Origin of the sequence: Agromyces sp. Marseille-P2726 (assembly GCF_902809835.1) — a bacterium.
Taxonomy (GTDB): Bacteria; Actinomycetota; Actinomycetes; order Actinomycetales; family Microbacteriaceae; genus Agromyces.
This window is the reverse complement of the sequence record NZ_CADDWM010000014.1, coordinates 170439-226993: the sequence shown is the minus strand read 5'-3', so window position 1 is coordinate 226993 and position 56555 is coordinate 170439. Positions and strand designations below refer to the sequence as shown.

At 69.5% G+C, this 56555-nt stretch carries 52 protein-coding genes and 1 pseudogene (2 of these 53 cut by a window edge); 24 read left to right on the top strand and 29 right to left on the bottom strand.

Translation table 11 applies throughout. The annotated features are described in order from the left end of the window. On the top strand, positions 1-112 hold the final stretch of the coding sequence (locus tag HUS56_RS10515) for an NUDIX domain-containing protein (RefSeq protein ID WP_173923388.1). It extends 350 nt beyond the left edge of the window; 112 of the gene's 462 nt are visible here — the last part of the coding sequence; its start codon lies off the left edge, out of view; its stop codon occupies positions 110-112. A gap of 25 nt (positions 113-137) precedes the next feature. On the opposite strand, the gene HUS56_RS10510 is transcribed toward HUS56_RS10515, so the two are convergent. Further along, positions 138-716: a dihydrofolate reductase family protein gene (locus HUS56_RS10510; protein ID WP_173923387.1), complete on the bottom strand. Its 579-nt coding sequence runs from the start codon at positions 714-716 to the stop codon at positions 138-140. A 348-nt stretch (positions 717-1064) separates the two neighbouring features. Continuing rightward, complete coding sequence (locus HUS56_RS10505; RefSeq protein WP_173923386.1) at positions 1065-2747, bottom strand: acyl-CoA dehydrogenase family protein; 1683 nt, start codon at positions 2745-2747, stop codon at positions 1065-1067. A 211-nt stretch (positions 2748-2958) separates the two neighbouring features. Between HUS56_RS10505 and HUS56_RS10500 the strand changes: the two genes are divergently transcribed. The 6 genes from HUS56_RS10500 (at position 2959) to HUS56_RS10475 (ending at position 10608) form a co-directional block, all read left to right on the top strand. Further along, positions 2959-4692, top strand: a complete 1734-nt coding sequence (locus HUS56_RS10500) for an ABC transporter ATP-binding protein (RefSeq protein ID WP_173923385.1) — start codon at positions 2959-2961, stop codon at positions 4690-4692. After that, complete coding sequence (locus HUS56_RS10495) at positions 4689-6845, top strand: ABC transporter ATP-binding protein (RefSeq protein ID WP_173923384.1); 2157 nt, start codon at positions 4689-4691, stop codon at positions 6843-6845. Before HUS56_RS10500 ends, HUS56_RS10495 begins: the two co-directional genes overlap by 4 nt. Before the next feature lie 220 nt (positions 6846-7065). After that, a complete protein-coding gene (locus HUS56_RS10490) occupies positions 7066-7947 on the top strand; it encodes a manganese catalase family protein (protein WP_173923383.1) in 882 nt (293 codons plus the stop codon). Between the two features lie 4 nt (positions 7948-7951). Beyond that, positions 7952-8452: a DUF2243 domain-containing protein gene (locus HUS56_RS10485; RefSeq protein ID WP_371808309.1), complete on the top strand. Its 501-nt coding sequence runs from the start codon at positions 7952-7954 to the stop codon at positions 8450-8452. Next, complete coding sequence (locus HUS56_RS10480; protein WP_173923762.1) at positions 8445-9263, top strand: cytochrome c oxidase assembly protein; 819 nt, start codon at positions 8445-8447, stop codon at positions 9261-9263. The genes HUS56_RS10485 and HUS56_RS10480 overlap by 8 nt, the downstream gene beginning before the upstream one ends. A 7-nt stretch (positions 9264-9270) precedes the next feature. Further along, on the top strand, positions 9271-10608 hold the full coding sequence (locus HUS56_RS10475; protein ID WP_254431400.1) for a nitrate/nitrite transporter: 1338 nt from the start codon (positions 9271-9273) through the stop codon (positions 10606-10608). A 3-nt stretch (positions 10609-10611) separates the two neighbouring features. On the opposite strand, the gene HUS56_RS17170 is transcribed toward HUS56_RS10475, so the two are convergent. Next, the gene (locus tag HUS56_RS17170) at positions 10612-13761 is read right to left on the bottom strand and encodes a DEAD/DEAH box helicase (RefSeq protein ID WP_217423997.1); all 3150 of its coding nucleotides are present in this window, start codon (positions 13759-13761) and stop codon (positions 10612-10614) included. Positions 13762-13961: 200 nt separating this feature from the next. Between HUS56_RS17170 and HUS56_RS10465 the strand changes: the two genes are divergently transcribed. Further along, a complete protein-coding gene (locus tag HUS56_RS10465; protein ID WP_173923381.1) occupies positions 13962-17126 on the top strand; it encodes a M14 family metallopeptidase in 3165 nt (1054 codons plus the stop codon). A gap of 107 nt (positions 17127-17233) precedes the next feature. On the opposite strand, the gene HUS56_RS10460 is transcribed toward HUS56_RS10465, so the two are convergent. The 8 genes from HUS56_RS10460 to HUS56_RS10425 form a co-directional block, all read right to left on the bottom strand. Beyond that, positions 17234-18715, bottom strand: coding sequence for a DUF3482 domain-containing protein (locus HUS56_RS10460; protein ID WP_173923380.1), 1482 nt, complete (start codon positions 18713-18715; stop codon positions 17234-17236). Then, the gene (locus tag HUS56_RS10455) at positions 18712-20196 is read right to left on the bottom strand and encodes a DUF2868 domain-containing protein (RefSeq protein WP_173923379.1); all 1485 of its coding nucleotides are present in this window, start codon (positions 20194-20196) and stop codon (positions 18712-18714) included. The genes HUS56_RS10460 and HUS56_RS10455 overlap by 4 nt, the downstream gene beginning before the upstream one ends. A 107-nt stretch (positions 20197-20303) precedes the next feature. Then, positions 20304-21341, bottom strand: a complete 1038-nt coding sequence (locus HUS56_RS10450) for a branched-chain amino acid ABC transporter permease (protein ID WP_173923378.1) — start codon at positions 21339-21341, stop codon at positions 20304-20306. Then, positions 21338-22207, bottom strand: coding sequence for a branched-chain amino acid ABC transporter permease (locus HUS56_RS10445; RefSeq protein WP_173923377.1), 870 nt, complete (start codon positions 22205-22207; stop codon positions 21338-21340). The genes HUS56_RS10450 and HUS56_RS10445 overlap by 4 nt, the downstream gene beginning before the upstream one ends. Before the next feature lie 74 nt (positions 22208-22281). Then, positions 22282-23532 (bottom strand): ABC transporter substrate-binding protein, encoded by a 1251-nt coding sequence (locus HUS56_RS10440; RefSeq protein ID WP_173923376.1) that lies wholly within the window; start codon positions 23530-23532, stop codon positions 22282-22284. Positions 23533-23656: 124 nt separating this feature from the next. Next, positions 23657-24367, bottom strand: coding sequence for an ABC transporter ATP-binding protein (locus tag HUS56_RS10435; RefSeq protein WP_217423996.1), 711 nt, complete (start codon positions 24365-24367; stop codon positions 23657-23659). Positions 24368-24381: 14 nt separating this feature from the next. Further along, on the bottom strand, positions 24382-25146 hold the full coding sequence (locus HUS56_RS10430) for an ABC transporter ATP-binding protein (RefSeq protein WP_173923375.1): 765 nt from the start codon (positions 25144-25146) through the stop codon (positions 24382-24384). Positions 25147-25347: 201 nt separating this feature from the next. Further along, positions 25348-25800, bottom strand: a complete 453-nt coding sequence (locus tag HUS56_RS10425) for an isoprenylcysteine carboxylmethyltransferase family protein (protein ID WP_173923374.1) — start codon at positions 25798-25800, stop codon at positions 25348-25350. 75 nt (positions 25801-25875) lie between these two features. Here HUS56_RS10425 and HUS56_RS10420 point away from each other — a divergent pair. Beyond that, positions 25876-26535, top strand: a pseudogene (locus HUS56_RS10420) (LLM class flavin-dependent oxidoreductase); the annotation flags it as partial. Between the two features lie 259 nt (positions 26536-26794). Here the strand turns inward: HUS56_RS10420 and HUS56_RS10415 are convergent. Continuing rightward, on the bottom strand, positions 26795-27424 hold the full coding sequence (locus tag HUS56_RS10415; protein ID WP_254431399.1) for a hemerythrin domain-containing protein: 630 nt from the start codon (positions 27422-27424) through the stop codon (positions 26795-26797). A gap of 219 nt (positions 27425-27643) precedes the next feature. Next, positions 27644-27877 (bottom strand): hypothetical protein, encoded by a 234-nt coding sequence (locus HUS56_RS10410; RefSeq protein WP_173923372.1) that lies wholly within the window; start codon positions 27875-27877, stop codon positions 27644-27646. A 202-nt stretch (positions 27878-28079) separates the two neighbouring features. Here HUS56_RS10410 and HUS56_RS17320 point away from each other — a divergent pair, with 202 nt between their 5' ends. Further along, the gene (locus tag HUS56_RS17320; protein ID WP_254431398.1) at positions 28080-28913 is read left to right on the top strand and encodes a hypothetical protein; all 834 of its coding nucleotides are present in this window, start codon (positions 28080-28082) and stop codon (positions 28911-28913) included. Positions 28914-28956: 43 nt separating this feature from the next. After that, positions 28957-31854, top strand: coding sequence for an AAA family ATPase (locus HUS56_RS10400; protein WP_173923371.1), 2898 nt, complete (start codon positions 28957-28959; stop codon positions 31852-31854). A gap of 41 nt (positions 31855-31895) precedes the next feature. On the opposite strand, the gene HUS56_RS10395 is transcribed toward HUS56_RS10400, so the two are convergent. Further along, the gene (locus tag HUS56_RS10395) at positions 31896-32168 is read right to left on the bottom strand and encodes a DUF4242 domain-containing protein (RefSeq protein ID WP_173923370.1); all 273 of its coding nucleotides are present in this window, start codon (positions 32166-32168) and stop codon (positions 31896-31898) included. A 108-nt stretch (positions 32169-32276) separates the two neighbouring features. Between HUS56_RS10395 and HUS56_RS10390 the strand changes: the two genes are divergently transcribed. After that, positions 32277-32570, top strand: a complete 294-nt coding sequence (locus tag HUS56_RS10390; RefSeq protein ID WP_173923369.1) for a hypothetical protein — start codon at positions 32277-32279, stop codon at positions 32568-32570. On the opposite strand, the gene HUS56_RS10385 is transcribed toward HUS56_RS10390, so the two are convergent. After that, the gene (locus HUS56_RS10385; RefSeq protein ID WP_173923368.1) at positions 32530-33264 is read right to left on the bottom strand and encodes a nucleoside/nucleotide kinase family protein; all 735 of its coding nucleotides are present in this window, start codon (positions 33262-33264) and stop codon (positions 32530-32532) included. The genes HUS56_RS10390 and HUS56_RS10385 overlap by 41 nt on opposite strands. Positions 33265-33341: 77 nt before the next feature. Here HUS56_RS10385 and HUS56_RS17315 point away from each other — a divergent pair, with 77 nt between their 5' ends. Beyond that, positions 33342-34064: a DUF1345 domain-containing protein gene (locus HUS56_RS17315; protein ID WP_173923367.1), complete on the top strand. Its 723-nt coding sequence runs from the start codon at positions 33342-33344 to the stop codon at positions 34062-34064. Then, positions 34046-34213, top strand: a complete 168-nt coding sequence (locus HUS56_RS17310) for a DUF1345 domain-containing protein (protein WP_254431397.1) — start codon at positions 34046-34048, stop codon at positions 34211-34213. The genes HUS56_RS17315 and HUS56_RS17310 overlap by 19 nt, the downstream gene beginning before the upstream one ends. Before the next feature lie 29 nt (positions 34214-34242). Here HUS56_RS17310 and HUS56_RS10370 read toward each other — a convergent pair whose 3' ends face one another. Beyond that, a complete protein-coding gene (locus HUS56_RS10370; protein ID WP_173923366.1) occupies positions 34243-34755 on the bottom strand; it encodes a methylated-DNA--[protein]-cysteine S-methyltransferase in 513 nt (170 codons plus the stop codon). Between the two features lie 194 nt (positions 34756-34949). Continuing rightward, positions 34950-36374 (bottom strand): HNH endonuclease signature motif containing protein, encoded by a 1425-nt coding sequence (locus HUS56_RS10365; RefSeq protein WP_173923365.1) that lies wholly within the window; start codon positions 36372-36374, stop codon positions 34950-34952. Positions 36375-36492: 118 nt separating this feature from the next. Here HUS56_RS10365 and HUS56_RS10360 point away from each other — a divergent pair, with 118 nt between their 5' ends. Continuing rightward, positions 36493-38145 carry a glycosyltransferase family 39 protein gene (locus HUS56_RS10360; RefSeq protein WP_217423995.1) on the top strand — a complete coding sequence of 551 codons (1653 nt, stop codon included), beginning with the start codon at positions 36493-36495 and terminating at the stop codon, positions 38143-38145. Between the two features lie 5 nt (positions 38146-38150). Here HUS56_RS10360 and HUS56_RS10355 read toward each other — a convergent pair whose 3' ends face one another. The 3 genes from HUS56_RS10355 to HUS56_RS10345 form a co-directional block, all read right to left on the bottom strand. Then, positions 38151-38372 carry a hypothetical protein gene (locus tag HUS56_RS10355; protein ID WP_173923364.1) on the bottom strand — a complete coding sequence of 74 codons (222 nt, stop codon included), beginning with the start codon at positions 38370-38372 and terminating at the stop codon, positions 38151-38153. Between the two features lie 178 nt (positions 38373-38550). After that, complete coding sequence (locus HUS56_RS10350; RefSeq protein ID WP_173923363.1) at positions 38551-39324, bottom strand: alpha/beta fold hydrolase; 774 nt, start codon at positions 39322-39324, stop codon at positions 38551-38553. Positions 39325-39384: 60 nt separating this feature from the next. Then, a complete protein-coding gene (locus HUS56_RS10345) occupies positions 39385-39876 on the bottom strand; it encodes an Lrp/AsnC family transcriptional regulator (protein ID WP_173923362.1) in 492 nt (163 codons plus the stop codon). 135 nt (positions 39877-40011) lie between these two features. Between HUS56_RS10345 and HUS56_RS10340 the strand changes: the two genes are divergently transcribed. The 3 genes from HUS56_RS10340 (at position 40012) to HUS56_RS10330 (ending at position 42023) form a co-directional block, all read left to right on the top strand. Further along, a complete protein-coding gene (locus tag HUS56_RS10340; protein ID WP_173923361.1) occupies positions 40012-41238 on the top strand; it encodes an FAD-binding oxidoreductase in 1227 nt (408 codons plus the stop codon). Between the two features lie 95 nt (positions 41239-41333). After that, the gene (locus HUS56_RS10335; RefSeq protein ID WP_173923360.1) at positions 41334-41750 is read left to right on the top strand and encodes a CBS domain-containing protein; all 417 of its coding nucleotides are present in this window, start codon (positions 41334-41336) and stop codon (positions 41748-41750) included. Between the two features lie 87 nt (positions 41751-41837). Continuing rightward, positions 41838-42023 carry a hypothetical protein gene (locus HUS56_RS10330; protein ID WP_173923359.1) on the top strand — a complete coding sequence of 62 codons (186 nt, stop codon included), beginning with the start codon at positions 41838-41840 and terminating at the stop codon, positions 42021-42023. Between the two features lie 30 nt (positions 42024-42053). Here the strand turns inward: HUS56_RS10330 and HUS56_RS10325 are convergent, their stop codons facing one another. Beyond that, on the bottom strand, positions 42054-42899 hold the full coding sequence (locus tag HUS56_RS10325) for a hypothetical protein (protein ID WP_173923358.1): 846 nt from the start codon (positions 42897-42899) through the stop codon (positions 42054-42056). Between the two features lie 151 nt (positions 42900-43050). On the opposite strand from HUS56_RS10325, the gene HUS56_RS10320 reads away from it, so the two are divergent. Then, entirely contained in the window at positions 43051-43431 is a 381-nt protein-coding gene (locus HUS56_RS10320) for a YciI family protein (RefSeq protein WP_173923357.1), read from the top strand. 303 nt (positions 43432-43734) lie between these two features. Here the strand turns inward: HUS56_RS10320 and HUS56_RS10315 are convergent, their stop codons facing one another. Next, the gene (locus tag HUS56_RS10315; protein WP_217423994.1) at positions 43735-45285 is read right to left on the bottom strand and encodes an HNH endonuclease signature motif containing protein; all 1551 of its coding nucleotides are present in this window, start codon (positions 45283-45285) and stop codon (positions 43735-43737) included. Positions 45286-45478: 193 nt separating this feature from the next. Between HUS56_RS10315 and HUS56_RS10310 the strand changes: the two genes are divergently transcribed. From HUS56_RS10310 to HUS56_RS10300, 3 genes are all read left to right on the top strand, one after another. Then, a complete protein-coding gene (locus HUS56_RS10310; RefSeq protein ID WP_173923355.1) occupies positions 45479-45748 on the top strand; it encodes a DUF1876 domain-containing protein in 270 nt (89 codons plus the stop codon). A gap of 405 nt (positions 45749-46153) precedes the next feature. Next, entirely contained in the window at positions 46154-46573 is a 420-nt protein-coding gene (locus tag HUS56_RS10305; RefSeq protein ID WP_173923354.1) for a nuclear transport factor 2 family protein, read from the top strand. Positions 46574-46785: 212 nt separating this feature from the next. After that, complete coding sequence (locus HUS56_RS10300) at positions 46786-48876, top strand: endonuclease/exonuclease/phosphatase family protein (protein ID WP_173923353.1); 2091 nt, start codon at positions 46786-46788, stop codon at positions 48874-48876. Between the two features lie 11 nt (positions 48877-48887). Here the strand turns inward: HUS56_RS10300 and HUS56_RS10295 are convergent, their stop codons facing one another. The 5 genes from HUS56_RS10295 to HUS56_RS10275 form a co-directional block, all read right to left on the bottom strand. Further along, on the bottom strand, positions 48888-49730 hold the full coding sequence (locus HUS56_RS10295; RefSeq protein ID WP_173923352.1) for a hypothetical protein: 843 nt from the start codon (positions 49728-49730) through the stop codon (positions 48888-48890). 197 nt (positions 49731-49927) lie between these two features. Then, positions 49928-50353, bottom strand: a complete 426-nt coding sequence (locus HUS56_RS10290; RefSeq protein WP_173923351.1) for a type II toxin-antitoxin system VapC family toxin — start codon at positions 50351-50353, stop codon at positions 49928-49930. Continuing rightward, entirely contained in the window at positions 50343-50606 is a 264-nt protein-coding gene (locus tag HUS56_RS10285; RefSeq protein ID WP_173923350.1) for a type II toxin-antitoxin system Phd/YefM family antitoxin, read from the bottom strand. The genes HUS56_RS10290 and HUS56_RS10285 overlap by 11 nt, the downstream gene beginning before the upstream one ends. A gap of 45 nt (positions 50607-50651) precedes the next feature. Then, positions 50652-51977 (bottom strand): MFS transporter, encoded by a 1326-nt coding sequence (locus HUS56_RS10280; protein WP_173923349.1) that lies wholly within the window; start codon positions 51975-51977, stop codon positions 50652-50654. Continuing rightward, complete coding sequence (locus HUS56_RS10275; protein WP_173923348.1) at positions 51974-54934, bottom strand: glycoside hydrolase family 38 C-terminal domain-containing protein; 2961 nt, start codon at positions 54932-54934, stop codon at positions 51974-51976. Before HUS56_RS10275 ends, HUS56_RS10280 begins: the two co-directional genes overlap by 4 nt. Before the next feature lie 239 nt (positions 54935-55173). Here HUS56_RS10275 and HUS56_RS10270 point away from each other — a divergent pair, with 239 nt between their 5' ends. Beyond that, the gene (locus HUS56_RS10270; protein WP_173923347.1) at positions 55174-55335 is read left to right on the top strand and encodes a hypothetical protein; all 162 of its coding nucleotides are present in this window, start codon (positions 55174-55176) and stop codon (positions 55333-55335) included. Continuing rightward, the gene (locus tag HUS56_RS17420; RefSeq protein WP_256368801.1) at positions 55332-55466 is read left to right on the top strand and encodes a hypothetical protein; all 135 of its coding nucleotides are present in this window, start codon (positions 55332-55334) and stop codon (positions 55464-55466) included. The genes HUS56_RS10270 and HUS56_RS17420 overlap by 4 nt, the downstream gene beginning before the upstream one ends. Positions 55467-55807: 341 nt before the next feature. Here HUS56_RS17420 and HUS56_RS10265 read toward each other — a convergent pair whose 3' ends face one another. After that, the gene (locus tag HUS56_RS10265) at positions 55808-56164 is read right to left on the bottom strand and encodes a hypothetical protein (RefSeq protein WP_173923346.1); all 357 of its coding nucleotides are present in this window, start codon (positions 56162-56164) and stop codon (positions 55808-55810) included. Continuing rightward, positions 56151-56555, bottom strand: partial view of a hypothetical protein gene (locus HUS56_RS10260; protein WP_173923345.1) — the 3' portion only. 111 nt of this gene lie beyond the right edge of the window; 405 of the gene's 516 nt are visible here — the last part of the coding sequence; its start codon lies off the right edge, out of view — the gene reads right to left on this strand; it ends in the stop codon at positions 56151-56153. The genes HUS56_RS10265 and HUS56_RS10260 overlap by 14 nt, the downstream gene beginning before the upstream one ends.

The window sequence follows — 56555 nt, the reverse complement described above, 5'->3', positions numbered from 1 at the left end:
CCCCGAGTTCGATGCGGCGGCGTGGTTCCGGCTCGACGTCGCTCGCGAACGGCTCGTGAAGGGCCAGCGTCCGGCCCTCGATGCGCTCGAGCGATTCGTCGCCGGCGCGTGATCATCCCGGGCCCGCGCCGCCCGGTTCACGCGGCTCGGTAGTGTGCGACGGTCACGCCCTTCGGGGTCGTCACGCTGCGGGTGAGCTCGAGCTGTTGATGCGTGTCGCCGAACAGGCGAGTGCCCGAGCCGAGGACGACCGGATGGATGATGAGCACGTACTCGTCGATGAGCCCGGCCGACGCCAGGGTGCGGAGGAGCTGACCGCTGCCGAGGATCGTGAGATCGGGGCCGTCGGAATCCTTGAGCGTGCGGACGGTGTCGACCGCATCGCCCGCGAGGAGCGTCGAGTTCTGCCAGTCCAGTTGCGTCGCGGCGTTCCACGAGGTCACGTACTTCTCGACGCGGTTCATGTACTCGGTGTACGGGTTGCCGTCGGTCTGGTGAGGCCAGAACGAGGCCATGGTGCGGTACGTGCGGTGGCCGAACAGCAGGGCGCCGTCGGAGTCCGTGCCGACGCCCATCTCGGCGGCGAGCGCCTCGTCGCTGCCCGCGACCGCCCAGCCGCCGTGGCGGAAGCCCCCGCGCGTGTCCTCGTCGGGCGCCATCGGCGCCTGCATGACGCCGTCGAGCGAGACGTTGTTGTTCACCGTGATCCTGCGCATGCTCCACATCCTCCCGCCGGGCGCCGCCCGGCACCAGAGGCGCAGCCGTCGCAGACAACGGAGCCGTACATTCGCGCACCGATCCGAGAACCATTTCCTCTCGCGAATCTCCGGCACTTCGGCACTCCGGCACTTCGGCACCGAGCGCGAAGAACGAAGGCAGTCGTCGGGCCGGGTACGGGTCGTCACGAGATCATCACGGACGGAATGGCTCCGCCGGCAGGGGTGGATGCCGCGGCCTCAGGCCCGCGCGAGGAGCCGCACCCGCGGAACAGCCGATGCCGCGGCCTCAGGCCCGCGCGAGCATCGCCGCACCCGAACCCGCCGGCACAGGCCGATGCCGCGGCCTCACGCCCGCGCGAGGATCGCCGTCGTGTCGACGCCCGGGGGAAGGGCACCGTATTGCGTGCCGCCGCCGCCCTCGAGGCGCGTGCGCACGAATCCGTCGGCGACTGCGACCGGCGAATGCTGCAGGAGCAGCGAGGCCTGCAGCACGAGGGCCAGCCGTTCGGTGAGCTCCCGCGCCCGGGCGGCGGCGCCCGCGGCATCCGTCGCCACCTCGGTCACAACCGACCGCGCCTCGGCGAGCGCCAGGTCGAACGCGGCGTGCTCGCCGGTCGCCGCCCCGACCACCTCGAAGAACGCCTCGAACGACTCGGGCTCCCGCGCGAGCACGCGCAGCACGTCGAGGGCGATGACGTTGCCCGAGCCCTCCCAGATCGCGAGCAGCGGCTGCTCGCGGTAGCGGCGCGCGAGCGGGAACGCCTCGGTGTAGCCGTTGCCGCCGAGGCACTCGAGCGCCTCGTAGGCGTGGCCCGGTCCACGCTTGCACACCCAGTACTTCGACACGGCCGTGGCGAGGCGCCGGAATGCGACCTCCGTGCCCGAGGCGTCGTCGTCGTAGGCCCGGGCCAGGCGCATCGCGGTCAGTGTCGCCGCCTCGGACTCGAGCGCCAGGTCGGCGACGACCGCCGCCATCGTCGGCTGGTCGACGAGCAGCGCCCCGAATGCGCTGCGATGGCGCACGTGCCACGCCGCCTCGGCCACCGACTGCCGCATGCCGGCCGCGCTGCCGATGACGCAGTCGAGCCGCGTGCGCGTCACCATCTGCACGATCGTGGCGACGCCGCGGCCCTCCTCGCCGACGAGGCACCCGCTCGTGCCCTCGAACTCGACCTCGCTCGACGCGTTCGACCGGTTGCCGAGCTTGTCCTTCAGCCGCTGGATGCGGAACACGTTCCGTGAGCCGTCGGGCAGCACGCGCGGCACGAAGAAGCAGCTGAGCCCGCCCGGCGCCTGCGCGATCACGAGGAACGCGTCGCTCATGGGCGCGCTGCAGAACCACTTGTGGCCCGCCAGCCGGAACTCGCGGCCCCAGGGGCCGTCGCCGCCGGCGGGCTCGGCACGGGTCGTGTTGGCCCGCACGTCGGATCCGCCCTGCTTCTCGGTCATGGCCATGCCGATGAGCGCCCCCGCTGCGGGTCGAGGAGGCAGCGCAGCAGCCGTCTCGAGACCGCTTCCCCCGAGACCCGGCTCGTACTCGCGGCTCAGCAGCCGCGGCATCCACTCGTCTCGCAATCGGGATGCTGCGAGCTCGAGCACCGGCACCGCCGAGTGCGTCATCGACACCGGGCAGGCGTGGCCGGGCTCGACCTGGGCGAAGAGGAAGAACGCCGCGGCCCGGTCGACGTTCGCACCCGGGCCGGGATCCGCCCAGGCCGACGTGTGCGCGCCTGCGCCGATCGCCGCGGTCATGATGCGGTGGTACGCGTCGTCGTACTCGACCTCGTCGATGCGGCCGCCCCAGCGGTCGTGCGTGTGCAGCACCGGCGGATGCGTGTTCGCGCGCTCGGCATCGTGCTGGAACCCCGCGGTGCCGACGAGCCGGCCCACGTCGTGCAGCGCCGACGCTCCGGAGCCGCCACCGCGCCCCCATCTCGCCACCGCCTCGACGAGCGGCACGTTCGCCGCGTACTCGTCGACGCCCTCGCGGGGCGGCGCCTGGTTCAGGACCTCGTGCGTCTCGGGCATCCTCGACCTCCGCCGTCCATTCTGCGATGGACAGCCGACCCGTCGGCAGCGTGATTGCGCTCTCAGCGATATCCCCCGAGCGAAGGATGTCGGAGGCATCCGCTTGGATGCAGACTTGACGGGTGCATCGCCGGGCCTCCCGCCCGACCCTGCACCACGCGTCGTCCCCCGCGTCTCACATCCCTCACACCTCGTTCGATCTCGGAGTCCCATGCTCGGAAAACTGCTCCTCCGCTATCTGAAGCCCTACCGATGGCTGTTGCTGGGCGTGCTGGTGTTCCAGTTCGCGTCCGCACTCGGCTCCCTCTACCTTCCGAGCCTCAACGCCGACATCATCGACGAGGGCGTCGCGAAGGGTGACACGGGCTACATCTGGTCGACCGGCGCGTTCATGCTCGCGATCTCGCTCGGGCAGATCACCGCCGCGATCATCGCGACGTACTTCGCCGCCAAGGCGGCCATGCGGGTCGGCCGCGACATCCGCAACGACGTCTTCGACAAGGTCAGCGCCTTCTCCGAGCGCGAGGTGTCGCAGTTCGGGCCGGGGTCGCTCATCACGCGCAACACGAACGACGTGCAGCAGGTGCAGATGCTCGCGATGACGGGCGCCACCATGCTCGTGAGCGCGCCGCTGCTCGCGATCGGCGGCATCGTCATGGCGCTGCGCCAAGACGTCGGGCTCAGCTGGCTGATCTGGGCATCGGTCGGCACGATCCTCGTGGTGGCGAGCTTCGTCATCCTGCTGATGGTGCCGCTGTTCCGGCTCTACCAGAAGCGGCTCGACGCCGTGAACCGCATCCTGCGCGAGCAGCTCACCGGCATCCGGGTCGTCCGGGCGTTCGTGCGCGAGGCGATCGAGGAGGGCCGCTTCCGGGTCGCCAACACCGACATCATGGATGTCGGCCGGCGCGTGGGCACGCTCTTCATCACGCTCTTCCCGCTCTTCATGCTGGTGCTCAACGTCACCGTCATCGGCGTCATCTGGTTCGGTGCGATCGAGGTCGACGAGGGCGGCGTGCAGATCGGCACGCTCTTCGCATTCATGCAGTACGTGGGCATCATCCTGAGCGGCGTGCTCATGGCCGCGTTCACGACGATCATGATCCCGAGGGCTGCGGTGTCGGCCGAGCGCATCAGCGAGGTGCTCGCCAGCGAGTCGACCCTTCACCGCCCCGAGAACCCGATCACCGAGTTCCCCGAGCCGGGCACGGTCGAGTTCCGCGACGTCGAGTTCGCCTACCCGGGTGCCCAGCACCCCGTGCTCGCGGGCATCACCTTCCGCGCGGACCCGGGCGAGACCGTGGCCGTCGTGGGGTCCACGGGCGCCGGCAAGACCACGCTCGTGTCGCTGATCCCGCGGCTCTTCGATGCCACCGGCGGCTCGGTCCGGGTGAACGGCGTCGACGTGCGCCAGGCCGACCTCGACCGCCTGTGGAAGACGATCGGCCTCGTGCCGCAGCGTCCGTTCCTGTTCGCCGGCACCGTGGCATCCAACCTGCGATTCGGTCGTGAAGACGCCACCGATGCCGAGCTCTGGCACGCGCTCGAGATCGCGCAGGGCCGCGACTTCGTCGCCGAGATGGAGGGCGGCCTCAACGCGCGGATCTCCCAGGGCGGCACGAACGTCTCGGGCGGGCAGCGCCAGCGGCTCGCGATCGCGCGCGCGATCGTGCACAACCCCGACATCCTCGTGTTCGACGACTCGTTCTCGGCGCTCGACCTCACCACCGACGCGCGTCTGAGACAGGCGTTGTGGCGAGAGCTGCCCGACGTGACGAAGATCGTCGTCGCGCAGCGCGTCTCGACGATCACCGACGCCGACCGCATCATCGTGCTCGAAGACGGCGGCATGGTCGGCCTGGGCACGCACGACGAGTTGCTCGAGACGTCGAAGACCTATCGCGAGATCGTCGAATCCCAGCTCGGGGTGGAGGCCACGGCATGAGCACCGACACGAAGAACCGCGACGCCGGCGGCGGCCGCGGCCGGGGCCGGGCTCGCGCCAACGGGCGGCAGCCCGAGCCCCAGGAGCTGACCGAGGAAGAGCGCATCGAGGCCGAACTGGCCGAGCAGGCTCGCCTCAACTCCGGCGACTGGGACAGCGTGAAGCCGGGCAAGGCGCAGAACTTCGGCGTGAGCTTCCGCCGCATGCTCGGGCTGCTCGCCCCGTGGAAGTGGTCGTTCGCGTTCGTCTCGCTGCTCGGCGCCATCGGCGTCGTGCTCACGGTCATCGCGCCGAAGGTGCTGGCCGAGGCCACGAACATCATCTTCGAGGGCTTCATCTCGCTGCAGCTGCCCGCGGGCGTGACGCAGGCGCAGGTCGTCGAGGGCCTCCGTGCACAGGGCCAGAACGACCTGGCGAACATCGTCGAAGCAGCGACGCTCACGCCGGGCGAGGGCATCGACTTCGTTCGGCTCAGCCAGGTCGTGATCATCGTGCTGCTGCTGTACGTCGTGGCATCCGTGCTGTCGTGGATCCAGGGGTACGTGATCAACGTCATCATGGTGCGGGCGATGTGGCGCCTGCGCGAAGACGTCGAGGCGAAGGTGCACCGCCTTCCCCTGAGCTACTTCGACCGCACGCAGCGGGGCGAGCTGATCTCCCGGGTCACGAACGACATCGACAACATCACCCAGACGATGCAGCAATCGCTGTCGAGTGCGCTCACGAGCGTGCTCACCGTGGTCGGCGTGATCATCATGATGTTCTCGATCTCGTGGCAGCTCGCGCTCGTCACCCTGGTGTCGCTGCCGCTCATGGGCGTCATCTTCGGCCTCATCGGGCCGAAGTCGCAGGCGGCCTTCGGCATCCAGTGGAAGAAGGTCGGGCGACTGAACGCGCGCGTCGAGGAGTCGTTCTCGGGTCACGCGCTCGTCAAGGTCTTCGGTCGCGAGAAGGACTCGAGCGAGAAGTTCCGCGCCGAGAACGAGGAGCTGTACGAGGCGGCGTTCAAGGCCCAGTTCCTGGCGGGCATGATCATGCCCGGCATGATGTTCATCGGCAACCTGACGTACGTCGGCATCGCCGTGCTCGGCGGCCTCATGGTCGCGAGCGGGCAGCTCCGCCTCGGTGACGTGCAGGCGTTCATCCAGTACTCGCAGCAGTTCACCCAGCCGCTCGCGCAGCTGGGCGGCATGGCCGCGGTAGTGCAGTCCGGAACGGCCTCGGCCGAGCGGGTCTTCGAACTGCTCGACGCCGACGAGCAGGAGCCCGATGCGGCCGACGCTCCCCCGCCGGTCGACGGCGACGGCACGATCGTGTTCGAGAACGTCTCGTTCTCGTACACGCCCGAGCGGCCGCTGATCGAAGACCTGTCGTTCCGCGTCGAGCCGGGCCAGACGGTCGCGATCGTCGGACCCACGGGTGCCGGCAAGACGACGCTCGTGAACCTCATCATGCGGTTCTACGAGCTCGACGGCGGTCGCATCCTGCTGAACGGGCAGGACATCGCCGAGCTCACGAGGCACGACGTGCGCGCGCGTACCGGCATGGTGCTGCAGGACCCGTGGCTGTTCGCCGGAACCATTCGCGAGAACATCCGATACGGACGTGAGGACGCGACCGACGAGGAGATCCTCGAGGCCGCGCGCGCGACGTACGTCGATCGATTCGTGCACTCCCTGCCCGACGGCTACGAGACCGTGCTCGACGAGGAGGCGTCGAACGTGTCGGCGGGCGAGAAGCAGCTCATCACGATCGCCCGCGCGTTCGTCGCCCAGCCGTCGGTGCTGATCCTCGACGAGGCGACCTCCTCCGTCGACACCCGAACCGAGCTGCTCGTGCAGCATGCGATGGCGGCGCTGCGCGAGGGACGCACCTCGTTCGTGATCGCGCACCGCCTCTCGACGATCCGCGATGCCGACCTCATCCTCGTGATGGAGCACGGCGACATCGTCGAGAAGGGCACGCACGACGAGCTCATCGCGGCGAAGGGTGCCTACTGGCGCCTGTACAACTCGCAGTTCGAGCAGGCGGCCTACGACTTCGACGCCGAGGAGGCCCTCGCCCTCGGCGACGTGCCGACGCCGTCGGGCGCGCGGCTCGAGGCCGAGCTCGCGGCGAAGGTCGACGCCGAGGCTGCTGCGGGCGAGCTGTAGGCACACGCACATCGTGACGGGCCGGCCACGTGAGTGGCCGGCCGTCGCCGTCGCACGGCACGGGCGAGGCCTTCGGCGCGGCCGGCATTGTGGCACGTCACCGGTCCCGATGTAACCCCGCTGCGGCGCCCGGTGTTCTCACGTTGACTTGCCGGACCCTGCCGACGCGCCACCGTGGCGTACCCGAGTTGCGACGCAGGGGTGATTGGACGGGAAGCCCATGTTCTTCCATCGACAGGAGCTCCAGCACAAGGCGACACCGGATGCCCCGGACGCCGTGTACGCGCGCAAGCTGCAGGAGGTGCTCGGCGGCCAGTACGGCGAGATCACCGTCGCCCTGCAGTACCAGTTCCAGGCGTGGAACATGCACATCCCGGGCAAGTACCGCGACCTGGTCTACGGTATCGGCGCCGAGGAGATGGGCCATGTCGAGATGCTGGCGATCATGATCGCGCAACTGCTCGAGAAGGCCCCGCTCGGCATCACGAAGGATGCCGTACAGGACGACCCGACCGTCGCCGCGGTCGTGGGCGGCATGGACGTGCAGCACGCGATCGTGGCCGGAGCCGGCGCACGCGCCGTCGACAGCAACGGCAACCCCTGGCAGGGCAGTTACATCACGGCGAGCGGCAACCTGCTCGCCGATTTCACCGCCAACGCGAATGCCGAGATGCAGGGCCGCCTGCAGGTGGCTCGCCTGTACCACATGACCGACGACCACGGCGTGAGGGACCTCCTCTCGTTCCTCCTCGCGCGCGATACGATGCACCAGAACCAGTGGCTGCAGGCCGCCTCGGAGCTTCGATCCGAGGGCGCCGAAGACCTGCCGGTGCCGAGCAACTTCCCCCTGTCGAAGGAGGAGCGCGACGTCGCGTACCAGTACCTCAACTTCAGCGACGGCGCGACGGCCGCCGAGGGATCGTGGGCGGCTGGGCCGACGCCCGACGGCAAGGGCGAGTTCACCTATCACGAGGGTCCGACGACCAGTGCCCCCATGCCGCCGCCGACACATCCCGATTCGCGGATGTACGGCACGACCGAACTGCCGAACATCGTCGAGAAGGCGGCCGGGGGCATCCAAGACGCGCTGAAGAAGGAGTGATCCACTGACGAACGGACGACGCGCCGGCTTCGGAGCGGTACTGCGCGAGCGGGCGTACTGGGCGGGATTCCTCATCGGCGTCGCCGTGATGGCGGCGATCGACGAGATCGTGTTCCACCAGCTGCTCGCGTGGCACCACTTCTTCGACCGGGCGACACCCGCCATCGGGCTCATCTCCGACGGCATCCTGCACGCGGCCGAGCTGTTCGCGCTGGTCGGAGGCTTCTTCCTCCTGTTCGACGCCCGGCGCCGCGAAGGATTCTCTGCGGCATCCGCGTGGGCGGGAGTGGTCGTCGGGCTCGGGCTCTTCCAGGTGTGGGACGGCCTGATCCACCACAAGGTCCTGCGCGTGCACCAGGTACGGTACGACGTCGAGCTGCTGCCGTACGACCTGGCGTGGATCGGTTCGGGCCTCGTGCTGCTCGCGGTGGGCGTGATCGTCACGATCGCGGCGGCGCGTCGAACCGGCGATGAACGGGCAACGGCGGGTGAGCGGCATGCATGAGCACGGCGGCGGGGGTCTGAGCCACGAGCTGGTGCTGCCGTTCGCGCTGGCCCTCGTGCTCTACGTCGCCGCGGTGGTCTCGAACCGGAAGCACCGGCGACGGCCGTGGCCGGCCCACCGCACCGTCGCGTGGGTCGGCGGCGTCGTCGCCGCCGCGGCCGCCTTCCTCGGGCCCCTCGCCGGTGCCGCACGTCACGAGTTGCCGGCGCACATGACGGCGCATCTGCTCGTCGGCATAGTCGCTCCCCTGCTGCTCGTGCTGGCCGCACCCGTGACGCTCGCGCTGCGGACGTTGCCCGTCGTCCCCGCGCGACGCCTCGCCCGCCTGCTGCGGAGCGCGCCGGTCGCGATCGTGGCCCATCCCGTGACGACCGCCGTGGCATCCGTCGGCTCACTCTGGCTCGTCTACGGCACGCCCGCCTTCGGCGAACTCCTGCATGCCCCGCTCATCCACGAGCTCGTGCTCGTGCACTTCCTCATCGTGGGGTACCTGTTCACCGCGGCGATCGTGGGCATCGACCCGTCGCACCGCCGGACGTCGTTCCGCCTGCGCGCCATCGTGCTGGCTGCGGTGCTCGCGGCGCACGCCATCCTCGCGAAGCTCGTGTACTCGGTGCCGCACCCGGGGGTGCCCGTGGCCGAGGCCGAGGCTGCGGGCCTGATCATGTACTACGGCGGTGACCTCGTGGCGCTCGCGATCATCGCGATCCTCTGCGCCCAGTGGTTCCGCGCGACCCGGTCGCTAGGCTGGACGGGCGGCGGCGCCAAGCAGATGCCACCGTCACCTGTTCCTCCCCGGCCGCTCTCCTGAAGGTTCCGTGACGTCAGCCCCCTCATCCGTGCGCCCGTGGCGTCTGTGGCTGGTGTACGGCGTGGGCGTCGCCGCGTACGTGCTGTCGGTCACGAACCGCACGTCGCTGTCAGCGGTCGGTGTCGATGCGGCCGTGCGATTCGACGCGGATGCCGCGACACTGTCGATGTTCGCGGTCATCCAGCTGGCCGTCTACGGCGCCATGCAGATCCCGGTCGGCGTGCTGCTCGACCGGTACGGTGCCCGCCCCATCATCACCGCTGGCATGCTCCTGATGGCGATCGGGCAGCTCGTGATGGCGTTCGCACCCGACGTCGGCACGGCGATCTTCGCTCGCATGCTGCTCGGTGCCGGCGACGCGGCGGTCTTCCCGAGCGTGCTGCGCGTCGTCGCCGTGTGGTTCCCCGAGCGGCAGGCGCCGCTCCTCGTGCAGCTCACCGGCATCATCGGACAGTCGGGGCAGCTCCTGGCGATCCTGCCCATCGCGGCGCTGCTGCACGCCACCACGTGGACGGTCGCGTTCGGCAGCCTCGCCGGCCTCGGCGTGCTGTTCACCATCCTGACCTTCGCGGTGATCCGCAACCGACCTCCCGGCCGGCACGCCGACGTTTCGGTCGACACGACGACGGGCGCCATGCGTGTCGTCACCTCCGCGGCCGACCTGCGCGAAGGCTTCCGCGAGTCGTGGGGCCATCCCGCAACACGACTCGCGTTCTGGTCGCACTTCGCGACCCCGTTCTCGGGTACGGCCTTCATCCTGCTCTGGGGCTTCCCGTTCCTCACCATCGGGCAAGGGCTCTCCGCGGCCGTCGCGTCGCTCCTCTTCAGCGTGTACGTCGTCTTCGGCATGGCGATCGGTCCGGTGATCGGCGCGCTCTCCAGCCGGCATCCGATGCGTCGGTCGAAGCTGCTGGTGCTGCCGATCATCGCCATCCAAGCGGCCGTGTGGCTCATCGTCATCGCGTGGCCCGAACCCGCGCCGCTCTGGCTCCTGTTCGTGCTCGCCTTCGCCCTCGCCACGGGCGGCCCCGCCTCGATGATCGGCTTCGACCACGCGCGCACGTTCAACCCGAGGCATCGGCTCAGCACGGCGTCGGGCATCGTGAACGTGGGCGGCTTCCTCGCGGCGCTGCTCGCGATCCTCTTCATCGGCCTCGCGATGAACTGGCTGGGCGCCGGCTCACCTGACACGTACAGCCTCGATGCGTTCCGGATCGCGTTCCTCACCCAGGTCCCGCTGTGGGCGGTCGGCGCCCTGTTCATCATCATCGAGCGCAAGCGCACGCGCGTGATGATGGGACTCGACGAGCCCCGATCGCGCCGACGCGATCGCAACATCCTCTGAGGCTCAGTCCCCCAGCAGCGCCCGCAGGTCGTCGGCGCCGAGGGGCTCGTCGAGCGCGAGCGCACCGCCGTCGTCATCGAGCAATGATGCGACCAGCTCACCCTTGCGCGCCTTCAGCGCCATGACCTTCTCCTCGATGGTGTCGGCCGCGACGAGCCGATACACCATCACCTGCTTCGTCTGGCCGATCCTGTGCGCACGATCGACGGCCTGATCTTCGCTGGCGGGATTCCACCACGGGTCGAGCAGGAACACGTAGTCGGCCTCGGTCAGGTTCAGTCCGAAGCCGCCGGCCTTGAGACTGATGAGGAACACGGATGCCTCGCCGCCACGGAACCGGGCGATCTGCGCGTCGCGGTGGCGAGCGGGTGTGGTGCCGTCGAGGTACGCGAACGGCACGCCCGCGGCATCCAACCGGTCGGCTGCCCGCCCGAGGAACGACGTGAACTGGCTGAACACGAGGGCACGATGTCCCTCGGCGAGCACGTCGTCGAGCTGCTCAGCCAGCGCGTCGAGCTTCGCCGAGGCGTACCCGGCATAGCGGGACTCGTCGATCAGCGTCGCGTCGAGCGCGAGCATGCGCAGCAGTGTGAGCGATCGGTACACGATGAAGCGCTGCCGGTCGAGGTCGTCGAGGAGTCCGAGCAGCTTCTGCCGCTCACGCTGCAGCATGGTGTCGTAGAGCCGCCGGTGCCGGGGGTGCAGGTCGACCCTCAGCACCTGCTCCTGCTTCTGCGGCAGTTCGGGCGCAACGAACTCCTTCGTGCGGCGCAGCATGAGCGGGCGGATGCGCCTGCGCAGGCGCTCGAGCCGCTCGACGTTGCCATCCTCCTCGATCGGCCGCCGGTAGCGCTCGTCGAAGGCTCTGCGCGACGGGAACAGCCCGGGCGCCACGATGCCGAGCAGCGCCCACAGCTCCGACAGGTTGTTCTCGACCGGGGTTCCGGTGACGGCGAGCCTGAGCGGCGCACGGATGTCGCGGGCCGCCTGGTGCACCTTCGTGGCGGCGTTCTTCACGAACTGCGCCTCATCGAGCACGAGTCCGCCCCATTCGAGCGCTGCGAACGCCGACGCCTCGAGACGCAGCACCGCGTAGGTGGTGATCACGAGATCGGCGGATGCCGCGGCCTCGACGATGCGGCCCGGGCGCCGTGCCTCGGTCGCGGTGACGGTCGCCACACGAAGACCGGGGGTGAAGCGCGCCGCCTCGCTCACCCAGTTCGACGCGACCGACGTCGGCGCCACCACGAGGAACGGCGCCCCCTCCGGTGGTCGAGTGGCGCCCTGCGCAGCCGGACGCGTATCGAGACCGCTCGCCCGGGTCTCGATACGCGACGCCTGCGGCGCTACTCGACCGCCGGAATGCTCGACGGCGTGCGCCACGAGCGCCAGCGCCTGGGCCGTCTTGCCGAGGCCCATGTCGTCGGCCAGGACGCCGCCGAGCCCGTGCTGCCAGAGGAATGCGAGCCACCGGAATCCCGCGAGCTGGTACGGGCGAAGCGGAAGCGCCAACCCGGCCGGCGGCTCGACCGGCTCGATCTCGCCGTGCTCCAGCCCGGCCACCGTGTGCCGCCAGGCGAGCGCCGGCTCCGAGACATCCGCCAGGTCTTCGAAGTCGGCCCAGAGGCTCGTCTGGCTGCGGTGGATGCGCAGGCCGACCTCCCACTCGGCGAGCGTGCCGGCCTCCTCGATGAGCTCGCGCAGCGGCTCGAAGATCGGCTGGTTCAACGACAGGTACGTCTTGTCGACGAGCAGCAGCCGCTTCTGCCCCTTCGCGAGCGCCCGGAACAGCGGCATGAACGGCACGGTCTTGCCCGCGACCGTGACCATGACGCCGAGGTCGAACCAGTCGGTTCGCCGCGACTCCACGGTGGTGACCCTGACCTGCGGCGGCTCGACGAGCTCGCGGTAGTCAGGCCGCTCACCGGCGACGTCGATGCGCAGCCCGCCGTGCTCGGCCAGCAGCTCGAGTCGCGGCATCCGCTCTGCTGCGAACTCGGCCGTATCGACTCCCCTGAGGACGATCGCATCGAGCGGCACCCATCCCAGCTCGTCGACGACCCTGGCGAGCAGGTCGTCGTCGAGCTCGGGGTCATCAGCGACGGAATCGGCGGCGGATCTCTCGACCGCAACCACGCGGCCGTCGGCGTACTCCCAGGTCCACGCGAGGCGCAACACGTCGTGCGGCTCGAAGCGGGCGTCGAGCACGAGCGTGGCGAGCGGCGCGGGCGGCGGCACGAAGGTGCCGTCACGGCTCGTGACCTCGAGCGTCCGAGCGAGCCGGTGGTAGTGCTCGCGCAGGAAGGCAGGCACGTCGGCCGCGGGCACGTGAATCGGTTCGGGTGCGGCGAGGAGTGACCGTTGTGCCGGCGTCAGCTCGCCGTCGGCGAGGGGTGCGAGCTCGATACGCCCCCGGTCGAGGTCGTAGCGGAAGAGCCCGTGGCCCGCGATCGGTCGAGCCCCGCTGGCGGCGCTCGCACGCCACCGGTCGCCGTCGATCGCCACGGTCGGCTCGAGCACGAGATCGCCGGCCCCGCCGGCCCCGTCGGCAACGCTCGCATCGAGGTCGACCGATGCCGCGGCACCGACGACGACGTCGGGCGTGACATCGGACCCGACCAATGCGATGCCGAGTCGGGACGCCTCGTCGAGCAGCGCCCACAGCAGCGGGCTCTCGAACTCGTCGAGCGTGATCCACTCGGAGCCGTACTGGTACACCGCAGGGTTGGAGCCCTTGAGCAGCGCGAACTGCGCGAACCACCGCGACTGCGCGGGATCGATGCCGGCCGCGCTCGCCTGGTAGGCGATGTTCTGCCAGGTCAGGTTGCCCTTGATCCACGCGTCGCGCGAGCCCTTGACGACCGGGCGCACGCCGAGGCGGTCGACGTTGGTCGCCCGTCGGGCGGGTTCGTCGCGGGGGCCCTGCCAGTGGCCGTTTCGGCGGTGGATGCGACGACGCAGCTCGAACTGGAGCGCGAGTGGGCGCGTCGCCGGTCGGGAGCCGGACCGGGAGCCGGCGCTGGAGCCGGAATCGAACGCGGACGTCGATTCCGAACCGGAACCGAGCCCGGCGCCGAGCCCGAGCCCCTGGAGTGCGGTGCGCCAATCACCATCGCGGCTCGACTCCGGCCGGGACGAGCGATGGGCGGGCATCCCTCCATGCTGTCACGAGCGCAGGACACCCGACCTCGCGGTGCCGTTCCGCTGAACCCCTCGGGAGCTGCTCGGAAACTCACTCTTGACCGTCCCCCGGACGGGGATCAAGATGAGGAACGTTCGGCTGCCACATCATCGGCGCCGAGCGCGCCGGGTGAGCAACTCGGCATGACGCATCACGCTACAAGGGGGTAGGGATGTTCCGTCACGTTGCTGTCGCCGCCACCGCGGCCCTGGTTCTCTCCGGGCTCGCCGCCGCACCGGCCGCCGCGAGTCCACCGCCGACATCCGGCGGTGATGACCGGCTCGCGGTCTATTCCGGCACGGTGGATGCCGCGGGCCTGGCCGCGATCGTCGACCTCGGCGTCGACCGTCGCGAGGTCGTCACGGCGCCGAGCGCCGATGGCTCAGGCCAGGTCGACGTGCAGGTCATTCTGAGCGGTGCGCAGGCTGAGGAGCTCGCCGAGTCCGGTACTGCACTCGAGGTGCAGGCCGACCCGTCGGCGCAGCGCCGAGCGCTGGAGGCGGTCCCCGAGGGCGTCTTCCGCATGTACAGCGGCGAGGGCGGCATCCTCGAGGAGCTCATGGCGCAGGCGGCGGCGCATCCCGACATCGCCGAGTTCCGCGTGATCGGACAGACGCAGCAGGGCCAGGACATCGGCGCCGTGCGCGTGACGAAGGGCGTGCAGAAGGCGAAGGACGGCAAGAAGCCGACGACCGTGTACGTCGCAGCGCAGCACGCACGTGAGTGGATCACGCCCGAGATGGTGCGACGACTGCTCGACCTGTACCTCACCTCGTACGGCACGGACCCGCGGATCACGGACATCGTCGACGACACCGAGCTCTGGTTCGTGCCGGTCGCGAATCCGGATGGCTACGACTACACGTTCCAGCCCGGCCAGCGGCTCTGGCGCAAGAACCTCCGCGACAACAACGGCGACGGCCAGATCACCGGCGTCGACGGGGTCGACCTGAACCGCAACTCCGCGACCCGCTGGGGCTACGACAACGAGGGATCCTCGCCGAACCCCGCCAGCGACACCTACCGCGGTCCGTCGCCGGCATCTGAGCCCGAGACCCAAGCGCTCGACGAGCTGTTCGGCGCCATCACGCCGCAGTTCATGATCAACTACCACTCCGCCGCCGAGCTGCTGCTCTACGGCATCGGCTGGCAGGTGGCGACGCCGTCGCCCGACGACGTCATCTACGAGGCGATGGCGGGCGACGATGAGAACTCCGCCATTCCCGGGTACGACCCCGACATCTCGGCGGAGCTCTACACGACGAACGGCGACCTCGACACGCACATGCAGGAGGCCCACGGCACGCTCGGGTTCACGCCCGAGATGTCGACGTGCGAGGCGGCGGTGAACTCGGTTCCCGACGACGAATGGACCGAGGACGACTGCCAGTTCCTCGGGTTCGACTTCCCCGACGACGAGGCGCTGATCCAGGCCGAGTTCGAGAAGAACATCCCATTCGCGCTGGCCGTCGCCGAGTCGGCGATGGACCCCGACGACCCCGTGTCGGTCGTGAACCGCGACGCCGAGGACTTCCGCGTCGACTCGTTCACCGTCTCGTACGGCGACCCGCAGACCGTCGCGGTCTGGGCGAAGCGCGCCCTGACGGCGAAGGCGATGTACTACTCGATCAACGGCGGCAAGGCCAAGCGGGCGAACGTCTCCGAGTGGGCGGGCGGCGAACGCTACGGCTTCGAGAACGTCGACTACTACGCCGAGTACCGCGGTGTGGTGACCGGCGCGAGCCCCGGCGACAGCGTCGAGGTGTGGTTCACGGGCACCGCGACCGGCAAGGACCTCCCCAAGGGCCAGAAGCCGGGCAAGGTCGAGAGCGAGCACTTCACCTACGAGGTCGCGCAGGACACCGGCAACTCGGTGCTCATCATCGCGAATGAGGACTACACGGGCGTGAACCCCGAGCCGGTGCCGACGAACGCCGGCCCGAAGTACCTCGACGAGCACATCGCGGCATTCGAGGCGAACGGCGTCGCTCCCGACGTCTGGGACGTCGACGCGCAGGGCGTGCCGCACGACCTGGGTGTCCTCAGCCACTACGACGCGGTGCTCTGGTACCTCGGCGACAACCGGCTGACGCAGGATCCCGAGGATGTGCTGACCGACACGTACCTCTTCGGCGAGGTGGAGGAGCTGTCCGTCGCGGAGCGCCAGCAGTACCTCACCGTCGCCGTGCGGGACTTCCTGAACGAGGGCGGCAAGCTCGCGTTCGCCGGCGAGACCACGGCGTACTACGGGATCCTGGCGGGCGCGCTCGGCGGGATCTACTACGGTCTCGACGGGCATCCCGATCAGGACTGCGTGGTCACGTCGGACTTCTTCTCCGACTGCCTGATCGTCGCCGACGACTTCACGCAGTACTGGCTGGGTGCGTACAACCGAACCCCGCTGGCAGCTGACGGGGTCGTCGGAACCGATGACCCGCTGACGGGCTTCGAGGCGCTCTTCGGAGGCCCGGCGACCGAGGACAACCCGATCGACGAGGCCGGCGAGTTCACCGTGACGAGCGACGTGCTCCCGGTCGACGAGTTCCCGCAGTTCGAGAGCTGGGCGGCCGCCGAGTACACCGAGCCCAGCGGGCCGTTCATCCCGATCGAGGGGGAGTGGGCGGCATTCGCCGAGCACGCCGACAACTCGTACCAGCGTCTCGGTCGCACCTTCGACCTCTCCGGCGTCACGGCCGGAACGCCGGTGACGTTCGACGCGCAGATCTCGGTCTCGACCGAGACGGGCTACGACAACGTCATCGTGGAGGCGCGCCCGGTCGGCAGCGAGGAGTGGACGACCCTGCCGGAGCTGGGCGGCGCGACGTCGACCACGGTGCCGGCAGAGTGCGAGGCCGGGTTCTATGCCGACATCCATCCGCAGCTGGAGAACTACCTGACGATCGCCAACCCATGTCTTCCCCAGGGTGCAACCGGTGAGTGGAACGCCTTCACCGGCTCGACCGGCGGGTGGATCCCGGTGTCGTTCGACCTCAGCGGGTACGCCGGCGAGGAGGTCGAGATCGTCGTCAGCTACGTGACCGACCCGTTCACGGGCGAGATCGGCGTGATGCTCGACGACACCCGACTGACCATCGACGGCGCCGTGACCGAAGCCGAGGGCTTCGAGACCGGACTGGGTGCCTGGTCGGTGCTCGGAGCGCCCGAGACCAGCCCCGGCAACGACAGCGACTGGGAGCGGATCACCGTGGAGGGCCCGTTCTACAGCGTCACGGCGACCCCCGACACCCTGCTCTTCGGCTTCGGCCTCGAGCAGCTCGAGTCGGATGCCGCCCGGGCGGATGCCGTCGCCAGGATGCTCGCGCACTTCTCCGGGTAGGCCGAAGGCCGGCGGTCGATGACGGATGCCGCGTCGCGGGGTTGTCCGGCGGCGCGGCATCCGCCTGCCAGGTTGAAGAGGGTCTCGAGACGCGGCTCCGCCGCTCCTCAACCCGCAGGACTCGCCTCGGTTGCGAGCGCACCCGGGTAGAGCTCGTCGAGCAGCCCGAGCGCGAGCTCGCTGAGCACGGCCTGCAGCCGGCGCTCGAAGCGGTCGCGCCCACCGTCGTCGGCGGCGTCCGAGCTCAGCTGCCAGACCTCGGCGAGCTTCGCCTCGTTCGCGACGACGGCGTCGACGACGAGGCCGTGCCAGAACGGCGGGTACTCGCTCTGCTTCCACTCGCCGCGGCCGCGGCCGTAGTGCGCGATGGCGAGGTAGCGCAGCAACGCCGAGGTGACGAGCCCGTCGAGGAATGCCGCCTCCCAGCGCAGGGTCGACTCGGTTCGGCCGCGTACCACGTTGACGCCGCGGGCGATGCCGGCTCCACCGAGGGCTCCGATGACGGCGCCCGCCACCATGCCGGCGCCGAACGTCAGGCCGCCCGCCATGAGGTCGGCGCCGAGGCCGGCGGCGGCGCCCGAGAGCACGCCCGACACCACGCCCGCTCGTCCCTCGTCGATGGGCGCGTCGACCCGCACGTCGCTGGCGACGCGCTCGAGCACCTCGTCGGCGGCTCGGCCCTCGAGCTCGTGGATGGCGATGAGGCGCTCGGTGCTCGATCTGAGACCCGCGTCCAGCCGGTCACCCATCTGCTTCACGGCCGCGGCCTGCGCCTGCGTGCGAGCAGCGTTCGGCAGGCCGATCGAGCCGCCGAGCCGGGTGGTGAGCGGCTCGGTCGGGAGGACGGCGCGATCGCACGCGGCATCCGCGATCGGTTCGGCGAGCGCCGTCATCGCCCGGTCGAACTGGTCCATGCGCCGATCGCGCCAGGCCTGCGACAGGCGGGCGAACCCGTCGGCCCGCTCCTCGGGCAGCACCCGGGCGATCGCCGCGAACAACGTGAACTCCTGTACCCAGCAGCGGGCGAACGCGTCGAGCGCGAGCACCTCGCGCACGTGCGCGGCATCCGTCATCGCCGTTCGCCAACGCTCGACCTCGGCCGCCTCGACCGCACGCTCGCGGGGCCGACCCGTCTGGTTGAGCAGCACCAGCACGGGCTTGCCGACCCACTCGAGCACCTCGAGCTCGGAGGCCAGGTAGCCCGCGTCGCCCGGTTCCTCGGCCGCGTTCACGAGGTAGAGCACCACGTCGGCCTGCTCGGCGACGTTGCGAACGGCGAGCTGCGTGAGCCAGAACGGCCGGTCCTGGTAGCGATCCCACACCTGCGAGAGGAACCAGCCGATGGGGCTGCCGTCCTGCCGGAGCCGCCGCACGAGTCGCACGCTGTCGCCGAAGCCCGGGGTGTCCCAGAGGGTGAGCAGGTCGCCCTCCGCGGTCTGCACGAGTGGGAACGGCGTCGCCTCCGCCGTGACGTGCGGCTCGTCGCGCACCTCGCCCACATCGCGCCCGAGCAGCGTGCGCGCGAGCGTGGTCTTGCCCGCGTTCGTGTGCGAGATGAGCGAGAGCGCGATGGCGGCCGGCTCGGTCACGAGGTGCTCCTCCCCCGCGGTTCGCCGGCATCGAAAGCGGATGCCGCGACGAGGTCGGCCTCGGTCGCCGCGAGATCGGGCGATGCGAGGTCGACGAAGACGGCCGTCGCCTCCCCGTCGGCGAGGAACTCGCGCCAGGCCTCGCGACGGGCGGCGCGTCGGTCTTCATCGTCGGGCCAGCGCGCGAGGAAGCCCGATTCGTCGACCAGCGCGACGAGGCTCCGCCCCGCTCGCCCGGGTGCGGCAAGCGCGTCGAGGAACGCACCGTGCGCTTCTCGCTCAGGCGTCGCGGCGAGACTGAACAGCGGGAGGATGACGGAGGTCTCGCCCTCCGCCGCTCGTGCCGCGGCCGAGAGCCCGAGGAGCGCCTCGTCGTCGCCCCAGCCGACGGGCGGGTCGACGGTGGCCGCGGCACCGCCGTACGCACGGGCGAGGATCGCATCGAGCCCCGTGCGCAGCTCGGGCGTGAGCGTGTAGCTGTACGGAACGACCCGGACCCGGCCGGGCCCGCCGAGGTACCCGGTGACGAGGCGCCGGTAGTACGGCTCCGACAGCGGCAGCACGAGATGCGTTGCGCGCCGACGCTCGATCACGCCGGTCGCGAGGGCAAGCACCAGCCGCGGGACGACGACGACCGCGGCGACGGTTCCGGCGAGCAGGTGCATCCAGGTCGCGGCGTTCTCGCTGGCGGGGGCGCGAATCGCCCCGATCGCGGCCACGGCGGGCACGGGGATGCCGGTGATCCACGAGCCGGGCGCGAGCGTCGCCGCCCGCAGGGCGTGCCCCCGCTCGGCGCCGAGGAACGTGCTCTCCCAGGTCGCCCGGTACTCGAACGCGAGCCCCCGGATATAGAGGCCGGCGACGACCCCGAGCGCCGTGGCGGCGGCCGCGAGGTGCAGCACTCGCGCCGCGCGGGCGCCGGACAGCGGTGCGGCGATGCGCGCCCAGTCGGCGGGAAGGGCCGTGAGGATCGATCGTCGGGCGGCTCCGGCGTCGTCGGCGCGATTGCGCGTGAGCGGGGTTCGCAGCGCGGCGAGCCGGATGAGCAGGCCGCGCACCGGCCCCGGCCTCGCCCCACGGAACGCGATCGCACGGACGATGAGCCACACGTACACGACGAGGTTCCACACCACGAGGGCGAACACGGGTGGTGCGAGCAGGTTGATGCTCGAACCGCCGCCGATGCGGTCGATGAGCAGGCCGAGCAGGAAGGCCGCGACGATGACGACGACGCCGACCCACGGCCGCCACCGCAGGGCCCGAACGGTGCGGGGCCCCGCCGGTTGCCGCGGGCCGATGCGCTCGAGCACGAGCCGGGCGCGGCGAGCGAGGAAGACCTCGGCGTCAACGCCCTCGCCCACCACCTCGGCGGCCGCGCGGCTCGCCCAGTCGCGATCGGCATCCGACCAGAGCAGCCGGTCGCGGTCCCCGGTCTCGACGGCGCGGGCCGCGGTGACGTCGAGGGCGGCTGACTCGTCCATATGCGCGAAGTCTATTCGGGGACCCCGGTCCCTGAGCTCGTCGAAGGGGGCCCGGACAGCGGATGCCGCGGCGGAGTCACCTCGCCGCGGCATCCGTACGCCGTTGGTCAGTCCTTCGATCCCCGGCGCCGGGTGTAGGCCGACGTGCCCTTGTCGATGAGGTTCTTGGCGGTGCCCCAGATGCCGCGACGGAACAGCAGCACGCAGAGGATGAAGATCGAACCGGTGATGATGCCGATGCCGTCGAAGCCGCTCGTCGCGAGGCGGTCTTCGAGGAGCACGATGACCGCCGCGCCGACCGGGCCGCCCCAGAGGGTGCCCATGCCGCCGAGCACGGTCATGAGCACGACCTTGCCCGACGTCGTCCAGTCGAGCTCCTGCAGCGAGACGAACCCGTGGCTGATCGCGAACACGCCACCGGCAACACCGGCGATGCCGGCCGAGAGCACGAACGCGATGAGCTTGTAGCGCTCGACGTCGTAGCCGAGCGCCCGCGTGCGCGCCGGATTGTCGCGGATCGCGACCAGGACGCGTCCGAACGGGGAGTTCACGATGCGCCAGGCGAGCCAGGCGCCGAGCACGATGAAGATCACCGCGACGTAGTAGAAGTAGAACGCCTGGGTCTCGATGAACTCGATGCCGAAGAACGACTTGGGAACGCCCTGCAGCCCGTTCTCGCCGCCCGTCACGTCCTTCCACTGGTTCGCGACGAACCAGATCATCTGCGCGAACGCGAGCGTCACCATCGCGAAGTAGATGCCCGAGCGACGCACGGCGAGATAGCCGATCGGTACGGCCAGGATCATCGCCGCGATCGCTCCGCCGATGATCGCCACCGGGAACGGCACGCCGAAGCTCTGCGCGATGAGCCCGGCCGAGTACGCCGAGACGCCCCAGAACGCGGCGTGGCCGAACGACAGCAGGCCGACGAATCCGAGCAGCAGGTCGATCGAGATCGCGAACAGCGCCCACGCGGCGATGTCGACGGCGATGGGCGGGTATACCCACCACGGCAGGCCGAGCACGGCGACGAGGGCGACGAGACCGAGTGCGATGCGGCGGATGTCGCGGGAGCGCCGGGCCTTCGGGTCGAAGTCGGCGACATCGAACTTCGTCGGCAGCGGGGTTTCGAGGTCGGTGCTCATACCGCTTCCTTCCTTCCGAACAGGCCCGCGGGGCGCACCATGATGACGACGGCCATCAGCACGAAGATGAGCACCTGCGAGAACGTGCCGGCGTAGCCCTGGCCGTAGGCCTCGACGAGGCCCACGAGGAATCCGGCCACGACCGCGCCCAGCACCGACCCGAGGCCGCCGATGACGACGATCGCGAACAGGATGATGATGAAGTTGCTGCCCATCGTCGCGGTGATCGCGCGGAACGGCGCCGCGAGCACGCCCGCGAGCCCGGCCAGCGCGACGCCGAAGCCGAAGACCGGGGTGACCCACGCGCTCACGTTGATGCCCAGTGCCCGGGCACGTTCGGGCTCCTCGGTCGCGGCGCGCACGATCATGCCGACGCGCGTCTTGCTGAGCACGAACCACACGACGAGGCAGACGACCAGCGAGAAGGCGAATACGAACAGCTGGTAGATCGGGAGTTCCACCGCTCCGATGACGAGCAGGCCCTCGAGGCCGGGCGGCACCTCGTACGGCAGGCTCGAGACGCCGTACTGGCGCTTCACGAGGTCGACGAGCACGAGGCTCAGGCCGAACGTGAGCAGGAAGTTGTAGAGGATGTCGAGCTTCAGCAGCCACTGCACGAGCAGCAGCTCGATGATGATGCCGAAGACGAACATGAGGATCGGCACGACCACGAGCGACGCCCAGAAGTTCAGGCCGAGCACGTCGAGGAGCACGGCCGACGTGACCGCACCGAGCATGTAGAACGCGCCGTGCGCGAAGTTCACCACGCCGAGGGCGCCGAAGATCACGGCCAGACCGAGCGCTGCGAGGGCGTAGAAGCCGCCGGCGGCGAGCCCCTGCACCGTGTATTGGAGGAATGCGTCCATTGGCTTTCGCTTCCGAGTGAGGAGATGGGGTGGGTGGACGTATCCACCCACCCGTCGGTTTCAGTGGCCCACGACTACTTCATCGAGCAGTTCGGGTTCACGTCGGGGAAGGCATCCTCGGCGGGAATCGTGGCGATGATCTCCTCGTAGTCCCAGTCCTCCTCGACGTCGGCGGCATCCTTCACCTTCGCCACGTAGGAGTCGTGGACCACCGAGTGGTCGCCGGCGCGGATCTCGCCGTTGCGCAGGAACACGTCGTCGACCTTGAGGCCCTCGAGCTCCTCGACGATCGCGTCCGCGTCATCCGTGCCGGCGCGCTGGATCGCGTCGAGGTACTGGTAGGCGGCCGAGTAGTTCGCGGCGTGGGCGAACGAGGGGCGAGTGTCGGTCAGCTCGAGGAACCGGTCGGCCCACTCGCGGTTCTGCTCGTCGTAGTCCCAGTACCACGCGTCGGTGAAGGTCGTGCCCGAGAACTCCTCGACACCGAGCGAGTGGATGTCGGTGATGAACATGAGCCCGACGGCGAGCGTCGCCTGGTCGCGCACACCCGACTGGTTGAACTGCTTGACGAAGTTGATCAGGTCGCCGCCCGCGGCCATGATCCCGACGACGTCGGGGTCGGTCGACGCCGCGCGCGTGATGAACGTCGAGAAGTTGTCGTTCGGGAACGGCGTGGCGATCGCCTCGGTGATGCTGCCGCCCGCGTCCTCGACCGCGGCGGTGAAGGAGGCGACCATGTCCTGACCGAACGCGTAGTCGGGGTAGACGAGGCTCCAGCTCTCGCCGCCGTCTTCGACGACGCCGGCCGCACCCTTGGCGAGCATCTGCGTGTTGTACGCCCAGTGGAACGTGTACGGGTTGCACGCGGCACCGGTGAGCTCCATCGTGGCCGCGCCGACGTTGATGTAGAGCTTCTTCTTCTGCGCGGCGACCTCGGCGACCGCGAGGGCTGCCGACGAGGCCGGAACGTCGAGGATGATGTCGGCGTTCGAGCGGTCGTACATCTGCTGGGCCTGGGTGTTCGCGACATCGGGCTTGTTCTGGGTGTCGGCCGTGATGATCTCGATCTGCTCCTCGCTCACGACGGCCTGGTCACCGTACTCGGCGAGGTAGTCCTCGATCGCCATCTCGATCGCGACCTTGCTGTTCGGGCCGGAGAGGTCCTTGTAGACGCCCGACTGGTCGTTCAGCAGGCCGATGACGACCTTGTCATTGCTGAGCTCGGACTCGGCGGCCGGTGCGGGACCGCCCGCACATCCGGTGAGGGCGAGCGCGGTCGCGGCAGCGAAGCCCGTCACGACGAGGCCTCTTCTCGTGTGTGCCATGTGGACTACTCCTTCGTAGGGGTGTTGCAGTGGTTGGTGCAGGTGTGACGCGGGGGCGGATGCCGCTGGGCCGGCGTATCCGATGGTTCCAGACGGGTGGGTCAGAGAGACGAGGGTGCGAGCGTCACATGCCGAGATGCTCCAGCAGCTCGCCCTCGCGGGCCTGGAAGTCGGCGTTGCTCAACTGCTCGACGACCCGGCCCTGCGACAGGAGGTAATGGCGGTCGGCGACCGTCGACGCGAACTTCACGTTCTGCTCGACCAGCAGCACCGCGACCCCCCGCGCCGTGATCTCGCGGATGATGTCGCCGATGCGCTGCACGATGACGGGCGCGAGTCCCCCGCTCGGCTCGTCGAGCAGCAGGAGCCGCGACCCGCTCCGCAGGACCCGGGCGATCGCGAGCATCTGCTGCTCGCCGCCCGAGAGCTGGGTGCCCATCGACGAGCGGCGCTCGCGCAGGCGCGGGAAGGTGGCATGGATCTGCTCCATCGACCACGCGTCCTTGTGCACGACGGGCGGCAGGGGGAGGTTCTCGGCGACGGTGAGGCTCGCGTAGATGCCGCGGTCGTCGGGGACCCAGCCGATGCCGGCGCGGGCCCGAGCGTTCGGAGTCCACGTGTCGATCGGCTTGCCGTCGAACGAGATGGACCCGCTGGCCTCGCGGTGCAGCCCCATGATCGAGCGCAGCAGCGTGGTCTTGCCGGCGCCGTTGCGGCCGACGAGGGTCACGACCTCTCCCGGCCGCACGGTCAGCGAGACCTCGTTCAGGACTTGGGCCTCGCCGTAGAAGGCGGAGAGCCCGTCGACCTCGATCATCGTCGCGGTCTCGGTCATTGCGGCTGTCTCGGTCATTGCGCCTGCCCCAGGTATGCCGTGATGACCTTCTCGTCGGTGCGGACCTCGTCGTAGGTGCCCTCGACGAGGACCTCGCCCTGCTGCAGCACGCTGACGCGGTCGGCGAGGCTGCCGACGACGTGCATGTTGTGGTCGACGAAGACGATGGTGCGGCCGGCCGAGATCTGCTTCACGAGGTCGATCGTGCGGTCGACGTCTTCGAGGCTCATGCCGGCGGTGGGCTCGTCGAGCAGGAGCAGCTTGGGCTCGAGCGCCAGGGCGAGGGCGAGTTCGAGCGCGCGCTTCTGGCCGTACGCGAACTCGCCCACCTGGCGGTCGGCGAGGTCGGTCATGCCGACCTGGTCGAGCAGCTCGAGCGATCGGCTGCGGAACCGGCGGAACCTGCGTGACGAGCCCCAGAAGCGGAATCCGAGGCCGGTCGGGCTGGCCAGTGCGAGCTCGAGGTGCTCGAGCGCGGTGAGGTTGTCGAAGAGGCTCGTGATCTGGAACGAGCGGGCGACGCCGAGGTGGGCGATGACCTCGGGGTCCTTGCCCGTGATGTCCTGGCCGTCGAGCGTGATGGTGCCGGAGGTGGGCGTCAGGAAGCCGGTGAGCAGGTTGAACAGCGTCGTCTTGCCGGCACCGTTCGGACCCACGAGCGCGTGGATCGACCCGGCCGCGATGTCGAGGTCGACCTGGCGAACGGCGGTGAACCCGCGGAAGTCCTTCGTCAGGGCCCGGGCCCGAAGCAGCGGCCGGGTCTCGACGGTCGCGGTCATCGGGCGGCCCCGATGGGGGAGTCTCGACGTGAAGGCATGGGTGATGCTCCTGCTGCCATAGGAGGAATGGGGGACAAACCTGACGAATGATTCAGGTGTCACTCACCATAGGACCGTGCTCACTCCACTGTCAACTACGGCCGGGTTCTGCGAAATGGGCAGTCGTGCAGAGGCGAGGTGCATTCCTGCACATCGCCTGGATCAGCGGATGCCGCGGCCGAACAGCAGCAATGGGGTACGCGCGGCGTAAGCCCGGTAGTCATCACCGTAGGCGTCGACGAGGCGGTGCTGCTCGACGTGCGCCTTCGCGATGAGGACGATCGCCAGCAGCACCCAGATCACGATGAGCTCGATCCTGCCGCGCCAGAGCACCCACCCCGCCGTGCCGACGAGCAGCCCGAGGTAGATCGGGTTGCGCGTGCGCACGTACACCCCGCTCGTGCGCAGCGGTGCCTCGGGCTTGGGGGCGACCCACGGCACGAGGTCGCGTCCGAGCACGGCGACGCCCGCGAAGGACAGCGCGGCGCCCAGGACGCCGAGGACGACGGCGATCACCGTGATCCACGGCTCGCTCCACATGGGATCGCCAGGGAGCAGCAGCAGGACGAGCAGCAGGAACTGCGCCCACACCAGCCAGTTCGCACGGTCCTTCATCGCCGGCGCGCCTCCCCCCGACATCCGCTCCCGGATCCGTTCACGACCATCATCCTCTCGGCCAGACTGGTCGACATGCCCGACTACGGTCTTCCGCTCGAGTTCGGAACCTTCATCACGCCGTCGAACCAGTCCTCCCCCGATGCACCGGTGGCGCTCGCGCAACTCAGCGAGCGGCTCGGCTACGACCTCGTCACCTTCCAGGACCATCCGTACCAGCCCCGGTTCTACGACACGTGGACGCTGCTGTCGTGGGTCGCGGCGCGCACCGAGCGCGTTCGCCTCACGGGCAACGTGCTGAACCTGCAACTCCGCCAGCCCGCCGTGCTCGCCCGCGCGGCGGCGAGTCTCGACATCCTGAGCGGCGGACGCATCGAGCTCGGCCTCGGCGCGGGCGGCTTCTGGGACGCCGCGGCCGCGATGGGCGCCGAGCGCCTCACCCCGCGCCGAGCGGTCGACGGGCTGAGCGAGGCGATCGACATCATCCGCGGCATCTGGGATCAGAGCACGCGCGAACCGCTGCGGGTCGACGGCACCGTCCACCACGTCAACGGCGCCAAGCGCGGGCCGGCGCCCGCTCATGACATCGCCATCTGGCTCGGCGCCCTGAAGCCGCGGATGCTCCGGCTCACCGGGAGCAAGGCCGACGGCTGGCTGCCCTCACTCCAGCGCCTCGAACCCGGCGGCCTCGCTGCAGGCAACGCGATCATCGACGAGGCAGCGGATGCCGCGGGCCGCCGCCCGAGCGACATCCGACGCCTGCTCAACATCGGCGCAACCGCCGCGCCCGACCGCCTCGCCGACGAGCTCACGGGCTACGCGATCGACCACGGCGTGGCCACGTTCATCCTCATGGGCGACGACCCCGGCGAACTCCAGCGCTTCGCCGAGGAGGTGATCCCGGTCGTGCGCACGCAGGTCGCCGCCGAGCGGCTCCCTGCGCGGCTGACGGCGCAGTGCGGGGCGGCGGCTCGGCCCGTCGCCGGCCCGGCGGTTATCGCGCCCGCGCTCCGACCAGCTCGGCCCGGTTCTCCTCGTACCGGCGCCTGCCCACCCAGCGCCAGATCAGGCGGAACGGCGCGGGCAGGTGCTCGCGCTGCCACTCGGCGCCGCCGTCGGGTTGTGCTGCGAGGATGGCGCCGAGCTGCGCCCAGGTCTTGCCCTTCGGCGTCGCCTTGCGTCCGTGCACGCCGGCGGCGTCGACCTCCTTCTGGGTGAGCACGGTCTCCATGACGGGCACGATGTTCTGCTCCTCGTCGGGCAGGTGCACGGCGAGCGCGGCATTGATGCCGTCGAGGGCGGCGTTCACGGCCGCGGCATCCGTCGCCCTTCCGCTCTTGCGCCACACCGGGAGCGCCGCATCGAGCTCGCGGAGGTGCACGAGCATCACCGCGTGCTGCTCCTTCATGCGCGAGACGTGGCCGGCGCAGGCGGGCGCGCGCTCGTCGAGGGTGTCCCAGAGGTGCTCGTCCTCGAACTCGTGGTGGGCGTGCAGGCTCACCGAGAGCATGTCGAGGTGGTCGCCGACCACGTCGGCGTGCGCCGCATCACCCTCGGCGACGCCGGCGACGAGGTCGCGCCCCTCGCCGAAGCCGGCCCGGTACATGCGGTGGATCTCGGCCATGCCCCGCGCGTCGCACGTCTTCGGTGCTGCTCCGGATGCCCCAGATCCGGGTTGATCTCCACTGGACGGAAGCGCGGTCGCTGGCATGTCGGGTCCGATCGTCGATGCGGGCGGTGGTGCGGCGACACTACGACGCTGCGGATGCCGCGGCAAGACCCCGAACGCGCCGAAATGCCCGGGCGACCACCGGTGTCGCCCGGGCGCTGAGTTCGGTCGGGATCACTTCCCGCTCGTCGGCGAGAGGTCGTCGTCGACGGTCGTCTGCTCGCAGAGCCCCTCGGGGGCCCGCTCGCGGATGTACGACGACTGGTTGCAGATCTCGGTCGACGGGAAGCGGAACTCGACCGAACCTGATCCTCGCTCGCTGAGCGAGTTCCCGTCGGTCTGGCCACACCCGGCGAGCACGGCCACGACCACTGCGGCTGGGACGAGCAGCAATGCGCGTGCGTTCATGTCGTCATTCCTTTCGTGTGTCGGGGTGTGGGGGAATGCCACGAACCTCACGCTAGGTAGGCGGAGGAACCGACGCATGACGTGGATCGATCATCTTCGTCGCCGCGGTCGCATAGTCAATTCGGGGGACATCGACCGTCGATTCGAAGCCCGAGCGAAGACTGCCCTCGACGCCCGCCCGATGCCGTCGTACGGTTCAGGCATGGGCACCGATCGAGCAGAGCCGGTGATGGCCGGTCGCGTGAAGCGGGCCTGGCTCTGGACGATCAAGCACTCGTTCAACCACCTGACGCTGGCGATGGCGCGGAGCGGGTTCGGGCCCTTCGCGCTCGTGCGGCACGTCGGACGCAAGAGCGGCACGACGTTCGAGACCCCGATCCTGCATGCGCGAACGCGCACCGGCCTCGTCGCGGTGCTCATGTACGGCACGGAGGCGAGCTGGTATCGCAATGTCCGCGCGGCCGGGCGGGGCGTGGTTCTTCGTGGAGCTCGCACGTACCAGATCGACGGCATCGAGAAGTACCCGACCAAGGCGGGGCTGCGAGCGTTCGCGTTCCCGATCCGGGTGTTCCTCCGCGCCACCCGACGAGACGAGTTCCGGCTCATGCACATCGCGTCGGCGACCACGTCGCGTCGAGCAGGGCCCGGCCCGGTGAAGCGCGCGTGGCTCTGGACGATCAAGCACACGCTCAACCCGCTCGCGCTCGGGATGGCGCGCCGCGGACTCGGCCCGTTCTCCCTCGTACGCCACGTGGGACGCAAGAGCGGCGCTGCGTACGAGACACCGCTCATCCTCGCCCGGGTGCCGGGCGGCTTCATCGCCGAGCTGACCTACGGCACGAGCGTGAACTGGTATCGCAACCTCCGGGCCGCCGACGGTCACGGCGTCATCATCTGGCACGGACGCGAGCACGACATCGCCGGCATCGAGCCGTACCCGACGGATGCCGGCCGGCGCGCGTTCGGGCGCCCGGCATCCTGGCTGCTGACGCTGTTGCGCCGGAAGGAGTTCCGCTTCCTGCGCGAAGGAGGATAGGGGACCGTCGCCGTCGGCTCCACGGCCCACTATCGTGTGGCACATGGGGGAATGGTCCGCCCCACCGCTCCCGGCGGGCTGGACCACATCGGGGCAGCCGCCGTTCGTCGCTCGACACGAGGAGGTCGCAGCGCTGGAGGCGGCGTGGTCCGACGTCACGAGCGGCGCCGGCCGCGCGATCTTCGTGAGTGGCGAACCGGGCTCGGGTAAGTCGCGGCTCGTGAGCGAGGTGTGCACCAGGCTTCACTCGGAAGGAGCGGCGGTGTTCACCGGCGCGTGCATCCAGGAGCTCGGTACACCGTTCGAGCCGTTCGATGAGCCGCTCCGAGTGCTGTTGCCCGCACTCCGACCATGGGTGACGGATGCCGCAGATGCCTCCCTCGTCGAATCCGTCGAGTTGCTCGACCGCGTGCTCGAACGCACGGATCAGGATGCCGCCGATCGATGGACCGGGCAGGAGCGCGTGCTCTCCGCCGTGGTCGACCTGTTGCGCTGGGCCGCCGCGTCACGTCCGCTCGTGCTCGCCCTCGACGATCTGCACTGGGCGGGCCTCGCGGCGATGCGACTGCTCGACCGAGTGGTCACGGGGACGGCGCGGTCGAAGGTCCTGCTGCTCGGGACCCTTCGAAGCACCCCTCCGGACCGGTCGGACTCGCTCGCCGACGCGCTCGCCTCGCTCGACCGACTTCCCGGCGTGCAGCGGCTCGAGCTCGCCCCGTTCACGGTCGCGGAGATCACCGACTACGTCGCGCTCAGCGCGGGACTCGAGCTCGACGACGCCCGCCAGGCGGCCGGCGTGCTCGATGAACTCACCGGCGGCAACCCGTTCCTCCTGCGGACGATGTGGCGCCCGGTCGTCGAGGCCGAGCAGCACGGTGACCAACGCGTGGTCGAACTGCCCGACTCAGTCGGCGACCTCGTGCGTGGCCGCATGGCCCGGCTCGACGACGAACAGCGATCGGTGCTCGCGCTCGCCGCCCTGCTCGGCCAAGAGGTGGACCTGGCCGAGGTGCTCGGCATCAGCGAGGCATCCGTCGAGGTCACCCTCGAGGCGATGGATGCCTCGGTGCGGAACGGTCTCATCGAGCCCCCGCGTACCGCCGGCGACGCCTATCACTTCCCGCACGCGATCGCCCGGCAGGCGGTCATCGATGTCATCCCGAGCACCGAGGTGCTGCGCATCCACGCGCGAATCGCGCAGACGCTCGAGGCGGACTTCCCGGCCGCCCCGCGACTCGTCCAGCGTCTCGCTCACCACTACACCGCGGCCCGGGCGCTGGGATTCCGGGAACGTGCGGTCACCTACCTCTCACGGGCCGCCGAGCTCGCGGCGAGCCGGGTGGCGTTCGACGACGCCGGCCGCCTGTTCGAACGCGCCGCCGACATCTCCAGCGACGCCGACGAACGTGGCGAACTGCTCCTGCGCGCGGCGGGAAGCTGGGATCTCGAAGCCGATACCTCGCGAGCACGTGCGATCTTCGAGCAGGTGACCGTCGTGGGCAACCCGCGGCAGCGGGTCCGAGCCGCCATCGGGTTCGAAGACGCGTCCTGGCGTCCGGGACTTCCCGGGCACCGGGCGCTCACCCTGCTGACGACGGCCCTGGCATCGATCCCAGCCGATCCCGATGACCCGCTCTACATCGAGGGGCTCGCCTCACTGGCACGGGCCACCGCGTTCACCGGCTCGGTCGACGAGGCCGAACGGCTCGGGGATCGTGCTGTCGAGCTCGCGCGTGCGAACGGCGACGAACAGGCGCTCGCCGCGGCACTGCGTGCGAGCATGTCACTCACACTTCGGCCGGCCCGCATCACGACACGGCTCGAACACTCGAGAGAGCTGATGCGCCTGATTCGTTCCACCGGGAGGGAGTGGTTCGTGGCCGGCGCCATACACCATGGGGCCTACAGCTATATCGTCGGCGACCGCGAGGGCATGGACGAGTCCGAGCGTGATCTCATCGAACTCGAGCGGCAGTGGGCTCACCACCTCAGCTACTGGGCCGACTGCGTGAGCTTCGCGCGCGCACTGATCGGCGGTCGTCTGGACGACGCGGCGAGCGCATGCCGCCGGGTCATGCGCGACGAGGCGGTCTTCCGGTCGGACGCGACCTCGGGGGCGACGGCCCTGATGAGCTACATGGTTCGGCGGGAGACCGGCCGGATCGAACTCGTTCGGCCGCTGATCACGGGCGACGAATCGCCCACCGACCGCTGGGCGCCCGGCCTTCTCGCCCTCTACACCGAGCTCGAGCTCGAGCGGCCCGCGCACCGGGTCCTCGAGTGGCTGATCGAACGCGTCGAGTCCGAGCCGACCAACTCGGCCGAGTGGCCGGCGCGCCTCGTATTCATGACCGAGGCGGCACTGTGGCTGCGTGATGTCGAAACCTCCGTGCGCCTGCACGGCTGGCTGCAGGAATACGAGCACCTCAACCTCATGTCGGGATTCTTCGTGGCTCCGTTCGGGCCGGCCGACTGCTACCTCGGCGAGGTCGAATCGCTGTGCGGCATCGGTGCGCCCATCGAGCGATTCGCCGGCGCGCTCCACCTGGCCGAGCGGTCGGACGCTCCGCTCCATGCGGCTCGAACGCTCGCCGCGCACGCCACGCATCTCCGTCGCGCCGATCGGACATCCCAGGAGGCGACCGCGCTCGCCGAGCGCGCCCGAGCGATCGCCGAGCCGGCCGGCATGGTGCGGGTACTTCGCGCGCTCGACCGGGGCATGGGCGTCGCGGCATCCGTTCGCGAATCGGGCGGACTCACGGAACGCGAACGCGACGTCATCGGACTCCTCGCCGAGGGTCTCAGCAACAGGGAGATCGCTGGGCGACTCGTGATCAGCGAGCACACCGCGGCGAATCACGTGCGCAACATCCTCACGAAGACCGGTGCCGCGAACCGGACCCAAGCGGCCCGGTACGCGCGCGAGCACGGGCTCGCGTGACGCGCGTACGCCGGTACCAGCGTCAGAGAGCCGGGCCGGCGTCAGCCGACTGGGACGAGCACGCCATCGGGCATGACGCGACCGGTCACCTCCGTGATGACATCGGCCGGCAGTCCGGCGCGCATGGCGGCCACTCGAATGGCCTCCATCGACGGCGCCTCGTACAGGCAGTAGGTCTTGCGACGATCGACCGAGAGGAACGAGAAGAGCCACCGCACGTCCTCCTCGTCGTTGATGAGGTTGACGTTCGGGGCGTTCTCGACCGGGGTGACGACTTCGTTGAGGTAATTGCGTTCGATGATGTAGTACGGCATGCGCGACCCCCTTCGGCGCGTCAGCGTCACCAAGGGTACTCTTCACTCCGGATGACTGCAGCCTGTCCACCCGTCGACGGCCCGACCTCAGCCGGTTATCGTTCAGGCATGACCGACGTGACCAGGAACTCCGCCGCCCCTCTCTCGGATGCCGCCCGTGCGCAGATCCTCAACGCCGAAGTGGCGAAGTACGTGAAGCAGGGCTGGACCGTGGAGACCTCCACGAGTGAGCAGGCCGTGCTCTCGAAGAACAAGCGCATCGGATGGTTCTGGAACCTGATCCTCGTGCTGCTGACCGGCGGGCTCTGGCTGATCTACATCGTCTACCGCGCGCTCAACCGCAAGAAGCTCACCGCGATCATCACGGTCGATGAGCGCGGGCTCGTTCGAACCGCCGGCTGAGGATCCGCCAGGTCGCACCCGACACCGCGAGGTCGGCGCGATCGCGCGACGCTTCGATGCCGACCGCGTTCGCGCCGTCGACCTCGATCGCCCACGCTCGGGCGGCCTCGGGCGTGCGACCGAACTCGGTGTGCCGGCGCACGAGCCGCGACATCCGCTCGGCCTCGTCGACCTCGCAGAACCACGTCTCGTCGAGCAGGTCGCGCACGCGTCGCCACGGTTCGTCGTCGGCGAGCAGGTAGTTGCCCTCGACGATCACGAAGCGAGTGGATGCCGCGATCGGGATCTCCCCCGCGACCGGCTCGTCGACCTGCCGCTCGAACGCGGGCGCGTACACCGTGTGGTCTCGCTCCTGCCGCACGCGCTCGAGGAGGGCGACGAATCCCCATCCGTCGAACGTCTCGATCGCGCCCTTCCGGTCGCGCAGGCCGAGCCGGTCGAGCGTCGCGTTCGCGAGGTGGAAGCCGTCCATCGGCAGGTGGACGGCGATCGGCTCGGCGTCGGCCGCGGCATCCGACCCCCGGTTCAGCTCGTGGGCGAGCGCACGCGCGAGCGTCGTCTTGCCCGAACCCGGACTGCCCGTGACACCGAGCATGAGGCGGTCGTCGGACGCCGCATGCTGTGCTCGCGCGCGGACCCGTCCGACCAGCACGTCGAGCGCCGCCGAGGGAGAGTGCACGGGGCGGGCGGACATGCACCCAGCATGTCGCATGCAGGGGCATCCGCTTGCTCGCATACGATGCGAACGCGGGTTCGACCGGGGAGGGGCGCATGCCGGATGACGAGGTGGCAGCCGCTCCTGCCGTCGCCCGCCCGCAGCGTGCCGGACGCGTGCTCAACCTCGTGGTGCTCACGGTCATCGTGGCGTTCGGCGTGCTGTTCGTCTTCGCCGACGAGGACTCCTGGTTCCAGCTCGTGTCGCTGTTCGCGTGGTGCCTGCTGTCGACGATCTACCTGATCGTGTGGCTGGTGATCCTCGGACGCCTGTCGCGAACCATCTGGCATGCGTCGCCGGCGCTCATCGCGACGCGCCCGCCGAGTCGACTCGCGTCGATGATCATCACGATCCTCTCGAGCCTCATCGGCGTCTCGGCGGCGAGCGAGCTGCTCGTGCTGCGCGACGACCCTGACTTCACGATCGCCATCGACTTCCTCGGGGTGTGGGCGATGCTCCTCGCGTGGGGATTCCTGCACTGGGGGTTCGCGCAGATCTACTACCGGCTGTACCACGTGGGACGCGGGGCGGACGACGCCTCGTCGACCGGCGGCGGGGGGTGGCGGGGGCGCCCCCGGTCCCCGAGGCGCCGGCCGCCCCTGCGGCGCCCGCCGTCGATGCGGCGTCGTCGGTTCCTTCGGCGCCCGCGGTCGATGCGGCGTCGTCGGTTCCTCCGGCGCCCGCGGTCGATGGCGCCCCACCTGCACGCGAACGGCTGCTGCGCTTCCCCGCCACCGAGAACCCGGGCCTGCTCGACTTCGTGTACGTCGCCTACATGATCGGCACCAGCTTCACCCCGAACGATGTCGAGACCAGTCCGCGCATCCGCTGGACCGTCGTGTGGCACTCAGTGCTCAGCTACTTCTTCAACGGCTTCATCATCGTGCTCGCGCTGAACACGATCATGGGCGGCAGCTTCAGCAACTGAGCCGGCGTCAGCCTCGAGGTCGCGCCCGTTCAGAAGAGCCGCGCCTGCGCCACCACCGGCGCGCCCTCGAGTTCGAGCAGGAACCGCTTGCGCTCGAGGCCGCCCGCGTAGCCGGTGAGAGCTCCGTCGGCCCCCACCACTCGATGGCATGGCACCAGGATGCTGAGCGGGTTTCGCCCGACGGCGTTTCCGACACGACGCGCGAGTCGATGGTCGCCCAGCCGGGATGCGAGCTCGCCGTAGGTGGCGGTCGAGCCATACGGGATGCCGCGGAGCATCGACCACACCGCCTGCTGGAACTCGTCGCCCGTCGCCGCGGCGGGGAGTTCGAAATCGAGGCGCCGGCCGTCAAGGTACTCGCGGAGCTGGGCGTCGAGCCGATGGAACAGCTCATCGGACCGCCGATCGACCTCGACGCCGATCGACCCGGCCGCCGGCGGGTGCCAGTGCTCGGGAAAGTAGATGCCGACCAGCGCGTCACCATCGGCGACCACCAGCAGATCGCCGAGCGACGTCGGCAGCGTGGTGTGGCGGCGGGACATGTCTTCATCCTCGCTCCGGTTCGTCGCGTCGGCCGCAGCGAACACGGCGGGAATCGGACGCGAACGCAACTGGCGAGTGTTCTCGGTGGTCGAGTAGCGCTCGGCGAAGCCGAACGCGTATCGAGACCCCCGGTCCGGTGGTCGAGTAGCGCTCGGCGGAGCCGAACGCGTATCGAGACCCCCGCCATGGCGACTCACGCCGCGGGTTCGTTGCACTGCACGCCCCGAGCCGGCCCACTCTCGAGCCGGTCGGCGAGTCGCGTGGGCGATTTCGTCGCCGGCCACCATCGGCCACCGGGGTCGAGCCACGCCGGCGGTCGGATGTGTGGCGAGCCCCGAACCATGCGGATTTTCCAGCCCGAGGTGTCGATGGTGCGGTGATGAAAGAAGCAGAGCATCACGCCGTTGTCGGGATGCGTCGGGCCACCGTCGACGTCGGGCACGACGTGGTGGATCTCGCACCACGATGCCGGCACGGAGCACCCAGGAATGAGGCATCCGCCGTCGCGCAACAGGATCGCGCGACGCTGGTGTGCGGTGAAGCACCGCTCGGGGGAGCCGAGCTGGAGGATCGCGCCGCGATCGTCGACGACGACGGTCTGGATGCCGCCGGTGCACATCAGGTGCCGCGCGGCGCGCAGCGAGACCGGGATCTGCACGCCGTCGGCGTGAGGGGCGCCGTGCCCCGACGGGGGGTGGGAAGCCCGAACGCCCACGAGCAGGGGCGGCGCCGCCCCGCCGATCGTGGGTTGCTCGGCCGAGCGGGCTGCGGTCGCGATGATCGACGCGACCACGTCGTGACGCTGCTGATCGGAGGTGCGGGTCTCGGCCTGCACCTCGAGCTTGGCGCGCTCTTCTGCCGTCATGAAGCCCCCGCCCGAACGCGGCGCGAGATGCGCATCGAAGAGGCGCGTCAGCGCGGCGGCCACCTCGGGCAGCAGCTCGCCGCTCACGGCGACCAACCCGTCGCGTGCCCGCCCCACGCGGAATCCGCGTCGGCGCATCGCACGCTCATCGTCGGGTTCAGGGCCGTCTTGATCGAGGAACATCGCCCATGCCTGCGCTTGCACGCGCAACTCATCGGCGGTGCACCGCACCGGAGCGCCGACGCCTGCACCGATCGCCGAATCGAGGAGCTCGCCCTCGGCGACGGCCAGCCTGGCGGGGTCGGCGACGCGTCGAGTGCGGTCGAGTTCGCGGATGATCGTTGCCGCGGCATCGGCCCCGATCTCGCCCGCGGCGAGCGCCGCCCCGATCTGCGGAAAGCGGGCGTCGTAGGAATCGGCGCCGAGCCCCGCCTGCGGCCGCGTCGCCGAACCGAGGGCGACCCGTCGGCGTGCCTCGGCGCCCGAGACCTGTGTGACCCGCTCGATCAGCTCGGATGCCGAGCGGCAACCCATGCGCGTCGACAGCCGTTCGCTGCCGAGCTCGACCCTCGACCGGTCGGCGACCTCACCGGCGATCGTTGCGCGCTGGGCGTCGACGACCCGCCCGATCGACTCGACGGCCGCCATCGCGACGAGCAACTCGTCGTCGGACCAGTCGCGCGCAGCATCGAACTCGAACAGCTCGAGCAGCGCCGAGCGGACCGGCTCGAGCGCCTCGGGAAGTTCGGTCATGAGTCCATCATTGCGGCACCCACCGACATTCCTTTCCGTCAGAAATGGCCGGTCAGCCTGTGAATAACTGGTGACGATCGTAGCCTGTTGAGGACAAGTGACCCGCTATTGTGGCCGCATGCCCATGGAGCGAAGAGCCGACGAAGAAGCCGGAGAGACCGCACCCACGGCACCCGACGCACCCGCGGCATCCGACGCACCCACGGCACCCGACGCACCCACGGCACCCGACGCACCCGCGGCATCCGATCGACCCGTAACATCCACCCGCCTCGCCCCACTCGCCCGCGGGCCCGTCATCACCGCCATGGCCGCACTGGCCGCGCTGCTCGCCGCGACCAGCCAGCTCTACGGCTACCACCGCGACGAGCTGTACTTCCGCATGCTCGATCCGGCGTGGGGATACGTCGACCAGCCGCCGCTCACGCCCCTCATCGCCGGCGCACTCGCGTCGATCATCGACGAGCCGTGGTTCCTGCGGATCCCCGCCATCGTCGCAGCCGTCGCCGCCGTGCTCGTGGCCGCACTCATCGCGCGTGAGGTCGGCGGCGGACGCCTGGCGCAGTCACTGGCGGCGTGGTCGGCCGCGGCATCCGCGTTCCCCCTGATCTTCGGACACGTGCTGCTCACGGCGTCGCTCGACCTCGTGGTCTGGCCGCTCGTTGCCCTGTTCGCGATGCGGGCGCTGCTGCGGTCCGACGGGCGCTGGTGGCTCGCCGTGGGTGCCGTCGCCGGCCTCGGCAGCTCGAGCAAGCTCCTCGTCGCCGTGCTCCTCATCGGGCTCGGCGTCGGCCTGCTGGCGTTCGGACCGTGGCGCCAGCTGCGGTCACCGTGGCTCTGGGCCGGCGTCGCGATCGCCGTCGTGCTCGCGCTGCCGAACATCGTCTACCAGGCGACGCACGACTGGCCGCAGTTCGCGATGGGCGCCGCACTCGCCGAGAACAACGCCGACGAGACGCGTGTGCTGATGTGGCCGATGCTGCTCCTGCTCGTCGGGCCGTACCTCGTGCCGATCTGGGTGGCCGGCATCGTGGCGCTCCTGCGGCGTCGGTCGTGGCGCGACATCCGCCTGCTCCTGGGAGCGCTCGTCGTCGTGGTCGTCTTCACGTTCGTCGGCGGCTCGCAGTTCTACTATCCCCTCGGCGTGCTGCAGGTGCTGCTGGCGATCGGCTGCGTCCCGACCGCCGAATGGATGCGCACGCGCGCCCGCAGCATGCTCGTCTGGGTGGGCGTCATCCTGAACGGGCTGACGTCGGCCGTCATCGCGCTCCCGCTCGTGCCCCTCGACGCCCTCGGTGCGACGCCCCTCCCGGAGATGAACCAGGTGACGGCCGACAGCATCGGCTGGCCCGCCTACGTGCAGCAGGTGGTGGATGCCGCAGGGTCGGATGCCGCAGGGTCGGATGCCGCGGCATCCGAGCCCGGCGCCCTCGGCGCGCCGATCATCACCGCCAACTACGGCGAGGCGGGCGCGCTCGATCGCTTCGGGCCAGCGCTCGGCATCGACGCCGACGACGTGTACAGCGGACACAACGAGCTCTGGTTCCGCGGGCATCCGCCCCACGCGGCTGACGCCGAGGGCTCGGCCGTGTTCGTCGGCTACTTCCGCCCGGGATTCCTGGCGACGATGTTCGATTCGTGCGAGGTGCGCGGCGAGCTCGACAACGGGCTGGGCGTCGACAACGAGGAACAGGGCGCGCCGATCACCGTCTGCACCGGCATGCGCGTGCCCTGGAGCGAGGCGTGGCCGCGCTTCGCGCACCTCGACTGAATCCGTCAGTGCGCGGCCGGCAGTCCTCGGGCGGCGCGAGCCGAGCGACCCTGTGCCGGAACCGCGCGACGGTGCAGGCGCGTCTCGCGGCGGTGGGTCCGCTCCGCGCGCTCCCCCTCGTCGGCCCGGCGCTCGGCAGCCATGCGGCGCTGCTCGTTGATGCGGGCCGCCGTCAGCTCGTCGCTCGTGTGGAGCGTCTGGGCGATGTAGCCGTGTGCGTGGTTCATGATTCCGATCGCCTTCAGGAGGTTCGGGCCGGGTTTCGGCCTCTGAGATCAGGTTCCTCGCTGAGGTGGGGATGCCGTATCGGGCGAGTGTCGTATCTTCGCGGCATCCGGGCGCACCGAAGGCACGCGCACTACCTCAGACGGCGCTCACAGCTAAGGTGCCTCAGACCTGGGTGCCTCAGACCCTGCGCCGCCGCACCGGCAGCATCGTCGCTGGTGGCTCGGGGCCCAGCAGGAACTCCTCGATGAAGCGCGCCACGAGCTGCGGCTGCTCGAGCACCACGAGGTGCGACGCGCCGGGCACCACGCAGAGCCGGCCGGCGGGCAATGCCTCGTACAGCGCGACCGTGTGGTCGAGGCGCACGAGGTCGTCGTCGCCGACGAGCACGAGCGTCGGATGCCGCAGCTGCGAGACATCCTCGGCGGTCAGCCTGGGCTCCGACGTGACCATCGAGACGACCTTCTCGGCCACCACGGGATAGTGGTCGGCGCCGTCGGGTGATCGTGCGGCGTATCCCTCGAGCAGCGGCGACGGTCCGTCGTCATCGTCGTGCGGCAGGGGGTGGATGCCCTCGCAGTGGAAGTTCGCGCCGATGAGCACGAGCCGGTCCACGAGATCGGGTCGGCGCAGCGCAACGAGCATCGCCACGATGCCGCCGTCGCTCCATCCCACGAGGTGCACCGGCGGCGCGAGGTCCAGGCGCTCGAGGATCCCGATCGCGTGCGCGGCCATGTCGTCGTAGTGGAACGGTTCGTCGGTGTCGGCGGTGTACCCGTGTCCGCGTCGATCGAACGCGACCAGGCGGAACCGGGCCTCGAGCGCGGGGCCGATCGAGTCGAGCAGGTCGTCGCTGTGGCCCATGCCGCCGTGCAGGAGCACGACGGTGTGCTCGCCGTTTCCGCGCTTCTCGGTCCACGTGCTGAGACCGTCGACATCGATGCGTTCGGCCATGATCCCCCACCCATCCGTTCGCAGGATACGACGACGGATGCCGCGGCCGCCCGCCGTGCGCTAGTACCGCCGCGACGCGTGGTCGAAGATGAGGCTCGTGTTGGTGTCGGCCACCTCTTCGCGAATGCTGATCGTGTCGGCGACGAGCTCGCGCATCGCGGCGGCGTCGCGCACGGCGACGTGCACGAGGAAGTCCTGGTCGCCGGCGAGGAAGTACACGTGCCGGGTGGCGGGCAGCTGTTCGAGGTAGGCCTGGAAACGTCGCAGGTCGCCGCGGGCGTGCGCGTGCAGGCGGATCGCGATGAGCGCCTCGAGCTGCAGGCCGACCGCCGCGGGGTCGACCTCGGCGTGGAACCCGCGGATCGCTCCCGACGCGACGAGCGCGCGCATCCGCTTGTGGCAGGGGGATTCGGCGGCACCGACGCGCGGGGCGAGCTCGCTGTTCGACATGCGGCCGTTGCGCTCGAGCTCCGCCAGGATGGCGCGGTCGATTCGGTCGAGCTCGTACGCGGGGGCGGCCGTCGTCCCCGCCGAAGATTCCTGTGCGGTCATGCGCCCGACGCCCTCCTCCGAATCGGATTCTTTCCTGCAGTCTCATTCTGCGACCGAATCTCCCTCGAGTTGGCACTTCCTCACGTGATTCTTCATACTGGCTGCGACTGAGCGTGAACCAAGGAGGGTGCTGCAGTGGCGCGATCGATCGTCATCGGTGCGGGGATGGTCGGGCTGGCGACGGCGTGGCACCTGCAGGAGCACGGGGTCGACGTGACCGTCGTCGACCGCAGCGGCGTGGCCGCCGGCTCATCGTGGGGGAACGCGGGATGGCTGACGCCGGGCAAGACGATTCCGCTGGCCGACCCCAGCCTGTGGACATACGGCCCGCGAGCGCTGATGGACCCCGATGCCGCACTGCACGTGCCGTTCCGCGTCGACGCCGGCCTCTGGGCGTTCCTGGCCCGGTTCGCGTCGCATGGCACCCACCGCGCGTGGGATCGCACCATGGCCAAGCTGACCCCCATCGACAAGATCGCCCTCGAGGCGTTCGACGAGCTCACGGCCGGCGGCGTCGACGCCTGGACCCGTGAGGGCCCGTTCGTGATCGGGTTCACCGAGGAGCCGCACTCGAAGGGCTTCCTGCGCGAGATCGAGGGCGTGATCCGGCACGGCCAGGACGTGCCGTTCGAGCGGCTCGACAACCCGCGCGAGCTCGCCCCGCAGCTGTCCGACCGGGTGACCGTGGCGTACCGGCTCGACGGGCAGCGGTTCATCGAACCCGGACCCTACGTGCAGGCCCTCGCCGACTCCGTCGTCGCCCGCGGCGGCGACCTCCGCACCGGGCTCGAGGTCCGCTCGATCGGCTCGGCGTCCCCGCTGCCCACCGTCGTCCTGGCGAACGGCGAGCAGCTGTCGGCCGAGTCCGTGGTGATCGCGACGGGCGCATGGATGCCGCATCTGGCCCGCCCGCTCGGCGTGAAGGTGCGAGTGCAGGCCGGGCGCGGCTACTCGTTCACCGTCGACACCGACGAGCCGGCGCGGCATCCGGTCTACCTGCCGTTCCAGCGGATCGCCTGCACGCCGTACCAGGGGCGATTCCGCATCGCGGGGACCATGGAGTTCCGCCGGCCCGACGAACCGCTGCAGCCGCGCCGCATCCAGGCCATCATCAACCAGGCGCGCACGCTCCTCACCGGGGTGAACCTCGACGAGCGCTTCGACGAGTGGGTCGGCTCACGCCCGGTGACTCCCGACGGACTTCCGCTCGTCGGCGCCACCCGAGCGCCCGGCGTGTACGTCGCCGGCGGCCACGGCATGTGGGGCGTCGTGCTCGGGCCGGCCACCGGCAAGCTGCTCGCCGAGCGCATCGTCACCGGCCGAACCGACCCGGCCATCGCGCCGTTCGACCCGCTCCGCTGAACGCGACATCACCCTGCGTCAACCCCGCGCGACCGGCGACCACACGTGCCTAGCATTCAGGCATCAAGCCTCCCCTCGCGAAAGGACGACGCCCGATGACAGTCGCACGCGATCTCATGACCCCCGACCCCACCTGCGTGATCGAGAACCAGACACTCGTCGAAGCCGCCAGGATGCTGCGCGACCACGACGTCGGCTCACTGCCCATCTGCAGCAAGGACAAGCGCCTCAGGGGCATGCTCACCGACCGCGACATCGTGGTGAAGTGCATCGCCAGCGGCGGCGACCCGAACACCGTCACCGCCGGCAGCCTCGCCGACGGAGGCCCGATCACGATCGGCGCCGACGACGACATCCGCGAGGCACTCGAGATGATGCAGCAGTACCAGGTGCGCCGCCTGCCCGTGGTCGACGGGCACGACCTCGTCGGCATCCTCAGCCAGGCCGACGTCGCGCGAGCGCTCTCGGCCGACGAGATCGGCCACACGGTGGCCGAGATCTCGGAGGCATGACCGAGACGACGACCGCGGATGCCGCAACTGATGCATTGACGGATGCCACGACCGCCGCACACCGACGAACACCCGAAGGAGCGCCTCATGACCGACTCGAAGCTTCCCGACGACATCGCGCCCGTGCCCGATGACGCCGAGGGTGCCGACGAGCAGCAGCGGCATCGCAACCAGCCCGGCGATGAGAAGCCGGGTGCGCCCGGTGACGCCGAGCCGATGACCGAGTCCACCGAGGGCGGCCTCGAGGGCGGCGACCCCGGCGTCGAGGAGTAGACGGGGCAGCACCGCTGCGCTGCAGGAGCTTCACCCCACGCACGCCGGCTCCGTGCCGGTGGCGAAGTAGGTCTCGCTCGCGAGAACGAACTCCCCCACCCCGCACGCGACACCACCGAGGTAGACGCTCTGGTAGGCCGATTCCTCGAGCCGTGCGGTGACGCGGAACGGCGGCTCCGAGGCATCCGGGACCAGAATCGACGACCTCGCGTCGCCGTGGAGCACGGTGAACCGCACCCTGAAGTCGCACGACTGCTGCGAGGTGCTCCCCGTCACGACGAGCGACACCTGCTCCTCGGGTGCGAGCGAGATGGTCTCTGCGGGAAAGACCTGCACCGGCTCCCCCGTCTCGTTGCTGCGCCTGGTGGCGACGGGGTCGGGTGCATCGAGGTCGAAGTCGAGTCGCAGGGAGTCATCTGCGCCTGCCGGCGGGTCGAGGAAGAGGCTGCCGTCGAGTGGCTCGGAACAGTCTCGCTCGATGTCGGCGTCGACGATGCGCACCGTGTCGCTCCGGTTTCCCTCGAGCACGACCAGGGCGAATGACGTGCCGACGGGAGATGCCCCGAGATCGAGCAGATGAGCGAAACGATCCGTCGACGCATTCACTTGCCCGAGGTCAACGGCATCCATCTCGACATCCGTGGAGAACGCGACGGTTCCGCCCTCCTCGGACTTGACCGGCTGCGCTTCTCGGACGATGACGACGTCGCCTCCCTGGGTCACTCGCCCGATCATCTCGCCGAACCGCGGGACGAGTGCGTTGGTGATCGCGACGCCGAGCGCGGCGACCACGATGCCGCCGAACCAGACGACCGGCTTCTTCAGCCACGACCGGATGTCTCTGCTGCCCGTTCCGCTTTCGTGCTCGCCTGCCATCCCAACCCCCGAGATGCTGCGTTCTTCGCAAGCTACCACCTTGCTGGCGCGTCACGGGTGCCGCGTGCTCGTGATGTCGATCGGGGCCGTGCTCGTTCGACGTCCTTGATGAGGGTGATACCGAAGTCGCCCACGACGTAAGGATGAAGCAATGACGCAGTACTTCCTCACCATGCCGCACGACTCCGCCGAGGAGCCGACGATGGCGTCGATGCAGGAGTTCGACCCTGCGGAACTCGCCGCCGTGATGGCCGCGGTCGACGCGTTCAACACGGAACTGAAGGAGTCGGGAACCTGGCTCTTCGCCGGCGGCCTGCACCCACCCTCGACGGCGAAGACCGTCGACGCCACGTCGGGCGAGACCCGCGTGCTCGACGAGCCGTTCGTGGAGGCCCCGGCCTACGTTGGCGGTTTCTGGGTGATCGAGGCGGCCGACGAGGCGGCCGCCGTCGAGTGGGCCACCAAGGCGTCGGCCGCGGTGCAGTCGCGGATCGAGGTGCGCTCGCTGCAGGAGGCGCCACCCGAGAGCTAGACCCCCGTTGCCTGGCTCATCGCGCGGGCGCCCTCGACTCATCGCGGGCGGGCGCGACTCATCGCGCGGGCGCCCTCGACTCATCGCGCGGCCGCGCACGCCTCATCGCGTGGGCGCGCACGACTCATCGGGCGGGCGCGCACGACTCATCGCCCGGGCGCGCACGACTCATCGCGCCGGCGCGCGCGACTCATCGCCCGGGCGCGCACGACTCATCGCGCGGGGCGCGCACGACTCATCGCGCGGGCGCGCACGACTCATCGCGCGGGGCGCGCACGACTCATCGCGCGGGACGCGCGCGACTCATCGCGTGGGCGCGCTCGCCTCATCGCGCGCCATGGCACGTGCTGTCGCGCGGCGGGCCCTTCGGCGGGTCGCCCGGGGTTCGCCCGCCCGGTGGTCAGGAGCGGGGTTGCCCGGTCGGGCCACCTGATCGGGGGCGAGGGGCACCGGCGGGATGAACCAACTTCGGCCGTCTCGGATGGTGATGACCCACCCGTCGTCGTGCACCCGATGGTGATGGTGCGAACACAGCAGGATGCCGTTCTCGAGATCGGTCGGGCCGCGGTCTCGCGTCCACCACCGGATGTGGTGCGCCTGCGTGTGCGACGGCGGACGCTCGCATCCCGGCCAGGCGCAACCCCCGTCGCGTGCGACCAGCACGGCCTTCTGCGCCGCGCTGAAGAGACGCCTCGAGCGACCGAGCTGCACCCGCTCGCTGCCGTCGCCCAGGTACAGCGGGGCGATGCCGGCCGACATGGCCAGCTCACGCGCCGTGTCGATGGAGACCGGATGCTCGATGCCGTCGATCGTGGCATGCCCTCGGGCCGAGACGAGCGCGTCAGCATCGACGCGCGCGATCACGGTGACCCCCCTCAAGGCGGCCGGGGCATCGGTGCTCGACAGCGACAGCCGTGCGATGTCGGCGAGCGCGTCGGCGTTCATCTGGGCGATCGTGCGGTCTTCGGCGACGGCGCGGTCGCCCGCGAGGCCGCCACCTTCGGCGATGGCGCGGTCACCCACGAGGCCGCCATCTTCGGCGACGCCACTCGACGCGTCGGCACCGAACCCACGACGGGCATCACGCGCGGCATGCAGCTCGGCGCCGACGAGCGTTTCGATCGCGAGCTTGATCGGAGCGCCGTTGGCGGGGTCGAACGCACCGCGAAGATTCACCATGCCCGAGGCGTCTTGCCAGATCTTCAGCGATCGAGCGCTGCGCAGCTCGTCTTCACGCGGCTTCACGCCGTCAGGATCGAGATGCGCCTCGAGTTGCCGGATCAGGCGCTGCGTTCCGTCGACCCCCACGAGCGGAGCTCGCTCGACGAGGAGCACCTCTGCGTCGTCGAGATCGGCGCGGTCGGCGCGATCGGCCACGCGGTCGAGAAAGCGGCGGATCAGGTCGGCGGCATCGATGCTCACCGAGCCAGATTCGAACGCTGCCGCGAGGTGCGGGTGCCGGGCAGGAAGAACCTCACCGGTGAAGGACTGACGAGCCGACGTCGCTTCACCGATGGACACCAGGCGCGCGGCATCCGCATACCGACCACCCGTCGCCTGCACGAGGAGACGTTCGGCCGTCGCGAAACCGTGCCGCTTGGCCACATCGGACTCGTCGCCCGTGCGCGACCGGGCCGCAAGCTCGGCCGCACAGCGCGCCTGCAGGACCTGCACGTTCCGTTGCAGCCGGGCAAGCGCCTCAGTGGCACGAACGAGACCGTCGTCGCTCATGACCCGAACGTCGGAGCTCACGTCGTTCGACGCGCCGAGGAGCGCCCCCGACCAAGCGTCGACCAGCTTCGCATGCAACGCCCGAGCGAATCGAGGGCGGCGGGCGAATCGGTCATGCTTCATTCTCCCAAAGAAGGAGAAGGGATGGGAACACAGATTCGATCTGTGGATAAGTCGTCGAGATCGTCATTCGCAGCTATATTCGAGTCAAGAAGCAGGACGAAACAACGCGAGCTGCGGCATCCTGAAGCTCGCCGCACGAACTCCACATCGCTACGCTGAGCGTGGAACCAGACCGGGGAGGGTGGTGAGTTCCATGACTGCGACGAAGCAGTGGAGCATCACCGTCGACATCGACGAGCAAGAGGACGCGACGCTGGCAACCGTCAGCCTGCGCACGCCCACGGGCCACGACGTGACCGGCGTCGGCGAGGCGCATCGCAATCCGCTCGATGCGAGCGTGCCCGAGATCGGGGACGAACTCGCGGTGTCGCGTGCGCTGCGCAATCTCGCCGAGCGGCTGCTGCACACGACCGAGAAGGACATCAGCGGCGTCACCGGCGAGCCGGCGCACCTGCACCGGTAGCACCTGACGCCGCGGGGCCGCGCTGATACGCCGCGTCTCAGTGCCGGCGACAACCCCGCGCGCTCAGCGGGGAAGCGTCGGCGTGCGACGGTAACCATCGCGTCCGAACTGCACCAGGGCCGACGTGACCGCCGTCACCGCGAGCAGTCCCAGCAGAACCATGAGCTCGAGCATCGCGCACCTCCCTTCGAATCCGAGTCGGTGCGGCGGTGAGATTCCCGCCGAACTCCACACTCCTCGCGAATCCGCCCGAGCGAATCCGTAGAGCACACGGATATCTGGATGCCGCGCTACCGAGGTCACGAAGGGACGTGTGCTCGCGGCATCCGTAGCGGGCGGACGCCCGACGTCCTACTCTGGTGGCGCCGCGCGCCGGTGCGCGGCGAACCGAGGGGAGGTCGACGCGTGAGCGAGCGAGAGAACCTTGAGATCATCCACGACGTGTATGCCGCGTTCGGGCGCGGCGACGTGCCCGGCGTGCTGGCGCTGCTGACCGACGACGTGCGGTGGACGACACCCGGACCGCCCGACGTCATCCCGTACGCGGGCGTTCGCACGGGGCACGACGAGGTGGCCGAGTACTTCCAGGCGTTCGGCACGTCGGCCGAGACGACCTCGTTCGACCCGCAGCGGTTCTTCGCCGACGGGGACATGGTCGTCGTGGTCGGGCACTACACCCTGAAGGTCGTGAAGACCGGCGCCGTCATCGACAACGACTGGGTGCACAGCTTCACCCTCACCGACGGCAGGATCTCGGCATTCGAGGGTTACGAAGACAGCGCCGCCGTGGTGGCCGCATTCACCGCCGCGCCGCAGCACAGCTGACACGACCCGAAGAGACTCTCCTGGCGGATGCCTCCGGCACCTCGGCACTCCGGCACTTCGGCACCGAGTTTGTTGAGGCATCCATGTCGTGGCCGCGTGCAGCGACCGGATGCCGCGGCGCGCGCGTCGGAGGCGACCGCCCCGGCCATCGCGGCATTCGCGCCGGCAGGTGTACGCTGACGCCGTCCCCCGACGACGAGGAAGGGGGCGCCATGCAGCCGCTCCGTCTGATGACGTTCAACGTGCAGCTCCTGCCGGTCATCGCGGGCGTGGGGGCGGGCACGGTCAGCGTGCCGGCCGGCATCGCCGGACTCATCCCGGGCAGCGCCGCCGACTCGATCGCGCAGGCCGAGGCGGTCGCCGACGACCTGCTCGACATCCCGCCCGCCGAGCGGCCCGACGTGCTGGCCCTCAACGAGGTCTTCAGCGAAGACGCCCGCGACGTGCTCATCAACCGGCTGAAGCCCGAGTGGCCGCACGTCATCGAGTCCGTGCACGAGGGCGACCTCGAGGAGGACGCCGGCCTCATGGTGTTCTCGCAACTGCCGTTCGAGACCCTGCCGGGTGGCGGCGACCGCCGCGAACGCTTCTACTCGGATGACGCGGGCGCCGACTCCTGGGCGTCGAAGGCCGCCGTGCTGGTGCAGGTGAACCGCCCTGCCGAGCACACCACGCTGGTGTTCACGCACTTGCAGGCCGCCTACGACACGGAGGAGCAGTACCGCGACATCCGCAAGTCGCAGCTCGCCGAGATCCGCGACCTGGTGGCCGAGGTGCTCGGCCCGTCGCCGAACAGCTGGCAGAACGTGATCGTGGCGGGCGATCTCAACATCCGCGGCGACCTCGACGCGACGAGCAACGAGTGGTTCGACGTGTTCGACACGGCGGGCGACCCGTTCGGCGAGCTGTTCGCCGACAGCTGGATCGAGATGCGGCCGCCCGCGGCATCCGTCGATCTTGACAAGGGCCTCACCAACCGCAATCGCGACACCCAGGCCGAGCAGCGGCTCGACTACATCTGCCGGTTCAAGACGATCGACGGCGTCGACCTGGTCGCGCACCACATGGGCATCGGGCACCGCGACACGTCGGATCACTACGCGCTCGAGGCGATCATCCAGGTGCGCGACGACCACTGCCAGCCGACGTCAGCCGTCGACATCGATGCGGCGGGGCCGGTCGCGGGCACCTCGGGTCCGAGTCAGCCGACCACCTCGCAGGCCTACGCCGTGCTGCCGACCATCGCGGTCGAGGGCGGCCGGTCGTGGGTGTGGGTCCCGCGGCCGGGCACGTACACGTTCCACCACAGCGCGTCGCTGCTCGTCGACGTCTACGCGGCATCCGACATCTCGCGGCCGCTGACCCGGCTCGACCAGCTTTCGGTCTCGGATGTCCCGGCCGCCGTGCAGAGCGTGTACCGCCGATTCGACGACATCGACGGCGAGGGCTCGACGTTCGTGAACCGCTCGCCGCTGCTCGTGTCGATGCGCACGAAGAACGGCGACCCGGGAAGCGGCGTGCTCATCGTGCTCGAGCACCTGGGCGATACGAAGGCGACGGCGATCGCGCTGCCGCCGCACGAGGACGTGACGGTGCCGTTCCCACCGAACCAGCGGCTCGGCGACGACGACATCGCGTGGTTCCGGGTGCATCCGGTCGCGACGCTGATGGGCGCGCCGCGGCAGGAGACCGTGACGCTGAAGCAGCCGCAGGGGTCGGGCACGCTCGAGGCGATGGATGCCGCGGGCGGCTCGCTCGGCGGCGATTCGGGTTCGTCGCAGCTGTCGTTCGAGTTCACGGTGAGCGCCGACGACGAGATCTTCGTGACCGTGCAACGCGACGACGATGCGGACACGGGGCAGGTGATCCGGTGGGCGACCCCCGTGACCTACCTGCGGCTCGACAAGAGGTTCGCCGTGCACGTGAACAACGAGTCGGGCCCCGACTGGCCCGGCGCCGACGAGCCCGAACTCGACATGTGGATGGACGGCGAGAAGCTCATCCACACCGTGTGGGACGACGCCGACACCGGCGAGGACTGGCCCGGCATCGCTGACAAGATCCACTTCGAGGTGGTGCAGCGCGGCTGGCCGAGCAAGTCGGTCGCGTTCACGCAGTCCCTCGACTTCGTCATCGAGGACCCCGACACCCTCGGGGGCGCGCACGGCGTGACCTCGTACCCGATCGCCGGTCTCAGCCCGAACGAGCCGCCCGAGCGCAAGCGCACCACGGCGATCGCGGTGTACGACACCGTGTCCAACGGCACCTACACGGTGAGCTGCACACTGTCGCGGGATCCGTAGGGAGCAATTCGTCAGCCGTTCGAGTCCTCGGCGAAACCGGGAGGGAGGTCGTGCACGTAGGCACTGGCCAGCGCGCCGAGCGCCTCTCCGCCGGCTCCGAAGAAGTCGATCACACCATATTCCGTGATGCGGTAGTCGTCTGCGATCTCGGTGTAGAAGTTGGCCGGAGTGCGTTCACGGAACGCGACGAGGTCGGCAGGCGCATCTTCCAGCGTCCCGAAGTACTCGAACGCCGTGGGCGTCTCGGGTGTCAGGAAGAGGGTGTCTCCACAGGCACGATTGATCCCCACCAAGTGGGTTTTCCAACCATGGCCACTTGCTTGTGGCACGACGGATTCCTCGATCAATTGGCCGAGACTGCTGCCGGTGCCTCCTTCGAGATAGTACAAAGACCGCTCATTCGGGTCCTCTTCAGAGTCCCAGGACTCGGATTGCCCGATCGGCGGTTCCTGCAGCACGACGGTCGACCCCGACGGGGTCTGGAAGGGTGCCGCGACATCGGGCTCACACACCAGAACTGAGTACAGGACGGTGATTCCCGAGTCGTCGACGACGGCCGTAGCGGCGACAGAGTCACGCGCGTACGTATGCTCCACCCAACCGAGTTTTCCATCGAGGACTCGCGTCGCGATCGGACCGCCGAACAGTTCGTCGATGCGAGCCGCGGGGAACCCGACATGGATGTCTGCTGCGAGTGCCGCGACGGAACTCCCAGTCGGCGTTGCCGAGGCGCTCGGCGGGGGCTCGGCGGTGCCCCCGCCGGGACCGCCTGATGATGCACTACCTTGGCCGATTCCCGAGATCTGCCACACCACCCCGAGGATCGAGGCCAACCCGACGATGGTCCCGAACACGGCGCCGGCGATCTTCCATCCGCGATGCGAAGTCCAGTCGGCCTTGGTGCGATCTCGAGTAGTCACTTCCCCGTCCGCGCCCCCACGCAATTGGTGAATCTTGTGACATCAGCGTCTCTTGCACATGTACCAGCTACATCACATCATCGTGCAGACCGCGATTCTTCGACAATGCCATTGGCGCGAGTCGGATGGCGTCAGTCGGGTCGAGACACTGCCTCGACTTCGAGGAGCTCATCGAGTCCCACGAAGTCGCGCGGGTTCGTCGTGTAGAGCGGAAGCGATTGCGCGGCCGCCACGGCAGCGATCATGAGGTCTGCGATTCGGCGCCGGGGTGTGCGGCCGACCGCTTGTACCGCCGCCGAAATGCGACCGAATGCGCGAGCAGCGTCGACGTCGAACGGGATCGGGTCGAATTCGTGCTCCACTCGTTGCAGCACGTCGATGCGTCGTGCGCGTTCCGTGGCGCTGTCGGCTCCCCGCACGAGGTGCACACCTGCAGAGAGTTCGGCCAACGTCACCGCGCTGATAGCCACTTCGGCGGGTAGGTCATCGGGATCGATCCACCGCCGCAGAATCACGATGTTCGTGTCGAGAAGCCCTCGTGGGTGCTCAGCGGGCATACGGGTCGTTGAATGCTGTGTCGATGACGGCCTCTTCGTTCGCACGGAACGTTTCAAGGTCGATCGCCGGGGCGGTACGCGACATGGCAGCGAACTCCGAGCGGCTCACGAATCGGCGACGACGACGCAGCGGAATGAGCTCACCGATCTCGTGCCCGTCGCGCGTCACCGTGAACGACTCACCACGCTCGACGGCGTCCATGATCTCCCGCGAGCGCATCCGAAGGTCGCGCTGGCTGATCTCGCCCGTCATCCCGCAACAGTAGCATCATGTAGCACGGGATGCTGCAGACGAAACTCAGCAACTGAGGCGGTAGAACACGAACGGAATCGCCGACACCAGGCAGCTGGCGGCCGGAACGAGGGTGAGCGATGCAAAGACGGTCCACTGCATCTCGGGGGTCACGGTCACACCGGCCTCGTAACCGGCGAGCACGATGAACATGCCGAAGACGAGCACCGCCAGCGCGGCCATGATCTTGGACACGAACGTGAGGCTCGAGAACGAGATTCCGTCGTTGCGCATCCCGGTGCGGCGCTCGATGTCGTCCACGGCGTCAGCGATCATCGTCGCCTGCACGACGAGGAAGATGCCGAGGGTCATCCCGGTGAGGAAGATGAACAGCAGCAGCACGACGATGTTCTCGAACCCGGCGAGGAACATCGCCACATACAGCGCCGCGCCGATCATCGAGCTGCCGATCACCAGGGTCTTCGCCGACATGACCGTGAGCAGGAGCGGCGTGAGGAACGACGCGAGCACCATGCCGATGATGATCGCCGCGCCGATGAGGGTGAACGCGCCCTCGTTGTCGTAGGCGATGACGACGAACACCGCGCCGCCGGCCTGCACGATGTAGCGGCCGAAGCCGAGCACCGACCCGATCAGCACCATGAGCAACGGCGTGTTGCGCAACAGCGTGCCGAACAGCTGCCGGAGCGTGAGCCGATCCTGCACCCCGGGGGTGTGCCGCTCGCGCGTGTTCGTGAACGCGAGCAGGAACAGCCCCATGCCCAGGACCGAGACGACGCCCACCGCCAGCGACCACCCGGTGCCGGTGGTCTCGTCGCCGGAGCTCAGCAAAAGCGCGAGCCACGGCATCCCGAGCGTCGCCAGCCCGAGCGCGATTGCGCCGTACGCCCGCACGTCTGAGATCACTCGCATGCGGTACTGGGGTTCGCTGAACGCCGAGCCGATGATCCCCCAGAACGGCACATCGCACACGGTGTACGCGACGCCCCACAAGAAGTAGCAGACGGCGAAGAAGACGAGCTTGCCCGTCTCGGACACATCCGGCACGGTGAACAGCAGCGTCGACAGCACCGCGACCGGCACGGCGGAGAAGAGGATGTACGGCCGCAGCTTGCCCCAGCGTGTGCGAGTCATGTCGATGAGGCTGCCCATGACCGGGTCGTCGATCGCGTCGAAGATCTTCGCGGCCGTGATCACGGCGGTCACGACCGCCATGCCCTGGGTGCTGATGCGGGCGTACTGCAACAGGTAGAGGAGGATGAACGTCGTCACCGTCGTCAGCACGAGGTTCTGGCCGAACCCGGCCACCACGATCGAGCTCCGCTGCGTGCGGCGGCTCGGGATCCGCGCTTCGGCGGCGCTGACGCTCACGGGCGCTCCAGCAGGATCGTCTTGATCTCGAACGGCCGGAAGCTCAGGTGCGCGAGATCCACGGGATCGAGACGGCGCTCGATGAGGTCGGTTGCGATGGCTCGCCGGTGCGGGATGCCGGTGCGCAGCGCCGTCCGGATCGGCCGCCCGAGGCTCTCGTACACCCGCACGACCACGCCCGAGCCGTCCTCGGCGGGCTTGATGGTCTCGACCACCACGCTCGGGTCCTCGGCCGACACGGCACTGTCGAAGACCACGCCGTCGGCGATCAGCAGCGGATTGTTCAGGCGGTAGGCCTCGCGCACGACCGCGGCCAGATCGTCGGGCGCGAACGGCATGAACGCATACGTGAACTCGTGGGTGCCCCGGTCGGCCGTCTTGTCGGGGAAGGTCGGCGCCCGCAGCAGGTTGAGGCTGATGAGCCCGTTCTTCGCCCGATGCCCGTACTTGGAATCGTTGAGCAGGGCGACCCCGCCGGCATCCCCTCGGTCATCCGACCCACCGGCATCCGACCCATCGTCACTCGACACCGTCGCGATCCACTTGTGGGCGCAGATCTCGAACTGGGCCTTCTCCATGGGGTCGCGCTCAGTCGTCGGGCGGGCGATATGCCCGAACTGGATCTCGCACAGCGCCTCGGCGCCGTAATGACGCGGGCGGAATTCGGCGCGCAGCATCCGGTGTCGCTCACGCCAGTCGACGTGCGTCTCGAACCGGATGACGGGGCTGCCCGCCTCGAGCACGACGCGCTGATGCACGGTGACCTTCGGCGCGCGGTACTCGTGGTGGCGGATGACGAGGGGCCCGTCGATCGAGGTGCGGTGGGAGGTGACAGCCAGCACCTGCGGTTTCGTGTCGACGTAGCCGGGGTCGATGTCCCACGCTTCAAACGGGAACTGGCGGGGGTCCTTGTACATCGCGAGGCGGTTGAACCCTCCGGCCACGTGTTCGGTGCCCGCGGCGTCGACGCACGAAACGAGCTCGCCGCTGGGGTCGAAGCGCACCGTGAGCAGGCCGTTCGAGATCGTGTCGGCGGAGTGCGACAGCTCGGAGAACGAGCCGGCCGGCTGCAGACGTGCGGCCGCATACGGGTCGACGTCGGCCGACCACCACCGACCGCCGACGCGGAGGTGGTCGCGCCGGGGGAACGAGGTGAGGTTGATCGCCGACGCGCCGGCATCGTCGCGGGGCAGCTCGCTCATCAACCGTGCGCCGATGCGATCGAGCGCTGTCTCGACGGCTGCGTACGACTCACGCGCTTCGCGGTTGACCCGCTCGATCGACGAGCCGGGAAGGATGTCGTGGAACTGGTTCAGCAGCACGTCGCGCCACAGCGGCTCGAGCTCGGCGTTCACCTCAGCGCCCGCCAGGGCGGCGAGCGCCTCGACCTCGTGCAGCTTGCGTTCGGCGATGCGGTTGTGCCGCTTCGTATGCCCGATCGTGGTGTACGTGCCTTGGTGCGTTTCCAAGTAGAGCTCGCCGGAGTGTCGCTGGGGGATGTCGCGTTGCTCGAGAGCTCGGAAGAAGGCGGATGCCGTGGACTTCTCAACCTTCGGAAGCCCACGCAGCGATCCCTCGCGCCGGAGCAGCTCGTGGTGCACCTCGCCGGGTCCGCCCCCTCCGTCGCCGGCGCCGTACACCAGCAGTGCCGTCCGCAGGTCTCGCTCGGGATACTGGTCGATGCCCTTGAGTAGACCGTCGGCCGCGGCGCGGCTGTTGTAGTCGCCTTCCGGCGGCATGTGCACGAGCACCGAAGACCCGTCGATCCCCTCCCAGTGGAACGTGCGGTGCGGGAACACGTTGACGCTGTTCCACGACAGCTTGATGGTCTGGAACCAGTCCATGCCGCAGCCGCGAAGGATCTGGGGGAGGTTGCCGCTGTATCCGAAGGTGTCGGGCAACCAACACAGCCGCAGGTCCTCATCGTCGAGCCCGAACTCGTCCTTCAGGAACCTTCTGCCGACCAGAGCCTGGCGGATCAGCGATTCCCCGCTGGGCAGATTCGTGTCGGGTTCAACCCAGAACGACCCCTGCAGTTCGATGCGGCCCTGCGCCACGGCATCCTTCACCCGGTCGAACAGCTCGGGGTGACGCTCCTTCGTCCACAGCAGCTGCTGCGGCTCGCTCGTGCCGTAGATGAAGTCGTCGTAGCGGTCGATCGAGTCCAGCGCCTTGACGAACGTGCGCGCTGCCTTGCGCTTCGTCTCGCGAATCGGCCACACCCACGCCGTGTCGAGGTGGCCGTGACCGACGGCGCTGTAGGTGAACGCACTCGTGGAAGGCTGCGAGAGCTCTTCCGCGAGCCGCGCCCGGGCGGATCTGTTGTCTCCCTTGGCGAAACGGGAGTACGCCTCGCCGAGCGCTGTGAACAGATCGGCCGCGAGCCGAGAATCGTCGGTCGACTCGGCCAGGGCGAACAGCGTGAGGTAGTCGTAGTAGAGCCCGAACGCGTCCTCGTCGCGCTCGGCGAGGTGGGCGCCGAAGTACACGCCACGCCCGGCGCCGAAGAACAGGAAGCCGTTGAAGGCGACGTCGGCGTAGAGGTCCACCCGGCCCGTCGACAGGTCGGCGTGCGGAACCGGCCGGAACCTTCCCCCGCTGTGCGGCAGATCGCCCTGGGTCCACACCGTGCTGATCGAGTCGAGCATCGTTCCGTCGGGAGAGTAGACGAGTCCCTCGCCGCGGATTCCGAGCATGACGACGGGATCTGCAGGAGCCGCCGGCACGTCGCCCGTGAGGTGCAGCCACGCGCATTCGAGCGGCCGGCCGAAGCGGGCGCCGGCGCGGATCGGTTCGAATGCGCCGCGGTCGAGTTCGGTGAACGAGATCGGCTCGGGCGAGCGGACGACGTCGGCATGCAGGTCGACGATCTTGCGGTAGACGCGGCTGCGAATCGCGCGCAGTCGCCGGCCGTGGAACGGATGCTTGTCGACCAGCCCCGGCAGCGTCGCCAGCACCCCGAGCATCCTACCTCCCGACGACCCGCGGCGCCCCTCTGCCGCCCCGCCCAGCCTATGGGTTGCGATGGACGCCGAACTTGCTGCCGCATCGGGTTGTGCGTCCATCCGTGCGCTGAGAGGTGAGCCCGAGCCCATGTCGGTGCCCCCTTGCTGACTCCAGCCGTAGCCGAAGATTGCGACGGTAGTGTGATGCCGCCGACATCTCGCGGCCGCTGACCCGCCTCGACCAGCTTTCGGTGTCGGATGTCCCGGCCGCCGTGCAGAGCGCGTACCGCCGGATCGACGACATCGACTTCGAGGTGGTGCAGCGCGGCAGCCCGAGCAAGTCGGTTGCCTTCACGCAGTCCCTCGACTTCGTGATCGAGGACCCGACACGCTCGGCGGCGCGCACGGCGTGACCTCGTACCCCGTGGCGGGTCTCAGCCCGAACGAGCCCGCCGAGCGCAAGCGCACGACCGCGATCGCGGTGTACGACACCGTCTCGAACGGCACGTACACGGTGAGCTGCACGCTGTCGCGGGATCCGTAGGGCGTCGCTGCCCCAATGTCTCGTGCCTGGGCGGAATGGTCTCCTCCGCGACTTCGCGGTACTCCGGTACTCCGATACCGCGCTCGGTGAAGCATCCGCTCTTGGCTGCGCCCATCGAGCGGATGCCGCGGCACCCCGGGCAACCCGCCGCACAAATGCCCCAAGAACTGGAGGCATCTCGCCGGGACGACCAAGAGGAGACTTGCATCCGACGGTCCACTCCGAGAATGGAGGACGACATGCGACGTCCCATCCGGCCGTGGATGCCCGTGTTCGGCATCTCTCTCGCGCTTCTCTCGCTCACTGGATGCGCTCCGCTCCAGAGAGTCGGAACCGTCGCCTCACAGCACGTCGACACCTTCGTGCAGTCCGGAGGCACACTTTCGGACGACATCGGCCGGCTCGGTGACGATGCCGCCAGGGTCGCCGACGAAGCGGCTCTGTCGAGCAGCTTCGACGACCTCAAAGCGGCGGTCCAGCGCAACGCAGAAACCCTGGACCGAATGCGGAGCTCGGAGTTCTGCGCTCTCACCATGGAGGCCGTCTTCGCCGAGGACACCGATGATCTCGTCGATATGGTTCGCTCTCGTGCCGACGAGTTCGCCGCGTTGGCGATCGAGATCGAGTCGACCATCGAGCTCTTGCAGACCGAGCCACCCGAGCGATTCGCCGCAGCAGTGTCGATCAAGCTGATCCAAGAGCTCGCCTGCAAGTAGTGCCACCCAGCACGCGCCGAACATGGAAGTGCCAGACCCCCGACCGGGGCTGCAGCGACCGCAGCGGACCGGCCGCCCCGCCCCTGAGCACCGACGGCCGCAGCAGCCAGACGTACACGACCAGGTTCCACACAACGAGCGCGAACACCGGCGGCGCGAGCAGGTTGATGCTCGACCCGCCGCCGATGCAATCGATGAGCACGCCGAACAGGAACGCCGCGATCGCGGTCGCCACGCCCACCCACGGCCGCCATCGGATGCCGCGCACTGTGCGCGTCACGGCCGGCTGGCGCGTCCCGATCCGCTCGAGCACGAGCTGCGCCCGCCGCCCCAGGAACTCGTCCGCGCTCGCCCGCTCCCCCACGATCGTCGC

Excerpts from the sequence above, each read along its gene's own strand:
- HUS56_RS10510 (WP_173923387.1), bottom strand. The coding sequence starts at position 716 with ATGCGCAGGATCACGGTGAACAACAACGTCTCGCTCGACGGCGTCATG.
- HUS56_RS10505 (WP_173923386.1), bottom strand. The coding sequence starts at position 2,747 with ATGCCCGAGACGCACGAGGTCCTGAACCAGGCGCCGCCCCGCGAGGGC.
- HUS56_RS10500 (WP_173923385.1), top strand. The coding sequence starts at position 2,959 with ATGCTCGGAAAACTGCTCCTCCGCTATCTGAAGCCCTACCGATGGCTG.
- HUS56_RS10495 (WP_173923384.1), top strand. The coding sequence starts at position 4,689 with ATGAGCACCGACACGAAGAACCGCGACGCCGGCGGCGGCCGCGGCCGG.
- HUS56_RS10490 (WP_173923383.1), top strand. The coding sequence starts at position 7,066 with ATGTTCTTCCATCGACAGGAGCTCCAGCACAAGGCGACACCGGATGCC.
- HUS56_RS10480 (WP_173923762.1), top strand. The coding sequence starts at position 8,445 with ATGCATGAGCACGGCGGCGGGGGTCTGAGCCACGAGCTGGTGCTGCCG.
- HUS56_RS17170 (WP_217423997.1), bottom strand. The coding sequence starts at position 13,761 with ATGCCCGCCCATCGCTCGTCCCGGCCGGAGTCGAGCCGCGATGGTGAT.
- HUS56_RS10465 (WP_173923381.1), top strand. The coding sequence starts at position 13,962 with ATGTTCCGTCACGTTGCTGTCGCCGCCACCGCGGCCCTGGTTCTCTCC.
- HUS56_RS10455 (WP_173923379.1), bottom strand. The coding sequence starts at position 20,196 with ATGGACGAGTCAGCCGCCCTCGACGTCACCGCGGCCCGCGCCGTCGAG.
- HUS56_RS10450 (WP_173923378.1), bottom strand. The coding sequence starts at position 21,341 with ATGAGCACCGACCTCGAAACCCCGCTGCCGACGAAGTTCGATGTCGCC.
- HUS56_RS10445 (WP_173923377.1), bottom strand. The coding sequence starts at position 22,207 with ATGGACGCATTCCTCCAATACACGGTGCAGGGGCTCGCCGCCGGCGGC.
- HUS56_RS10440 (WP_173923376.1), bottom strand. The coding sequence starts at position 23,532 with ATGGCACACACGAGAAGAGGCCTCGTCGTGACGGGCTTCGCTGCCGCG.
- HUS56_RS10435 (WP_217423996.1), bottom strand. The coding sequence starts at position 24,367 with ATGACCGAGACCGCGACGATGATCGAGGTCGACGGGCTCTCCGCCTTC.
- HUS56_RS10430 (WP_173923375.1), bottom strand. The coding sequence starts at position 25,146 with ATGACCGCGACCGTCGAGACCCGGCCGCTGCTTCGGGCCCGGGCCCTG.
- HUS56_RS10425 (WP_173923374.1), bottom strand. The coding sequence starts at position 25,800 with ATGAAGGACCGTGCGAACTGGCTGGTGTGGGCGCAGTTCCTGCTGCTC.
- HUS56_RS10415 (WP_254431399.1), bottom strand. The coding sequence starts at position 27,424 with ATGGCCGAGATCCACCGCATGTACCGGGCCGGCTTCGGCGAGGGGCGC.
- HUS56_RS10410 (WP_173923372.1), bottom strand. The coding sequence starts at position 27,877 with ATGAACGCACGCGCATTGCTGCTCGTCCCAGCCGCAGTGGTCGTGGCC.
- HUS56_RS17320 (WP_254431398.1), top strand. The coding sequence starts at position 28,080 with ATGGGCACCGATCGAGCAGAGCCGGTGATGGCCGGTCGCGTGAAGCGG.
- HUS56_RS10400 (WP_173923371.1), top strand. The coding sequence starts at position 28,957 with ATGGGGGAATGGTCCGCCCCACCGCTCCCGGCGGGCTGGACCACATCG.
- HUS56_RS10395 (WP_173923370.1), bottom strand. The coding sequence starts at position 32,168 with ATGCCGTACTACATCATCGAACGCAATTACCTCAACGAAGTCGTCACC.
- HUS56_RS10390 (WP_173923369.1), top strand. The coding sequence starts at position 32,277 with ATGACCGACGTGACCAGGAACTCCGCCGCCCCTCTCTCGGATGCCGCC.
- HUS56_RS10385 (WP_173923368.1), bottom strand. The coding sequence starts at position 33,264 with ATGTCCGCCCGCCCCGTGCACTCTCCCTCGGCGGCGCTCGACGTGCTG.
- HUS56_RS17315 (WP_173923367.1), top strand. The coding sequence starts at position 33,342 with ATGCCGGATGACGAGGTGGCAGCCGCTCCTGCCGTCGCCCGCCCGCAG.
- HUS56_RS10370 (WP_173923366.1), bottom strand. The coding sequence starts at position 34,755 with ATGTCCCGCCGCCACACCACGCTGCCGACGTCGCTCGGCGATCTGCTG.
- HUS56_RS10365 (WP_173923365.1), bottom strand. The coding sequence starts at position 36,374 with ATGACCGAACTTCCCGAGGCGCTCGAGCCGGTCCGCTCGGCGCTGCTC.
- HUS56_RS10360 (WP_217423995.1), top strand. The coding sequence starts at position 36,493 with ATGCCCATGGAGCGAAGAGCCGACGAAGAAGCCGGAGAGACCGCACCC.
- HUS56_RS10355 (WP_173923364.1), bottom strand. The coding sequence starts at position 38,372 with ATGAACCACGCACACGGCTACATCGCCCAGACGCTCCACACGAGCGAC.
- HUS56_RS10350 (WP_173923363.1), bottom strand. The coding sequence starts at position 39,324 with ATGGCCGAACGCATCGATGTCGACGGTCTCAGCACGTGGACCGAGAAG.
- HUS56_RS10345 (WP_173923362.1), bottom strand. The coding sequence starts at position 39,876 with ATGACCGCACAGGAATCTTCGGCGGGGACGACGGCCGCCCCCGCGTAC.
- HUS56_RS10335 (WP_173923360.1), top strand. The coding sequence starts at position 41,334 with ATGACAGTCGCACGCGATCTCATGACCCCCGACCCCACCTGCGTGATC.
- HUS56_RS10330 (WP_173923359.1), top strand. The coding sequence starts at position 41,838 with ATGACCGACTCGAAGCTTCCCGACGACATCGCGCCCGTGCCCGATGAC.
- HUS56_RS10325 (WP_173923358.1), bottom strand. The coding sequence starts at position 42,899 with ATGGCAGGCGAGCACGAAAGCGGAACGGGCAGCAGAGACATCCGGTCG.
- HUS56_RS10320 (WP_173923357.1), top strand. The coding sequence starts at position 43,051 with ATGACGCAGTACTTCCTCACCATGCCGCACGACTCCGCCGAGGAGCCG.
- HUS56_RS10315 (WP_217423994.1), bottom strand. The coding sequence starts at position 45,285 with ATGAAGCATGACCGATTCGCCCGCCGCCCTCGATTCGCTCGGGCGTTG.
- HUS56_RS10310 (WP_173923355.1), top strand. The coding sequence starts at position 45,479 with ATGACTGCGACGAAGCAGTGGAGCATCACCGTCGACATCGACGAGCAA.
- HUS56_RS10300 (WP_173923353.1), top strand. The coding sequence starts at position 46,786 with ATGCAGCCGCTCCGTCTGATGACGTTCAACGTGCAGCTCCTGCCGGTC.
- HUS56_RS10290 (WP_173923351.1), bottom strand. The coding sequence starts at position 50,353 with ATGCCCGCTGAGCACCCACGAGGGCTTCTCGACACGAACATCGTGATT.
- HUS56_RS10285 (WP_173923350.1), bottom strand. The coding sequence starts at position 50,606 with ATGACGGGCGAGATCAGCCAGCGCGACCTTCGGATGCGCTCGCGGGAG.